A 57,671-nucleotide genomic window follows, 5' to 3' on the forward strand; every position below is an offset into this window, starting at 1 on the left:
AGGAAACTCGAAGTTTTGATGACAAACCAAACTCTACAATTTACGTGTAGTGATAGCTAATCACTACAAAGAACAAGATACAAGATGACAAAAATCTTTCGTTTAACAGGGCTCTTGCGCTGCAAACAAAGCAGTGCTTTATTTTTGCTCATATACCCCCGCCCAACAGTGACATCCATGTCGCCCCACGGTAGGATAACCATCTAGGACTCAAAATTACAAAAATTGAATTAATAATCAACAGTTTCTCAATGTTCATACAAAAACATAAGCTTTATTTATGCTCAATGAATTGATTAAAATTAATTCTATGAATAATTAGGTGGTTTAACTATAGAATTTTGGCGGGCTTCTTTCAATTTGTATATTTAGTATGAATGACTAATTGATAAATAAGTCATAGCCCATTCGACTAATTAAAAATACCAGTAGAATTAAAAAGAAAATACGAATAAAACCACTTCCATATTTAAATGCTAAAGCAGTACCCGCAAGAGAGCCTAAAACATTGCAAACTGCTAAAATGATGCCTGCCATCCATAAAATATGACCAGAAGGAATAAAGAAGAACATGGCAGAAATATTAGTGGCGACATTGACCAATTTTGCAGATGCAGAAGCATTTAAAAAATCAAAAGCAAATACTTTCACAAACAGAAAGAGCAAAAAACTGCCGGTCCCTGGGCCAAAAATTCCATCATAAAATCCAATTAAGGCGCCAAAAAATAAACCTAACGCAATTTCTTTCTTACCCGTCTGTAAAACAGTATGGATTTTACCTAAGTCTTTTTTGGCAAAGGTGTAGATTGCAATCAAGATAAGTAAAAAGAATACGATATAACGCATCAACTCTTTAGGAATCAACGAAACGGACATTGCACCTAAAAAAGAAAATATAAATGCTGCCAACATTGTCGGTAGTATAAGTTTCCAATTGATCGTAACTTTCTTAAAGTAAGCAAATGCAGAAGATACAGTACCTGCCATGGCAATGATTTTATTGGTTCCAAAAACTGTGGCGAGACTTTGATTGGGAAAGGCATGCATTAGCGCTGGGAGTAGAACTAATCCACCTCCACCCACCGCAGCATCAATTAAACCAGCCCAAAAAGCGAAGAAGCCTAAACTCAGAAGTATTGTCTCGTATTCCATTACAGATTGTTCTAACTGTTATTTAAGAGAATAATCATAGAATATATTCAAATAAAAGTAATTAAAAAGCGCTAATCTCAATCTATGAGATTAGCGCTTTCGTTTTAAATGCTTTGTAAATTTACACGTTTTTCAAAAATTAGAAATCAACAGACGTTTGTAGATAGAAAGTACGCGGCTGTCCTACATATTTACCACCTGTAGAGTCAGAGGAACGAGTAAAATATTCTTGATCAAATAGGTTTTTAATCCCGCCTGCCACTTTTAAACCGTAAAAATCTTGACCAAAATCATAAGCTGTACGTACCGCAAAAGTTGAATAACCAGGGATATCACCATTACGGCCATCTGCTGTTTCAACAGTTTGGTAAACATTGCCTGAACCCGGCGCATGTTGTTTAGATTGAGCAAACATATCAGCATTGACAGACCATTTGTCAAAGCTATAACCAAGGCCTAAATTTCCAACATGTCTTGAATAATAAGGTAAGTCCTTACCATCAAATTTACCTGCCTCAGACACTGCTTTGGTAAATGTATAGTTACTGTAGACTTTTAAGCCTTGCAGCGAGTCGTAGAGATTACCAAAGTCATAACTGAGACCAAGCTCTACTCCTTTATGACTGGTTGCACCTAGATTGGTCCATATGCCCGTACCAATATTATCAGGGCGTTCAAGTAATAATTCTTTATCAAAGTCTAAATAGAACACTGTAAATTCTGCATTTAAACCATTGCCTAGGTATTTGGTACCGATTTCATAGTTGTTGGATTTTTCAGGATGGAGACCATCTAAAGTGGTTATAGCTTTGTTGCTTTCGACTTTAGCCAACTGGTTATATTGCTGAGGACCAAAAGAAACCGCTGCATTAGCAAAGACATTCCATTGTTCATTGAAATTGTATTGCACTGCAAGGCTTGGTAAAAACTCATCAGAATTAATTTTTGGATGCACCGTATTTATGAATTTACCATTTTGGTACGCGGTATAATCATTATGGGTTTTAATTGACTCAAAACGAACACCTGGAGTAAGGGTCAATGCACCGAGACCAAAACGGTTATCAATATACACAGCATGGGCTTTAGTTCCACCTTCACTGCTCGTGTTGGCAAGGCGTTCACCCGGTGTGCCTGTAACAGTGTTATATTGTGCTGTACGACCAGAAAACTCTGAACTGTCTTCTTGCAAGTAGCGATAACCTACCGTGACTTCATTATTCATATTGCCCAAAGTGTAGGCACGTGAATAACGCGGTTCAATGCCAAAATATTTATAATCACGTGGAGAGTTACTAATTCGACTATTTGCAGTACCTTCTACAGCAGACTCCAGATCACTGGTACGAAATGAATCGACATAATAACCAAGGATTTCAAAGTTATTTAATTCATCTTTATGGCTATATTTAACAGAAACATCTGAACGACGACCTGCAAAATAGTTACGGTATTGGTTCGACTGGTATGGGTTTTTGGCATAATCTGCAGTTGTTAAGCCTTCGGGCATTTCGCCACGGCCTTCATAGTGATGCAGATTAAGTGCAATCGAATCCGCATCTGTAAATTGATATGACGACTTTAACATCACGTCATCGATATCTATGTCGTTATTGGCTTCGCGATAGCCATTTCCTTTGGTTCCTGAATAAAGTAGCGCAAGGCCTAAACCATTATCCATAGTACCGCCGATAAAGAGGTTTGGACTGTACTTGAGTTGATCGGTACCTGTGGCGAATTCTGTAGTTAAACCAACAGAGCCTGATAGTTTTTCAGGGATTGCACGGGTATTAAAGTTGATAATCCCACCCACGTTTTGAGGCCCAAAGCGGACTGAACCTGCGCCACGAACAACGTCTACAGATTCAATATTGCCCATTGAAACAGGTGCCATAGACAATTGTGGTTGACCATAAGGTGCGAAGGATAGAGGGACACCGTCCATCAATACTGTAGAACGAGGTGATAGGCGAGAGGTTAAGCCACGGACACCTAGATTGAGAGAAACATCACTACCCCCTGTGCCATTGCTGTCTTGAACCTGAACACCTGGCACTTGTTTTAACGCATCACGGATAGAGGTTACCGCAGATTCGTCCATTTTTTTGCGATCGATAATGGTACGTGCACCTGCATGCTTGTGAACTTTTTCAGCATTGGCAGCTTCAAGCCAGTTTCCTTCAGCTTGTACGGTGATTGTTTTAAGTGTTTGTGTTGACGTTTCTTGATTGTCTTCGGCAAAGGCAGCATTGGATATAAAGCTAAGTGAAACAGCAATTGCAAGGCTGAGATGTGAGGGTTTAAACAGAGTGAAGTCAGGTGTTCTTTGGCTTGAAATTTTCATAAAAAAAATAGGCATTTGGAATTGTGCGTATCTTAATCTCTTCAAACATATTTTTAAATCAGGATGATTATCATTTAAAACTATTGTTTAATTCAAATTAATAGATTTTTTAATCAAATATTCACTTTTTTATTTTGCAATGGCAAATTTATAAAGCGCAATAGCAATAAACCGTGCATAAGCACGGTCTTTATATTAGGGTCTGTTGATAATTCGTCTACAACGCAAGCCATTTATGAAATGTCTACAGACCCTGATCAAAAACTTATTTAAACTGGATCGAACCATTAGCATTGACTGTGATTTTTGATTCGCCAGCGGCCATATTCTGACCACCAACGGCATCGGCAGCTTCAAACTTAGCCATAGATGCACGCGCTGCATAAACAGGTTGTGGATAAGAGTTGCTAGTATTGATGTTGATATTGACCAAGTTATAAGATGATTTATTCCACGCTTGCGTTAAAATTTGCGCACGTTGTTGGAAATTCTTTGAAGCCTCAACCATCAATTCATTTTCAACTTTTTTACGTTGTTCATCAGACACTGTGAAATTAATTGATTGTGTTTGAAAGCTGTTTTGCAACTCATTGATTAACTGGCTTGCTGCTTTAAAATCTTTACTTTCAATTTGAATTTCTGCACGACCACGCCATTCTTTCAGTTTTTGATTGTCATTGTCGTAAACTGGGTAAGTAGTTTGTGAGCCTGTTTCGACTTTAACTTGTGGATACTTTTTTGAAATGCTAATGGCTTGATTCATTAATTGGGTTATTTGAGAAGATAACTCAGCAGGTTGCTTGTTGTTTTTCTCAATAAAAAGTACTGCATGCATTTCATCATTAGACACTTGACGTGTCGCATCTGCTTGAACATTGACAATATTGTAATTTAACGGGTCATTTTCTGCTGCCATCGCCATTGTGCTCAGTGTAGTTCCCAAGAGTAAAGTAGTTAACGCTAAATAACGCATAATGAATCCTTAAAATTGTTTGACTAAAATTTATGACCTAAAGATATATTGTTTAAATTGAATCTGTTTTTAATCATAAATCTGGTTTGCGGAAAACTATGGCAGATTTTGTGGTGCATTTGTAATAATTTGCATATAAATTGCAATTTTATTTTGTTTAAAATTTTTTAAAAATTAAAAGCTTATCGAGTTTCGTTGTAATGGAAATTTGTGGAATTGAGCTAGATTTAGAAATTCATTTTAATTATCGGCTTTTCTTTGCTTTGTCACATAGTATGATGATAATAACTAATTAGATTTAGCTAAATGTTTTTTTCGATAAATGGAGTGTGGATAAGTACATAAAAGATATTTATTTTCTTGTAAAAAACTGTATTATCGCGCTCCTAGTTATGAAGATTAAAAGCACTCTAACTAGATTTCTATAAAGCACCGAGTCAAAGGACCACAAGTCACCCGACTTATTTCTTTCAACCCATATCAGAGATGGTAATTCGATATGAGCGTTACTTCTGTAAATCCTGCTGCCACTTCCACAAACGAATACTACTTGACTCGCCAAAGTCAGATGGAATCGAATGTTCGTAGTTATCCACGTAAATTACCGTTAGCGATAGCGGAAGCACATGGTTGTTGGGTTACCGATGTTGAAGGTACAAAGTACCTCGATTGTTTAGCTGGGGCAGGAACATTGGCATTAGGCCATAACCATCCTGCGGTGATTAAAAGTATTCAAGACACTTTAGCGAGTGGTCTCCCTTTACATACTTTAGATTTAACAACGCCTTTAAAAGATGCTTTCACTGAAGCACTGCTTGCACAACTTCCGGGTGGGCAAGAAGAGTATTGCTTACAGTTCTGTGGCCCATCTGGTGCAGATGGTACAGAAGCAGCGATTAAATTGGCGAAAACCTATACAGGTCGCAATACAGTTATCAGTTTCTCTGGCGGTTACCACGGGATGACTCATGGCGCGTTAGCGATGACAGGTAATTTATCTGCTAAAAATGCGGTAAATGGCTTAATGCCAGGCGTACAATTTATGCCATACCCGCATGAATACCGTTGCCCATTGGGTGTTGGCGGTGAAGCAGGTGTTGATGCCTTAACTTATTATTTCGAAAACTTCATTGAAGATGTCGAAAGCGGAGTAACTAAACCTGCAGCTGTGATTCTTGAAGCAATTCAAGGTGAAGGCGGTGTGGTTACTGCACCAGCGAAATGGTTGCAAAAAATCCGTGAAGTGACTGAGCGTCATAACATTGTTTTGATTTTGGATGAAGTTCAAGCGGGCTTTGCACGTTCAGGCAAAATGTTTGCTTTTGAACATGCTGGTATTGAACCTGATGTTGTGGTGATGTCAAAAGCAGTGGGTGGTAGCTTACCATTGGCTGTTTTGGGTATTAAACGGAAGTTCGATGCTTGGCAACCTGCAGGTCACACAGGGACTTTCCGTGGTAACCAACTTGCAATGGGTACTGGTCTTGCAACGATCAATACCATTAAAGAGCAAAATCTTGCACAAAATGCGCAACAACGTGGTGATTTCTTACAAGCTGAATTGAAAAAATTAGCGCAAGAATTCCCATGTATTGGTAATGTTCGTGGTCGCGGTTTAATGATCGGTATCGAAATTGTGGATGAACGTAAGCAAGCGGATCATATGGGTTCTCTTCCTGCGGATTCACAATTGGCTGCTGCAATTCAAACAGCATGTTTTAACAATAAATTATTGTTAGAAAAGGGCGGCCGTAGCGGTACAGTGATTCGTTTACTTTGCCCATTGATCATTACCCAAGAAGAATGTGAAGAAGCTATTGCGCGCTTTAAGAAAGCAGTTGCAGAGGCTCTTATTGCAGTTCGAGGCGCTTAATTCATGGTAGATTTTGCAGAACATCGTAAAGCGTTACTCTGCAATGATGCTCAATCTATTGCTGACTATGAGTCAGCAATGGGTGAGGCGACTAAAGCGGTCGCAGCATGGTTGCAAAATGACAAAATGTACACAGGTGGGAGCATTAAAGAACTTCGTGAAGCGATTTCTTTTGCACCATCTAAACAAGGTCTAGGTTTACACCAATCGCTTGAGCGTATGGTTGAGCTTTTCCTGAACAAAAGTCTAAAAGTACATCATCCGCACTCTTTGGCACATTTGCATTGCCCAACTATGGTGACAAGTCAAATTGCTGAAGTATTGATCAATGCGACTAACCAATCAATGGACTCATGGGATCAAAGCCCAGCAGGTTCTTTGATGGAAGTTCAATTGATCGACTGGCTGCGTCAAAAAGTAGGTTATGGTGCAGGTCAGGCTGGTGTATTCACTTCTGGCGGTACCCAATCTAACTTGATGGGTGTATTGTTAGCACGTGACTGGTGTATTGCCAAGAACTGGAAAGACGTAAATGGTCTGCCTTGGTCTGTGCAACGTGATGGTGTTCCAAGTGACGCCATGCGTAATGTCAAAGTGATCTGTTCTGAAAATGCACATTTTTCTGTACAAAAGAACATGGCGATGATGGGCATGGGCTTCCAGTCAGTTGTGACTGTTCCAGTCAATGAAAATGCACAGATGGATGTTGATGCGCTAGAAAAAACCATGGCGCATTTACAGGCTGAAGGCAAAATTGTTGCTTGTGTTGTTGCGACTGCTGGGACAACCGACGCTGGTGCGATTGATCCATTGAAGAAAGTGCGTGAAATCACCAATAAATACGGCGCGTGGATGCATATCGATGCAGCATGGGGTGGTGCACTGATCTTATCGAATGACTACCGTTCAATGCTTGATGGTATTGAATTGTCTGATTCGATTACATTGGATTTCCATAAGCATTATTTCCAAAGTATTTCATGTGGTGCTTTCTTGTTGAAAGATGAAGCAAACTATCGTTTCATGCATTATGAAGCTGAATATTTAAATTCTGCTTATGATGAAGAACATGGTGTACCGAATCTAGTGTCTAAATCTCTACAAACTACACGTCGTTTTGATGCGTTGAAATTGTGGATGACGATTGAAAATCTAGGTGAAGAGCTTTATGGTTCAATGATTGACCATGGCGTTAAGCTAACTCGTGAAGTAGCAGATTACATTAATGCTACTGCTGGCTTGGAAATGCTGGTTGATCCACAATTTGCATCGGTATTATTCCGTGTAATACCTGATAATTATCCAGTTGAATTGCTTGATACTTTGAACCAAAACGTTGCAGATGAATTATTTGCGCGCGGTGAAGCCAATATCGGTGTAACTAAAGTTGGACAGCTTCAATCTTTGAAAATGACGACTTTAAGTCCAGTTGCAACTTTAGAAAACGTTAAGAATCTTCTTGCCTTGGTGTTAGAAGAAGCTGACCGAATTAAAGATGCGATTGCTGATGGTACTTATACGCCTGCAATTGACTAGATTGATATCCAGTTGATTTTGATGCTTGAAATTGATTGATTTTATTTAAAAAAACGCCCAATGTATTTCATTGGGCGTTTTTTATTTAAGGGTGTTTTGATCTAAAATATAGTCAATCTGTCAAAAACTTAGAAGCAAGAATATAATCTCTTTTAATTAAATCAATTGCCTGTAAGAATGAATTATTTGCTTATAAATAAGCTTGCAATGCTACATCTTACATTCAAAGTTTAAATACCTTTGCGTAGGCGATGCCTCACTTTTCAGAGATGAAAAGATGACAAAAATCTTTTGTTGGGTGAGAGGTACATCCTGTACCTCCACCCAACAGCGACATCCATGTCGCCCCACGGTAGAATAACCATCTAGAATCCAAAAGAACAAAAAACGAATTGATAACCTAGTTTTTAAAGTTCATACAGAAACATAAGCTTTATTTATGATCAAATGCTTGTTCATAAAAAAGAGATCTCATCGATCTCTTTTATTGAGTATGGGGCGTTAAAAATTACACATTGAGCTATTACGGGTAAGATCAGGTCCCCAAGTACGATAACCTTGAGTATCAATATGGATTTGTCCTGAAGCATATAAGCCTAAGCCCATGTTTAAACTTTGGCCATACTGCGACCAGAACTGACATAATTTGAATTTTGTATGTTCAATATACGCATAATCTTGAGGTTGCGGATTTTCCGGCCCAATACGGAAATCAATGGCTGAATTGAATAAGTGACGTGAAGATCCAGCACCACCCGCACATTGGTTTAAAGGTAAGTCTCGATATACCGAGGTTACGGTAAAATCAGTCAGAACTTTAGATGCAACCAAATATTTAAATACTTTTAATGTCGGTAATTGATTACTCCAAAGCTCACGGCTTGGAATCATATATTCAGACTTACCACACTTGTCCCAATCACGCGCAGTTTTAAATAACTCGAAACTAGGAATAATATTTCCAGCATTATTTTGTTCAAGGAAACGTTCATAATCACGTGCACGTGACTGATTGTCTCCATAGATCAACCATTGGCGATAAGATGAAGGCATCGTTTTAGGAGGAATTGGTCGCTCAATCGTAATTTTTTCTTCGGGAATGTAAATACGCTGACCATGCGACGTGCTAATTGTTGGATTCTTTTGAGGGGAAGATGTACATCCAGCCAGAATCATTGTAGTAACACCGACAGCAAGTAAACCTTTCAAAATAAATTTCATTCTCAATATTAGCTAAAAGCAAGTAACGGGTTATTTTAGTCTAGTTTGGTGCGTGTAATATGGATAAATTGCAAATAAATGTACAATTTACATATTAAAATGCAAAAAGATCAGCCTAAGCTGATCTTTTTTATACAATACTTATTTTTCTAAGTATTGTAATTTATCGGCTTTACCATTCCACTCTTCACGATCCTCAGGTTGATCACCGATTTGAGTAATGTTTGGCCATTTTTGAGCAAGTTCAGCATTTAATTCAATAAATACCTCTTGACCTTCAGGGAGTTCATCTTCAGAGAAAATTGCATTTGCAGGACACTCAGGTTCACATAGCGCACAGTCAATACATTCGTCTGGACTAATGACTAGGAAATTTGGACCTTCATAAAAACAGTCTACTGGACATACTTCTACGCAGTCTTGATATTTACACTTAATACAATTTTCAGTGACAACAAAGGTCATGGCGTCAGCTACCTAAAAATATGGTTCTAATTAATAATGCTGTATTTTAGGGAAAACGTCGCAAACTAACAATTGCTTTTATTGATATTTAATATAGAAGAACCTGCTAAATCAATTTTTTTTATAGAAAATTCTTCTAACTTGTGATGAATTATACATTTTTAAAAATAGGCGCTATTATTTTGATGTCGCCATAGGTGAAAAAATGCTAAACATATTCAAAAAAGAACATAAATATGAGACTAAATCACATAAGTGAAATGGGCTAATTACTTTTATGTGTTGTTTTTTTAGTCAGTTATCATTTTTAGAATTATTTGGAACTGTATTTTCAGGATCAGTAATGTCATCACAACGTATAGATAAGATGAATATCTTCAGGTTCTAATTCCAATAACTGCTGATCAGGTTTTTCTAAGACAAGCGCGCCTTGTTTAAGATAAAAGTCGACAGTGCGCTGGGTTGGTGTTGCTGAAATATATAATTGTTTTGCACCAAGTTGATCGGCTGATTTTATCGCTGAATGCATCAGCTGTGTACCAAGACCAAGGCCTTGATGATTTGCATCAACATAAAAATACTGTAATAGCTTTGCTTCTGGATAATCTGCGATGACTTGATTAGATACCAGTTGGACACCAATTAATCTATTCAATTGATTGAATGCACCCACACATAGCCCACCTTGAATAAGATGTTGCTTTAATACAGGGGGATCATTTGCTAAATGATATTCATCCCAACTTTGCACATCATAAAAACAATCGACTAAATGTAATTTTTGCTTTTGTTGTAGATACATTTGAGTGATAAATTCACGTCGATCAATGTGCTTCCAAATGAAGTCTATGTCAGAAAGCTGCAGGGGCTTGAGTGAAATATTGATATTATTCTCCTAAAACTTAGCACTCAATCACCTAGTATGAAGTGCTTTTAATTATCGTCTAGATTGGTATTTAAAGATCAATAGACTCAAGTTATTTCCAGTCTAAGTAAAGGAATTTTAAACCTGCTTAGACTGGGTAGTTGTTATTGCTTATGCATTTAGTGCCGCTTTTAATGCATAGAGGTGATCAAGTGCTTGGCGAGGCGTTAAATCATCGACATCAATATTTGCTAAAGCATCGAGTATAGGTGATGACTTTTCAACTTCGACGACTTTTTCAATTTCAATGATTTGTTCAAACTTTTCAGGTTCAACGGTTTCAACTTCAGCAAATAAGTCATTTTGCACAACGGATTGCAACTGTTGCTGTTGTTGTTTCTCTAAAATCTTTAACCGCTTTTGGGCTTCTTTAATCACTCCTGCAGGAATTCCTGCAAGTTTAGCAACTTGTAAGCCATGACTTTGACTGGCAGGACCTTGTTGCACTTTATGCAATAGAATCAAATTACCATTTAACTCTTTGGCCGTCACATGGTAGTTATCAATAGCCACTTCTTTTGAAAGCTCAGTTAATTCAAAATAGTGCGTGGCAAAGAGGCATAGACATTTGATTCGTTTGGTCAGATCAAGCACACATGCCCAAGCTAGAGATAGCCCATCATAAGTACTTGTACCACGACCAACTTCATCCATAAGTACCAAAGATTGATTGGTTGCATGATGTAAAATTTGAGAAGTTTCTGTCATTTCCACCATAAAGGTAGATTTACCTGTAGATAAATCATCAGCAGAGCCAATTCGAGTAAATATACGGTCAATCGGTCCTAGCTTAGCCGTTTTAGCAGGAATGAAACTGCCACAATAGGCTAGTAAACTAATGAGTGCAGTTTGACGCATAAAGGTTGATTTTCCGCCCATATTCGGCCCGGTAATGATCGCCATTCGATGATTGAAATCGAGTAGGGTATCATTGGGGGTAAATGGCGTTTTACTGAGTGATTCGACTACAGGATGACGACCTGCTGTAATTTTAATCCCGATTTCTGGGCTATACTCTGGCCGATTCCAATTATTCAAACGGGCTTGATAAGCAAAGTTTGCCAATAAGTCGATATGGGCAATTGATGCGCTCATCATTTGTAAATTGCCAATATCAGCTCTTAACTCGTCTAACAACATTTCAAAGAGTAGTTTTTCTCGAGCAAGCGCACGCGATTCACTTGAAAGAACTTTATCTTCAAAGGATTTTAACTCAGGCGTGATATAACGTTCGGCATTTTTCAGCGTCTGACGGCGGATGTAATGATCAGGTGCTTGTTCAGCTTGAGCACGGGTAAGTTCGATATAGTACCCACTGACACGGTTATAACCAATCTTCAGGGTATTGATGCCCGTGTTTTCTCGTTCTTGGATTTCTAAATCAATCAGGAATTGACCTGCGTGATCACGGATTTTACGCAATTCATCAAGCTCAGCGTCAAAGCCTTCTGCAATTACATTGCCGTCGCGTAATAATACAGGCGGGTGTTCAACAATTGCGGACAGCAATCGTTGATGTAACCCATTAAAATCGCCTAATTCTTCATTTAATTGAATGATCAATTTAGATTGTTGCGTCTCAAGAATAGGTCGAATAGCATGTCTTAGGAACGGGATTTGTGCACAAGCTTGACGAAGCTGTACCAAATCACGAGGACGCGCACTGCCAAGCGCAATGCGACTCAAAACACGTTCAATATCCCCAATTTCTTTTAAAACTAAGCGAACAGGACTTTCATGATAGCCTTTGAGTAAAGTATCTGTCGCATCTAAACGTGAATCTAAAATTTGAGTATCACGGATCGGTTGCATCAATGTACGTGCTAGCAATCGTCCACCCATTGCAGTCTGGCAGTCATTGATCAAGCTAAACAGTGACGTACCATGCTCAAACAAAGGATCAATAATTTCTAAATTGCGGCGTGTAACTGGGTCAAGTGCAATAAAATCCGAGCTTTGTTCTAATTTAATTGAGCGGATATGCGGTAATGCCGTTTTTTGAGTTTCTTTGGCATAATGAATCAATGCAGCAGCAGCTGCCTTAGCCAGTGGTAAGTGGTCAATACCAAAACCAGAAAGTGTAGAAACTGAGAATTGGTCACATAAGGTTTTTTGTGCATTATTTAAATTAAAATCGACATTTGGCCGTTTGGTAATTGGACATTCAATTTGTCTTTTAATGTCTTCAATAATATTGGGGTCAACAATATCTTCATCCACCAATATTTCACTTGGCATTAAACGTGCCAATTCAATTGCCAAGCTCTCAGACTTGAAATCTTGCTGTTGAACTTTAAAAATACCCGCACTTAAATCCAGCAGTGCCATCCCAATTTGATTTTGTTGAAAGCATATTGCAACAAGATTAGATGCTTGGGTTGCGGTTAAGAGGGCATCATCGGTCAATGTTCCAGGGGTAATGATTCGTACCACACCGCGTTCGACAGGACCCTTACCAGTCACTTCACCAATCTGCTCACAGATAACGACAGCTTCGCCTTTTTTAACCAAACGAGCTAAGTAACCTTCCGCCGCATGGTATGGAACACCCGCCATTGGAATAGGTTCACCATTGGCTTTACCACGATGAGTGAGGGTAATCCCCAAAAGTTTTGCGGCTTTTTTTGCATCGTCAAAAAACAGTTCGTAAAAATCGCCCATGCGATAGAACATTAAAGAGTGTGGATGCTGCATTTTGACTTTTAGATATTGCTGCATCATTGGTGTATGAGAAGATAAGTCAGCCATTGTTTCTTTACTATTCACGTATATTAAATCCTTAAATTTAAACAATAAATAAATTATTTTTGAAAGTTTGGCTGTCCAACCAATTCTAACAATTTCTGTACGAATCCAACCTAATCTAAGAAAAAAGTGTACCTTTTAGTGTACCTTTTTTTATGTCAAAATTGAGTCAACAGTGTGTGAGAGATACAATTGATTTCTCACGCTGTGTATTTTAACAAATTGAAGCTAATTAACAAAAAGGAATACTGATATGAGTGAGGAAATAAACAACAAAAAGAAAGTGGCATTATCTGCTCGTGCTATTGATAAAATGAAGTCAGGGGATGCCGTAAAGAGTGATATTGGTGAATATTCTGGTTTGAGAGTGGTTTGTGGCAAAACTGGATTGAAAAGTTTCGTTTACCGCTATAGGAGCCCAATAGATAATTCATAAAAAAAATTACATTGGGTAACTATCCTGTCATATCTCTTGCTGAAGCACGTATTGAACTTCAGCGCTTGAAATTATTAAGGTCACAAGGTGTTTGTCCAGTAACTGAAAGGAAAGCAGGAAAACTGGAAATCAAAAATAAAAAAGAAAAACTATCAGAAAATAATAAAATATTAACTGTAAAAGACGTAGTTGATCTTTATTTAACTGAAGTTATTGAAGATAAAGTAATTATTGATCCTCGCTCTGGAGTTAAGAAAAATATACAAGGTGCACGAAACTTAAAAGGACAACTTGAAGCAAGACGAACTCTATATACTGATGTAGTTGCAGTTTTAGGGCATAGACAAGCTGAAAGTGTCGTTAGAAAGGATATTGTAGAGTTCATTAAAAAGATTATTGATCGTGGAGCTCAGGTACAGGCAGGACGTGTGTTATCAGAGTTAATCATTGCCTATGATTACGCAATCGGTTTGGATTACTTTTCAGAGAGTTTTGCTAATCCAGCTTTGTTAGCCGAATCTAGTTTAAAGCAAACGAGAATAAAGCTTACTTCTAATAAACGCACAAGGGTATTATCAGATTTTGAATTGAAACAGATGCTTGCTTGGTTACCTATATCTGGATTTTCTAAACATCATAAAAGTATATTACAGATAGCTCTTTGGACAGGTGCACGGACAGGTGAAATTTGTTCAGCTGAATGGAAGGATATTAATCTAGAGCGCGCAACTTGGCACTTAAAAGGAACAAAAAATGGTAGTGAGCGTTTTGTCCAACTATCGCAACAATGTGTAGAGTACTTAAAAGCTCTTCCACGTTTGAATAGTCTTTATTTATTTCCCTCATTTCGAACAGGAAAACCCATTGCTCAAAAAACTTTGACTGAAACAAAGTGGGTGTTGAGAGGTAAAGATAGAGCTACAAATCATAATTTACAGCCACACCAGTTATGGCCAGAAGATATGGAAGATTGGAATCCTCATGATTTAAGAAGAACATTAAGAACTAATTTATCTAGGCTAGGATGTCCAACTGATATTGCGGAAGCTATATTAGGTCATTCTAAAAAAGGAATAGAGGGAACATATAATTTACATACTTATGAAAATGAGTGTGCAACATGGTTACAAAAATGGGCGGATCATTTGGAAGCTTTGGTTCTAAAATAAATTAGGATTTATAGAATAAAGGTACTTATTAAATTGATAACGATTCAACTTAATTGATATGCTTACGGAATTGAATAGGGGCTACTCCACTCCATTTCTTAAATGCCCGTGCAAAATTAGCAGGTTGGATATATCCTAAATAAAGCGCAATGTCTTGAATTTCCATATCACTACTCAATAAAAGTTTCGCTGCTTCAAGATATTTTACTTCATCTAATAAACTGAGATATGAGACGCCAACTTCGTTGAGATGTCTTCTTAATGTTCGGTTTGACATGTGCAAACGTTGGGCAATCATATCTAAAGATGGATAGCCTTTATTAGGTGTCAGTACTAATTCGCTCTTGACTCGTAAACCAATATCTTTGATTTGTGCTGAAAAGCGGATTTGTTCAGCTTCACATTGAACTAATGCTGATTGGAATGCTGTTTGATCCGCCATTTTTGTAGCACAATCAATCGTTGTAGAAGTATAACAAATTTGGTTCTTCTCTTGGTTAAAAAGTACTTTAGGTAATTGTGTTAAGAAATTTTGGTGGTAAGCGGGTTCATGCCAGTCAACTAGAAGTTCCACATCAGATAAATCATGTTCAGTTAAGGCTTGAGCACTCTGAATAACACCAATCATTAGACATTCATAAAAAAAACGTCTCAATATTTCAGCTTGTTCCGGGTGCTCGCTAATAACAGGATGGGTTTGTTGTATTTCAATAATCGATTTTTTATCTTCTTCATAAAAGTCAATTTTATAGTCTTTTAATCGCATATTAAAAAACTGCGTTGCCAGTTCTATGGCATTGCGTAATGAAGAACTACTCATTAACGCATATCCCATTGGGCCATGCGCAGTAAGTCTTAGCTTTAATCCATATTCGTATCCCAACCCAAGATCTTGCGCTAGCATCAAACATACCCATGCCAGCTTAGACCATTGGAGAGGTGTGATACGAGCATCTAATTGGTTGAGCAGCGTTATAGGTATTTTGCTTTGAAGCAAAATATCGGATGCTGAAAATCCTTTTTGGATCATGATCTCTAGCAATAAATGTGCATAAGAAATAGGGATACTGGGTTTTGATAACCCATAGGGATCTGTCATTTCTAGTTTTATATGGCTTTGTTGCACAAAGATTTAAAATTAAAGTTCCCCTAAGTTATCTAAATTTAAGATACAACTCGGGTATGAGGTCTTCCTAATTCCGTGAATTTATTTAATACTGCTACACGTGCATGAATCTCATTGACCTGACTTTGAAAATGTCTTGCAGTCAGTTTATCCCCTAATAATTTGACGCAATGCATCTTGGTTTCAACCAAACTTCGGCGATGATAGCCAGACCAGTTTTTCCATAGTGTCCTACCCAAATGTTTAACTGTTCGAAGCAGTTCATTGCGTTCTAACGAGCTAATCTTTGTATCTTTCCAAGGTTTAGCATTTTTTCTGGGTGGGACTACTGCATGAGCTTGCCGATCGGAAATCACTTCTCGACATTGTTTCGTATCATAAGCTCCATCAGTATAAACGGAATCAATTGGTTCAGCTGGTGGAATCTGATTAAGTAAATCACCGAGTACCTGGGAATCACTGACGTTGTTTGTAGTGAGCTGAACTGCACGTATTTGCAGGGTTTCAGCATCGATACCAATATGTAATTTACGCCATTGTCGACGATATTCAGGCTGATGTTTCTTACGTTTCCACTCACCTTCACCTAAAAATTTCAAACCAGTAGAGTCAATGAGTAGATGGAGTCCACCACTACTTCTTTGATAGAAAATCGAAATATCAATATGCTTTTGTCTTCTACAAAGGGTGGAGTAATCTGGTGCTGCCCAATCCAAGCCAAAAAGTTGAATGAGACTTTGAACAAAGCCAGTGACCATACGTAAAGACAGACGGAATAATGATTTAATCATTAAACAACATTGGATTGCTGTATCTGAATAGGTTTGATTTCGACCTTGTTTGCCATGCGGTTGTTCATACCACTGAGTATTTGGATTAAACCAAATGGCAATATTTCCACGATTAATGAGAGCTCGGTTGTATGAAGACCAATTAAGAGTACGGTAAACTTTAGGGCGAGGCTTATTCATTTGAAAATTATAGTGTGGAATCAGCCTTTAGAGATAGGTTTGTGCAACAAAGCCCCTTGAAATTAAAAATAAAAAAAGTATGTGGCTAAAATTATTAAAAAAATCCTTGAAAAATAAATACTTAAATAAGCACTTTATTCTGAATAAATAGGTTGAATTAAAATACTTTTATAAAAAATAAAATAAATGGGCTGTTTCAAACTTCGAAATTAAGTCATGAGTATTGAGTCTATTTTTGATGTTTTTATATTAACTTAAAGTTAATGAACTCTTATTGAGGTTGATTGATCAAAATCTAAGAAAAAGCTTTTATAGATTCAAAGCAAAATACAACATCAGGATAAGTCACATGGAAGGATCAGTTCAAAACAAAGAACGTGTCTGGAATACACGTCGACACGCAAAACAACTCAAAGTTGATATGGCACGTAAATATACCGATGGGGTGGTTATACCTACACAGGACATTATCAAGGTCTTGGAAACTTTGATTACGCCAGGCGATCGTGTCGTTCTTGAAGGGAACAATCAAAAACAAGCTGATTTTTTATCACGTTCACTGGCACAAACCAATGCTTCGGTTTTGTATGACTTACATATGATCATGCCCAGTGTTGGGCGTCCAGAGCATCTAGATTTATTTGAAAAAAGGATTGCCCGAAAACTGGATTTTTCATTTGCTGGGACACAGAGTTTACGCATCAGCCAGTTAATCGAAGATGGTTTATTAGAAGTCGGCGCCATTCATACTTATATCGAACTCTATTCGCGGTTATTGGTTGATTTAATTCCCAATGTTGTATTGTCAGCAGGCTTTATGGCTGATCGCCATGGCAATATTTATACAGGCCCAAGTACTGAGGATTCACCTGCTTTAATCGAACCTGCTGCATTTAGTGATGGCATTGTTATTGTTCAAGTCAATGAATTGGTTGATGACGTACAGGATTTACCACGGGTAGATATTCCAGCATCGTGGGTTGACTTTGTCGTGGTTGCGGATAAGCCATTTTATATTGAACCCTTGTTTACACGTGATCCCAAACATATTAAGCCTGTGCATATATTAATGGCAATGATGGCGATTCGGGGAATTTACGAACGCCACAATGTGCAATCACTCAATCATGGTATCGGGTTTAACACGGCTGCGATTGAATTGATTCTACCAACTTATGGTGAGTCATTGGGACTAAAAGGCAAAATCTGTCGAAATTGGACACTCAATCCGCATCCTACACTCATTCCTGCTATCGAAACAGGTTGGGTGGAAAGTGTGCATTGCTTTGGTACTGAGTTAGGGATGGAAAAATATGTTGCTGCTCGTCCAGATATATTTTTTACAGGTCGTGATGGCTCATTAAGGTCCAACAGGATGATGTGCCAGCTTGCGGGACAATATGCAGTAGATTTATTTATTGGTGCAACTTTACAAGTTGATGGTTCTGGACATTCTTCTACAGTTACCAAAGGACGCTTAGCTGGTTTTGGTGGTGCACCGAATATGGGACATGATCCGCGGGGTCGTCGACATGCCACACCCGCATGGATGGATATGCGTCCTACTCAGGTAAATGAGACTGATACCTTTTTGGCACGTGGTAAAAAGTTGGTGGTACAAATGGTGGAAACCTTTCAAGAAGGTGGCAAACCTACTTTTGTAAATACGCTTGATGCTGTGGATGTTGCGAAAAAAGCAGGAATGCCACTCGCTCCAATTATGATTTATGGAGATGACGTTACCCATTTGTTGACTGAAGATGGTATTGCGTACCTATACAAAGCCAGCAGTTTACAAGAACGTCAAGACATGATTGCCGCCGTTGCAGGAGTGACTGATATTGGCCTCAATCATAATCCAAAAACTACGGAACGCTTAAGACGAGAAGGACTGGTTGCATTTCCAGAAGATTTAGGTATTCGTCGTACTGATGCCACACGTGAGTTATTGGCCGCTAAAAATATTGCTGATTTAGTCACTTGGTCAGATGGTTTATATCAACCGCCTGCAAAATTCAGGAGTTGGTAATGAATGCCTATGTTCAATCATACTCACAACAACAATGTGCATTGTTGGCAGATTTAGCTGTAAATGCATTGATTGCCGAAGTTAATTTAACGCCGAAGCCTGCGTTGGTTGATCGACGTGGTAGCGGAGCACATGATGACTTAAGCCTAGTGTTGATGGAGCAATCTGCGTATAGCTTAAGACCTATGTTTTTACAAATGGCACAAGCTGCATTTCTACATGCTGACTGTTTGCAGACTTTACGAGAAGTGATTGGTGCAATAGGACGCGCTGGTGAAGTAGCAATGCTCGAAACCACACACGGTGTAAATACGCATCGTGGTGCAATTTGGGCTTTGGGGCTTTTGGTCACGGCGACAGCGCTAGCAATACATAATCAGTATTCTCTTTATGCTTATGATTTATGTCAGGTTGCTGGAAAAATTGCAAAATTAGAAGATAGGTTGATTCCTCTACAACAGTCAAGCCATGGGCAACAGGTACAGCAAAAACTCGGTATAAAAGGAGCTAAAGCTCAAGCACAAGAGGGTTTTCCTGCGATTGTCGAGCATGCATTACCTCAACTTCACTACAGTCGAAAGATTTCTGGTAACGAGCTTGCTGCTCGAGTTGATGCCTTATTGGCTTTGATGAGCATTTTGGACGATACCTGTGTACTGTACCGTGCAGGGCGAATTGGGCTAAACCGTATGCAAAAAGGTGCACGTTATGTACTTCGTTGTGGCGGATATGCAACTGTTGCAGGACAATCTGCGCTGAATTTTTTAGAAATGGATTTAATGCGACTTCGTGCTTCGCCAGGTGGAGCAGCAGATTTACTTGCAGCAACCTTATTTTTGGATTGGGTTGAGCATAATCTTAATGAGGAAGGAACGTAATGGAAATACTCAAATTTGAATTTGTTGCTGGCTCAGCACCAGATAAGCAGGTATTGGTGGGCTGTGTGGGTTCAGGAGACCTTGAAATTTTAATGGAACCTAATCTGGCAGGAAAACTTTCAATCGCAGTGACAACTTCAGTCGATGGCAGTGAACAACGCTGGAAAAATGTATTTGAACGTATGTTTACAGAGCAAACTCCGCCAGCAGTACATATTGAGATCCATGATTTTGGCGCAACACCAGGGGTTGTACGTTTACGTTTAGAGCAAGCTTTTGAGGAGGTGAACTGTGGCTAATTTAGAAATCTTACTGAACAAGCAAAGCTTTATCGAACTAGGTGCACGAGAACGTGCTAAAGCTTTACTTGATCAGGGAACCTTTCGAGAGTTACTTGATCCCTTTTCAAGAGTGATGTCACCGTGGCTGATCCAACAAAATATTGTACCGCAAGCAGATGATGGTGTAGTGGTTGCGAAAGGCTATTTAGAAAATCGTCCTGTGGTTGTTGTGGCAATTGAAGGTGGTTTTCAGGGGGGAAGCTTAGGTGAAGTCGGTGGAGCAAAAATTGCGAGTGCGCTTGAACTTGCTGTTGAAGACAATCAAAAGGGTATTCCAACTGCAGCTATTTTGTTATTGGAAACAGGTGGTGTTCGTTTGCAAGAAGCCAATCTTGGGCTTGCTGCAATCGCCGAAATTCAAGCCGCTATTGTTGCGTTAAGACAGTATCAACCTGTTGTTGCCATCATAGCTGGGAGTGTTGGATGCTTTGGCGGAATGTCAATTGCCGCTGCATTGTGTAGTTATTTGATCATGACTCAAGAAGGTCGCTTGGGATTGAATGGTCCACAAGTCATTGAGCAAGAAGCTGGTGTGAACGAGTACGATTCAAAAGATCGCCCATTTATTTGGAGTATTACTGGTGGCGAACAGCGAGTAGAAACAGGTTTAGCTGATGCTTTCCTCGAAGATGATCGTGAGCAGATTAAGCAACACATTATCGACTATTTGGAACAAGGCATTCCGCAACTTCATCGTAGTTCGAACTATGCGTTCTATTTGCCAAAACTTCAGCAGCTTGCAACGGAACAACAAGCAACCCCACAAAATGTACTGGATACATATCGAGGAGAACAGGTATGAATATGGATGTTCGTTCAGTGAAAGCCTCTCTTCGAGGTGAACACTGGTTTATTGCACTGAGTGAAGGTTTTCAGCAACAAACACAATATAGCAAATCTGTTTGGGTGGCTGATGGTCTATTGGGTGATCAGCCTACTCGTTTGATTGTAGTAGTTGCAAATACGGAGAACCAATTCCCTCGCGCACGTGCAGGCGAAGTCGGTTTATTGGAAGGTTGGACTTTGGCAAAAGCGGTAGATGAGGTGATACAAGTAGATCAGCATACCACTCAGAAACGCGCGATTGTTGCAATTGTTGATGTACCAAGTCAGGCCTATGGACGACGTGAAGAGTTATTCGGCATACATCAAGCCCTTGCCGGTGCAGTAGATAGTTATGCGCGTGCTCGGCTAGCACGACATCCTGTGATCAGCTTGTTAGTGGGCAAATCCATGTCAGGGGCATTTTTAGCTCATGGTTATCAAGCCAATCGTATTTTTGCACTCCATGATGATGGTGTCATGGTTCATGCCATGGGTAAAGAGTCGGCAGCTCGTGTCACACTTCGGACTGTAGAAGAGTTAGAAAAATTGGCAGCCAGTATTCCACCAATGGCGTATGACATTCAAAGCTATGCCACGCTAGGATTGTTGACAGCATGTCTTGATGTTGAAAATGCGGATCAGCCTACAGCAAATGATCTGACCCATGTAAAACAGGTGATCACACAAGCAATCACTGACATTCAACAGCAAAACTCGACTGGGCTAGAGCAACGTTTGAATGGTGAAAATAGACAAATGTCAAAGCGTGTACGTGAGTTAATGCGTGCACAGTGGTCGATCTAATGCAGCCACAGGCACATGATCTCCTCTGGGGGCTGACAGAGCAATATCTTCCTTTGGATGTGCCAGATTGGGTGAGTCATGTGATTCAAAGTGGCGATCCTGTAGTAGTTCGTCGTGCAGTTTGTGTATCAGGGATGATTCCTGTTGGGGTTCGGGGGCGGCAAAAATCCCAACGTTATGCTTTGATGATGCCTGAGCAGCAAATTGAAAAATGCATAAAGCCTGAACAACTTTGTAAGTTGGGAGTTTCGCAATTTCCGCATTGGGCAATGCAAATTCTGCACTTACAAATGCAGATGAACGTGCTTTTGTTGCCATGGGGCTACACGGGCAGTATGGGGTTCGAGTTAGCCACGGGGCGTAAAACTGTGACTGCACAGAGCGATCTCGATGTACTGATTCGTACGCCTAAAGATTTGACTAAAGCGCGAGCTTTGAAAATATGGCAACAATTGCAACTGACGGGTTTGCCCTTGGATGTTCAGTTACAAACGCCTTTGGGTGGTGTGGCATTAAAAGATTGGGTGAGAGCAACAGGGAAGGTCCTACTCAAACGCAACCAAGGTGCTGTTTTAGTCAATAACCCTTGGCAAGGATAAGGCAAGTCAATGAGTTCGATTTGGGTGTTTCCGGGGCAAGGTGCGCAAAAGCCTAACATGTTACATGACCTACCTCAGATAAAGTCGGTGCATCAATATCTTGAGCGTGCATCAGATATTTTGGGTCAGGATGTGTTGCTTCTAGATCAGCAAGCAGCTTTACAGTCGACTTATGCAGTACAACTTTGTCTTTATATCGCGGGTGTGGTCAGTGGACATTTATTGTCTGAACAGCAACTCAAACCTGATTATGTTGCTGGACTCTCAATTGGTGCATGGGCCGCAGCTACAGTTGCGGAAGTACTCAGTTTTGAAGATGGTCTAAAGCTGGTTGCTCGCCGGGCAACCCTAATGCAAGACGCATATCCGACAGGATATGGAATGATGGCATTGATTGGGGCGGATAAAGCCAGTGTAAGCGAGTGGGTAAAGGAGGTGCAGCAAGATCAACAAGATGTATTTGTTGCCAATATCAACTCTGTAAACCAGATCGTGATTTCAGGAGTAGACATTGCGATGCAACATGTCGCTGACATCGCACGCCAAAAGGGTGTGTTGAGCAAAAAGCTGAGCGTAGCAGTCCCATCGCATTGTGAGCTATTAAAGAACCAAGCTGAAGCTCTTGATGCTGAGGTTAAAAAAATCAGCACAGGTTCACCAAAAATTCGTTATTTAAGTGGGACGACTGCACGGCTACTGGTGCATCAGGACCAAATTATCGATGACATCACATTTAACATGAGCAGAATGATTGATTGGGAAAGTACCGTTCAATCTGCATGGGAAAGAGGAGTACGCTTACAAATCGAAGCATGGCCAGGAACTGTGCTGACAGGTTTGGCAAAAAAAATATTTACAGATGGAACCGTCATGTCTTTTCAAGGAACACGTTTAGATACGTTAATCGTTGAAATGCAAAAGGAACGCGCTCACACGTTTTAGTCAAAATTTAAAGCAGTGAACGGACAAAAATGTCAAAGGAAACAAGGAATTTATCATGATTATATATGGAGTTGGTTTGCTTGCACTCTGTACACTGGTTGGTGTCGTTGTAGGTGATATGTTGGGCGTATTATTTGGCGTAAAATCTAATGTTGGTGGTGTTGGTATTGCCATGATTTTACTTATTTTTATTCGTATATGGATGGATAAGCGTGGTCTAATGACCATAGAAACTGAAAAAGGGGTGGTATTTTGGGGAACCATGTATATCCCGATTGTGGTTGCAATGGCAGCACAACAAAATGTGATTTCAGCAGTTTCAAGTGGGCATATGGCAATTTTTGCTGCCGTCGCCACTGTTATCGTTTGCACCCTCACAATTGCAGGTCTGAGTCATTATAAAAAAGGTGAGCCTCTTCCAAAAGAAGAAGAGTTTAATTTGGCAGAGTTAGGAGGCAAAGCTCATGGCTGAAACGATTTTAAGCGGTTTAACTCATCTTGGATTAGTCACTGCATTTGCTCTAGTCGCATTGATTATGTGGCTCTCTACAAAGCTTTCTAAATATTTGACTAAAGGGCGAGTACATGCATCTGCAATCGCAATTGTGATTGGTTTAATTCTGGCTTATGTCGGTGGTAGTGTCACAGGCGGTCAAAAGGGTATCACCGATATTGCATTATTTGCAGGTGTTGGTTTGATGGGGGGGGCAATGCTGCGTGATTTTGCAATTGTTGCGACTGCATTTGAAGTGCAAGCATCAGAAGCAAAGAAAGCAGGCTTTATTGGTGTCCTCGCACTATTTTTAGGCACGATTTTACCATTTATCGTAGGGTGTATTTTTGCATGGTTATTTGGTTATCGTGATGCAGTCAGTATCACTACCATTGGTGCAGGTGCAGTGACTTATATTGTTGGTCCTGTTACGGGGGCTGCAATTGGTGCAAGTTCAGAAGTGATGGCTTTATCTATTGCGACAGGCTTGGTTAAAGCAATTTGTGTGATGGTGTCTACTCCAATGACTGCCAAATTTATGGGCTTAGATAATCCTCGTTCTGCTATGATTTTTGGTGGCCTTGCAGGAACTGTGAGTGGTGTATCCGCAGGTTTGGCAGCAACAGATCGCCGTTTAGTTCCATATGGTGCATTAACTGCAACTTTTCATACAGGATTAGGTTGTTTGATGGGACCTACAATTCTATACTTATGTGTCAAACTACTGGTCGGCTAAAATCCACCGTGTAAAATTAAAAAAGGCAATTCTCCTGACAAGGTGAACTGCCTTTATTTTTTAGTGTCGCAGCTTTTTGGTAAACATTCGGCATTCAGCGATCAGAGCCAGTAAATTTGGATCACGTTCTTTACTTTTTAAAAATACCAAGCCAATCTCTTGCTTAATTTTATAAGAAGTGTGTAGTGGGATAAGTTTGACGGAACTTTCATAAATGGTAGAAATACGTCCTGGCAATAAAGCAAACCCAACCCCCGAGCTGACCATACTAATCAAGGTGAATATATCACTGACTTCTAAGAAAACTTTTGGGTCAATTCCTGCTTTCTCAAAAATAACATCACTATCACTGCGAGTAGCAAACCCTTTTGCTAAGGTCAAAAAAGTTTCATTTTTAAGAAGACTTAAATCAATTTCTGGATATTGGGCATAAGTTGAATTTTTATTGACTGCTAAAAAAATTTCATCTTCAAACATAGATAAATGTTCAAAAACTTGATCTTGCGTCGTCTCATTGAGTGCAACAATAATCGCATCCAGTTCGGTCGCCTTAAGTTTTTTAACCAAGTCACGATTAGAACTTAATAACAGTTGAATATCCAGTTCACCGCGACGTAGTTTTAAACCACTGATCACACTTGGTAAAGTATTGACTGTTAACGAGTAGAGCGAGCCTAGATTGAGTACTTTAGCAGCAAAGCCTGCTGCTTCACGAGTTTTATTTACTGTGATGACAATATCTTGCACAATTTTTTGTGCGTGTTCTTGTAAAACATAGGCACTTTTTAATGGAATAAGTAGACGCCCTTCATTTTTAAACAGAGGGCAATGCAATGCACTTTCTAAGGAATGTAGGGCTTTGTGTACACTGACATTACTGAGGTCCATTTCAGCAGCGGTCTTAGATAAACTACCACAACGCATAAAAGCGAGAAATATCTGGATTTTTTTTAAGGTTAACTCTTCATCAATTTTCATTTCACAAATCCATTTTTTATTGAATATTATAGATAAAATTGATTGTCAATGATGTGTTTGGTTATGACAAAAATACAAAAATTTATATGCTGATGGAACCACAACACTGAATACCCACTGATTTTTTAGACACCTTTTAGTTGTATATGTCTAGAATTTTGGAGTCTATTCAAAGGGTACTTTTACGTGAAAATTACATACCCAAATAGTATATAAGTTCTCAATTAAATTTGTTATAAAGAATGATACAAAATTGATTTTGTACATTGTTTATAAATGGATACTACTCAATATTTTAAATAAAAGAGATTGGCGCATAATTTGCTAATTAAAACAAATATTGAGTGTTAGCTAGGTGAAAAGAATATGTTATCACTAAGCCAAGAGATGGATCTAAATCACTATTCCCGTCAGGCAGAATTTGCACACAGTTTAATGTCCTCAATATGTGGGGAGCACCATTTAGATACATGTGGTCGAAATGTCTTAGATTTTCATTATGAAGGGATTCGATTACCCCACAAGCGTATGGCAATCGGTAAGGTCAGTTATGGCGCAAATGTACTCATTAACACGTCTAATTTAAGAGCATATAGTATTAGTTTACCGATCCAAGGTAAGCAGACTTTAGCCATAAATGGTACCAATTATATTTCTAGTACCGATAAAGGGCTAATTTTATCTAATGCAGATTTACAAGATTTAGCGATTGATAAAGATTGTAAAAAATATCAAGTGGTTATTCCTGAGAAAAGTATGCAGAAGGTGTTAGGCGAATTACTACGACAGTCTGTTGAAGAGCCCGTGGTTTTCAATCCTGAAATGAGTTTGAATATTGATCAGGGGATCGGGATGTGGTGGCAAAATATTGATCATTTTTTGTTGCTTCGATCTCAATACAAAAGTATGCAGGGCTTACAACTTTGGTCAGAGGATTATGAAAATTTCCTGATTAAAGCTTTATTACTCTCGCAAGAAAATAATTATTCGAGCTTGTTAAGATCCTTATCTGATCAACAAGCGCCAGAATACTTACGTAAGGTGTGCGACTATATTCAGAAGTATGCCCATGAAGAGATTCGTGCAGAAGATCTGCTAAGATTAGCTGGCGTATCAAAGTCTAAATTATATGCTGAATTTCAACAGTATTATGGAACAAGTCCTTTGACTTTTTTACGTAGATATCGTTTAAAACAAGTTTATAAGACTTTAAGTACCTCTATGGATAAAAATATTTCCATTTCAAAATTAGCTTTTGATTGGGGATTTAATCACTTGGGTCGTTTTTCACATGAATATCGTGAAGAATTTGGAGAGAATCCAAGTGAAACTAAGAATCGAGTAAAAATATAATTTGTTAATATATTCGTGCTTTTAAACTGATTTTATCCAAAATTTAAAAGCGCTAATAAACTACTTTAATCTCTTACTTAAAGTACGAGTCGTTGATTATTTTAAAATGGAATTAATCAGCATTCTTTACAAACTGGTGCTTTAATCATTCTTTTTAAACTTGTCATATCGAGAAGCAATTTTTCTCTATAGATCAGATGCTGATCTAACAAATTAACAACAACCTATACTCGCCATCCTTTTCAATGGGCGCTCGATGAACGCAAGGTAAAACCTGTTGTGTTGGATGATCTACTGCTAAGCGCCAAAGATGTCCTGATCCTAGGTTTACAGGTTCTGAGTCGGGTTTTGGCTGGTAATGCAGATCAAAAAAATACTCTTGCAGAAAGGTTTCAAATTCTGCTTCAGGACCGTCATGTAATGCTTTAAGCTCTTCCCTGATTTCTGGAATTAAAATCTTTTGTTCTACTTGATCATTGGAGATGATGTCACTGGCAGTGCCATGATAGGTACATAAAAAAGTATCTGTTTCAATGGGCGAACGATCAACATGAAACGAATACACATCTGTAGAAATGAAATCCAGATCTTGGTCCCGTTCATAATGTTTAAGTAAATTCAGTGAAGGCGATGCGCCGAAATCAGTTAGAAGCTGTATATCCCTTAAGATGATATCTCTTGCTAGAATTCCTTTTTCTGAAAGTTGTAATGCTAAAAGATCTTCAGTAGAAACTTCGGTAATATTTTCTTTTAATTCAAGTTTAGACACAATTTCTTTAAAATCACCCAGCAAATCTCTGTTCCAACAAATAGCATTTATCTCGCCTTGAAATGTCGTATTTATAAGTTCTGAAAAAGTCGTTACTACACGAACTTGATTGTTGTCAGAAAATGCAGGCTGCATATTAGAATTTAATAAATCAGAAACCATGTCTAATATATTCACTCAGCTTGGTAGAATCAGCTTTATAGAAGTTGGGACGAATCACACAGAAGCGTGCATTACATGTAGCGTTAGACATAGCTTACTGAACAACAGGGTATTGTTGCAATGTATTGCTAAGTGAGATGGTTTTAATAATGAGTTCTATTGAGAAGTTTTGCAAAATTGCAGATTTATTTATTTAACTATGGCTTTCTGATCTGGTGAGCAAAATCTTGTTTAAGATAATGTTGTTCAGAATAGTAGATGACAAGATATTTATAAAAAGTGACAATCAGCTTATATCATAAGTCCTTATTAAAACCATAATTCAACATAAAAGCCCTCTCATCCTCGTCTCAGCCCAAAGGTAATTTCAATATCAAAACGATTCGCTCAATATGCTCATTTTTTGATTTATGAAAAAGATCTAATGATTTCTAAAATAAATTTTATGCAATGAATTTGCATCTTTCATAGTATTCCGCACTGATTGGATAATCCTCGCAGATTTTGGACAGACGTTAAATACCTTTCACAGACATGATAACGCTAACGGTTAGGTCTGGAATGGATGAAATGTCAGGTCAATATATTGAAGTAAAAACACAAACAGGGAAGTCATTTGCTGGGTATTTGGCAAGTGCAGAAGGCGGAAAAGGGCCTGGAATTGTACTGTGTCAGGAAATTTTTGGTGTGAATGCAGCAATGCGTATCAAGGCTGATTTTTTGGCTGAGGAAGGCTATACCGTATTGGTTCCAGATTTATTCTGGCGTACTGCACCCCGCATTGAACTGGGTTATACCGAGCAAGATTTTCAAAAAGCCTTCGAGCTTTATCAACACTATGATGAAGATCAAGGTGTCGAAGATATTCAAGATAGCTTGAATTTTCTCAAAACTTTAGAGAGTTGCGATGCCAGTGCAGGCTTAGGTGTCGTGGGATATTGTCTGGGTGGAAAACTGGCGTATCTGGCAGGTTGTCGTATTCCTGAAGTGGCCTGTGCTGTGGGTTATTACGGGGTAGGAATCGAGAAGACACTCGATGAACTTGAAAATGCCAAAGGGCGAGTAGTTTTACATATTGCTGCATTAGACAAGTTTACACCGCCAGAGGCACGCCAAAAGATTCTGGATGCTACCGCCCAATATAGCAATGTTCAGGCTTATGTCTATGAGGGTGTAGATCATGCCTTTGCCCGACCAAATAGCGAACATTATCACAAACCCTCCGCACGTTTTGCTCATGAACGCAGTATTACCGCACTGCATCAAAGTATCGGACCAGTTTATGATTTGGTTGCACTTTGGGAAGCGCATATCCGTTATGAATTTGATACACGCGATGTACCTGCCACTATGGCAACCATGGTGGCGCAACCCTATGTCAATCATATTCCAACATTGACAGGTGGTGTGGGATATAGCCAACTTGCCCGCTTCTATCAATATCACTTCGTTCATCAAAATCCTAAAGATATGAAGATCACGTCGATCTCACGCACTGTTGGTTCAACACAGGTGGTGGATGAATTCATTATGAGTTTTACCCATGACAGTGAAATTGACTGGTTACTGCCGGGTGTCGCGCCAACAGAAAAGTATGTTGAGATTCCTATGCTGGGTGTGATCCAGTTCCGTGGCCCAAAACTATGCCATGAACATATCTACTGGGATCAGGCATCCGTTCTGGTTCAAATTGGATTACTCAATCCTAAAGGGCTACCTGTTGCTGGTGTAGAAACTGCTCAAAAACTACTGGATGAAGATTTGCCATCCAATACCCTCATGCCATCTTGGTCAAGCAGCGAAGGCAAATCGTTTTAACTATCTAGGAGTGGAATATGGATATTCAATTGAATCAGAAAATCGCTGTGGTCAGTGGTGGCGCCACCCTGATTGGTCAGGCCGTGGTTCAAGCATTGGTCGATGCAGGCGCAAAAGTCATTATTCTGGATATTGACCAACAAGGGCAGCAAGTGGCGGATGCCATGCATGGGCAGGCGCAATTTATTCAAACTGATTTAAGCAGTGATGTGGCGATTGTAAACGCAGTAAAAACAATTCACGACAGCTTTGGCAAAGTTGATTATTTGGTCAATCTGGCCTGTACCTATCTGGATGATGGCTTTAAATCCTCACGTGAAGACTGGCTACAAGCATTGAATATTAATCTGCTTTCAGCAGTCGAACTGACCCGTGCGTTTTATCAAGATTTAAAAACCAAGCATGGTGCGATTGTCAATTTCACCTCGATCTCCGCCAAATTTGCGCAAACAGGGCGCTGGCTTTATCCCGTTTCAAAAGCAGCGATGCGACAACTTACCCAGTCCATGGCGATGGATTTTGCAGCAGATGGGGTTCGGGTTAATTCGGTATCACCTGGTTGGACATGGTCACGGGTGATTGCTGAAGTTAGTGGCAATAACCGAAGCAAAGCTGATGCCGTAGCAGCTGACTACCACTTGCTGGGACGTCTAGGTCATCCCGAAGAAGTGGCCAATGTGGTGCTGTTTTTACTCTCGCCAGCCGCAAGTTTTGTGACAGGCGCAGATTATTCCGTCGATGGTGGTTACTCCGTTATGGGGCCTGAAGGGAATCAACCTGCTATTCCACGTTTAGCCGATGACGCGTGATAGCAAATCAAACATTTAAAACACTCAATGAATTAAAAAATATGGGAGAACCATGATGCGTCGTATCGCTATAGTAGGAGCTGGTCAATCTGGATTGCAGCTCGGTTTAGGATTATTAGACACAGGTTATGAGGTGACGATTGTCACCAACCGTACTGGTGATGAAATTCGTCAGGGCAAAGTCATGTCAAGTCAGTGTATGTTTCACACAGCCTTGCAAACAGAGCGTGATGTTGGACTTAATTTTTGGGAAGAGCAATGTCCAGCGGTGGAAGGGATTGGATTTACACTGGTCAACCCAGAAACAAAACAGCCTGCCTTTGCATGGAGTGCGCGATTGGAGCGTTATGCACAATCGGTAGATCAGCGCGTCAAGATGCCGTACTGGATGGAAATGTTTGAGCATCGTGGTGGTCAGTTGATTATTCAAGATGTTGGGATAGAGGAACTGGAACAGCTCACTGCTGAATATGAGCTGGTCTTACTGGCCGCAGGTAAGGGGGAAGTGGTTAAACAGTTCGAGCGTGATGAAGCGCGTAGTTGTTTTGATAAGCCACAACGCGCGCTTGCCTTGACCTATGTGACAGGTATGAAGCAAATGTCGCCGTATTCACGTGTGACTTTTAACGTAATTCCAGAAGTGGGTGAATATTTCTGTTTTCCTGCGCTTACAGTTACAGGTGCTTGTGAAATTATGGTGTTTGAAGGCATTCCCGGTGGGCCGATGGATTGCTGGCAAGATGCAAAAACACCAGAACAGCATTTGCAAATGAGTAAAGATATTTTAAACAAATATGTGCCTTGGGAAGCAGCACGTTGTGAAAATATTGAATTAACCGACGCTGGTGGCTATCTGTCTGGACGTTTTCCACCGGGAGTGCGTAAACCGATATTAACCCTGCCATCTGGTCGTAAAGTTTTTGGTATGGCCGATGCGTTAGTGGTGAACGACCCAATCACTGGGCAAGGTTCAAACAATGCCGCCAAGTGTAGCAAAATTTATTTCGATGCCATTTTAGCGCATGACAATCAAACATTTACAGATGAATGGATGCAACAGACATTTGAACGTTATTGGGCATATGCCGAAAAAGTCGTGGCTTGGACCAACAGTTTATTGTTGCCACCACAACCGCACATGATTGAGCTTTTGGCGGCGGCTGAGCAGAACCATGCCATTGCTTCGAGTATTGCCAATAATTTTGATAATCCACGCAATTTTGCCCCATGGTGGTTTGATCCAGAACAGGCGCAGCGTTTTATCGAATCGAAAAGCTGTCAAAAAGTGGCTTAACAGGGAAGCAAAGTCAAAGGTGAATGTTATGAATATCAACACATCGCAGGAACTGGATTTAAAACCGATTGATACGGAAAATCCAAGAGAAATTCGCAACCTGTTAGGGCAGTTCGCTACAGGGGTTACGGTGATTACAACCCGTGGACGAGATGGACGAAAAGTTGGGATGACAGCCAACTCGTTTTCTTCACTATCACTCGATCCTCCGCTGATTTTATGGAGTTTGTCAAAGACTGCACCAAGTTTATTAGATTTTACTGAGGCCGAATATTTTGCAATTCATATGCTGGCACAAGAACATCACTCACTTTCAGGGCATTTTGCCCGTGGTTCAGAGGATAAGTTTGCCAACATTGCACATCGTGAGTGTGAGCGCGGTTTACCGTTACTAGAAGATGTATTGGCAACATTGGTATGTAAAAACGTAAATCAATATGAAGGGGGGGATCATCTGATTTTTATTGGTCAGATTGAACATTATCAACATCGTATTGGTGAGCCTTTGGTGTTTCATGCGGGCAAGTATCGTATTGCTGCAGCACATCCAGAACTGAGTATTTAACAGCAACAATCACGATCAATTTTGATCGTGATTTTTTTCGGGGATCGAAAATGAAAAATAATGTGATCAAAAGAGGTTTTCTTGCTGGAACAGTGGTCTTAACAGCGGTTGCAGCACAGGCATATGACTTGCCGACGGTGAATCTGGGCATGACCAGTTTTCTGGATGGTGGACTGCCTGCTGGGCCGGGATGGTATTCTCAAACTTATCTGCAAAATTATGATTCGAACAAGTTAAAAGACAATCAAGCTCATCGGTTAGCTTTACCCAAGACCGACTTAAATTTTCAAGTCATTGTTGAACAAGTTAGTTATCTGTCCGATGTGCGTGTAGGTGAACACACATCGTTAGGATTGAATTTACTGATTCCATTTGTCAGCAAAATGGATATGGAGGATGGTTTAAATAATGCTGCGATTAAAGCCCAAGGGGGTTTTGGTGATCTGATGATTGGGCCATTTATCCAGTTTGACCCAGTCATGGGCAAAGATGGTCCTAAATTTGTACAACGTTTTGAATTTCAGGTCAATTTACCGACAGGGAAATATGATCAGAATAAAAATATTAATCCGGGCAATAATGCTGTCTCATTTGATCCATACTGGGCAGCAACTTATTGGTTTAATCCAAAGTGGACGGTTTCTACACGTCTGCACTATTTGTACAATTTTAAAAATGATGATCCAAATTATAGCTTCGGTCTTGCAGATGATATTCAGGCAGGGCAAGCAATCCATGCCAATTTTGCAACAGACTATGCGCTTACACCACAATTACGCTTAGGGATCAATGGTTACTGGCTCAAGCAAATTACTGACACGGAAGTAGAGGGTGAAAAATTAACAGGCACACGTGAACAAGTGTGGGCGATTGGACCGGGGGCGATGTATAGCTTTTCTAAACATGATCATATCGTGACAAATGCCTATTTTGAACAGGATGCAAAAAATCGTCCTGAAGGAACTCGTTTGCAATTACGTTATATTCATCACTTCTGATGTGAAACGCTATGGCAATATCCTGACAGATATACTTGACCTATTTAGATACGTCTAAATAGGTTTTTAACTTTTTATATTCAATAAAATCTCTTTAACTAAATCTCATCGGTTGCTTAAGAATATGGCTTAAACCTGAGATCTTGCTGTTCAAGGGTGCTACGGCGTGTACAAGAGGGTAATTCACCATAACGACGTTTATATTCCTGAGAAAAACGCCCAAGATGACTAAAGCCCCATTTAAACGCGACATCTGTGACTGAGACATGCTCATTTTGTAGGAGTTCCATATGCGCTTGTTCAAAACGCAATTCTTTTAAGTATGACATTGGAGTGGTGTTTAAAAAGCTTTTAAATCCTGCAAATAATGTACGTACGCTTACGCCTGCCTGTTCAGCCAATTGTTCAATGGTTAAATTTGCGTGTAGATTTTCACGCATATAGGCTTCAGTACGTTTGACAAAATAAGGTGAAATGGCTTTTTCTCTGTACTGATCGATTTGATGCAATAAGCTGTTGGCTTGGCCGTAAATCAGGGCATTGAATAGACTGGATTCAAATTGCTTAAATGCCATTGGGTGATGTAAGGGATGTTGTTCACAAGCAAGTGCATCCATCAATGTACGCATCAATTGGAAAAAATAAGCACCGCCTTGGGTAGAAAGATCAAGCTTGGGTTCAAAAATAGGAGGGTGCTGCTGTGCGTCTGGAAGATGCTGGCGGCAGTGCTGTAAAAGGTCATCTTTATCAATTTTGAGAATCAGCTGTGGGGAGTTGGCATGCCAGCGCATTTTTAGCGATTGTTCGGGTGAAATTAGAGAGGCAACTTGCGGATAAGAAATAAATTTTTGTTGATTCATTTCAATTTCTGCATATCCCTGTGTTGGGATTTGAATCAGATAAAATTTTTCTAAATGGTCAGGTTCAATATAGACATCGGCACTGTATTCAAGACGACTGATGGATAATCGTCCTGCTTTAAGATGGTGCATGGATGAGTGAAAATCATGTTGCTGTTGTACGATTTTTAATAGATGTGGTTTGAAGATTTGCCCAACACTTTTGCAGGTTTCGCCCAAGTCTTGATGGTGAAAGACTAAGTTTTGTGATGAAAAAATGGGGCATTGCTGTAAATGACGTCCATTGAATTCCATAGTAGGATCGACCTGACTCATAAATATTCCTTTTGGCTGGCTTGTTTATTACAGCTAATCTTTATGTCACATGATGACCTGATTAAAAATGCACTAAACAATACTTAAAACTTTAAGTGGCTGGCAGTGATATAAAGAGTTAAGCAAAAAATAGACCAAGTAAAATACCTCGATACAACATATTTTTAGTCTAGTTTGGCGTGATCAAATCAATAAAAACGTCATAGTATTTTTAAAAAAATAAAGGATAGCATTGATCATGCTTTGTACTCTTTATATGATCCTATTCCTTAAGATCTATCTCTATGTATAGCAAATCTGACTAAAATGATCAATTTGTTTTTGGTTGTTTTTATTGATTTAACTAATTGAATAATATAGTTATATTAAAAATCCTCATATTATTTTAAATATCAGGATATCACCAAACTGAAATATTCAGGCCATGTAGAAAAAATATCCAAATTCCATCAATAAATCATTCTATGATCTCGCTATTTAATAAGTTTTTTTGCCCAATTAAGATTAGAATCATCTTGAGCTTAACCCTGATGTGAGTTGGTGTCATATCTTAAGATATGACACGCATTTTGTTGTTAAAACTAAGTTCTAACCGTATTGCTCTGTAAGAATTTCTCACTGTAAATCGAACAATCTTCGATAGATTGCTCATCTAGCCAAGATTTAACGGCTTCGATCATCGGTGGCGGGCCACATAAGTACATGTCGAAGCGTTGTTGTTGAAGTTGTTGTTTATCCAGATGTTGATGGATATAGCCTGATTTTCCTTGCCATCGTTCTGAGGCGCTTGAAATGATCGGATAATAACTAAAGTCTTTGATCTTTTCTGCATAGGCGATCAAACGCTTTTGTTCACATAGATCGGCTTCTGTATTGACACCATAATACAGTTGCACTGAGGGTTGATTTGGTTGATCCGCAATATTATCGAGCATACCTAAAAAAGCCGATAAGCCTGTACCACCTGCAATAAAGATCAGAGGGCGTTCAGCTTCACGTAGGTAAAAACTACCTAAAGGTGCTTCCATCATCAGGCTTTGTCCGATCTGACAACGTTCTCTGAGATAATTACTCATTACACCATCTGGCAGCAGACGAATTAAAAACTGAAGTTGATTGTTGGCATTGGGACGATTGGCAAATGAATAAGAACGCCAATCGTCAGTCTCTGGAATTTGTAAATGTGCGTATTGACCCGGTAAGAAATTCAGTTCTTTGTCAAAACTACTGGCATCGAGATGCAAGATCGCGGTGGTTTCTGAAACCAATTCAACAGCAGTAACCACCGTGGTAATTTTTAAAGTTTCACCCGCATTACAGATTTCAGAACTATGATCGAAATAAAAAGCGGCATTAGACTTAACCCGTGTTTGGCAAGCTAGCATTTTACGTTCAGCCAAATCACGTTCGCTTAATGCATCCTCATCGACATATTCTTGTTCATAAATACCCGTTTCACATTTTCCCTGACAGGTTCCACAAACACCTTCGCGGCAGTCGAGCGGGAGGTGGATTCCTTGACGAACCGCTGCATCCAACAGTAATTCGTCTTCCTGTACCGCGATAAAAAATGTTCTACCATCGGCAAAGTTGAGTGCAACAGAATGACTCATTGTATTTCTCCTTAGACGTGATAGAAATCGAGAACCGAATCTATCATGTCATTAAGCAATACACTGTGTTGACGACGAATACGGAAGCTATCTTCAGTTGGACGGAGCAAATAAGTGGCATGACCATAAAAGCATCCTTCAAGGCCCTGACGATTATAAAGCGTGCGCCAACTTACCTTTGCCTCAACCAAACCATCTTCCTGAGTCTTTACTTGTACATTGTGAATATTATGTTGAGTGCGCGGTAAAGGCATTGCAGAAGCTGCTTTTCCAGTGCGGATACGGAACACACGATCTTCAAGTCCTGAACGATCGGGGTAATAAATATAGGACAAGCCTTGATTGGGATCTTGAACGTAGTGATGGTCATCAATCCATTGTGGGATATGATATTCGCTGTCTTCATCATAGAGTTCGAGGTAAGCATCCCAATCATAGCGATCACACAGTTCTGCCTTTTTATACAGGAATTGAGACACTGCAAAATGAAGTTCTAGAGACATGGTTACACCTCATCCATAACAGATTGATTTAAAAAAGTGACTTCTTGCATCTTAAGTGCTTTTTTATTGAGCCCATTGAGGAGCAGGCGTTGCCAGTGACCATGCTGGTTGACATATAGCCCTTCATGAGTAAATTCACGCCCTGTGATCACGGGTTCAATACCAAGATCTTGTGAATTTTGTGATGGGCCATAATTCCATTGGTGATAACCGCGTGAGATATCACTCCAGCGTTCTAAACGACCCTGAAAGCCTTTTTGTTGTTCGCGGAATTCCACTAGATCATCTGGCGTACCCAGTCCTGATACATTGAAAAAGTCTTCAAACTGACGAATACGGTTACGACGTGCCTCCGCTGATTCACCTTTGACACCAATACATTGGCTGATGACTTCGGTTTTATTCCACGCCACAGGACGGACAATACGCAGTTGTGAACTGATCTGATCCATAAAGAACAGGCTTGGATAAAGGTTGAGGTTACGTAAACGATGCATGGCCCATTTAGCGCGTTTTTCCCCAAACCTTTCCAGCAGATAAGGCATCACCATATCATAACCAGGACGTACCGCTGGATTTGGCATATCACTAAACAGCACACTATGTCCATTTTTAAAGCTAAACCAGCCATCATCTGTTTCGGCATCACCCGCACCTAATTTACTATAATCAAGTGTGTCAAGTTCACTGCCATTGGCTGCGTTAACTTGCTGGCGATGTTGAACGGTGGAAACATAGTTATAATGCACGGTACTAACATGATAGCCATCCAGACCATTTTCATTTTGTAGTTTCCAGTTACCTGCAAAAGTATAAGCAGATTTACCTTGTAATACTTCAAGCTCACCTGTTGGTGATTGATCAACCATCAAGTCAAGGAACACTTTAGTATCACCTAAAAAGTCTTCCAGTGAATCTGTGGCCTGAGTATCCAGACTGACAAAAACAAATCCACGATAGCTGGCAATACGGCCTTGTTTTAAACCACGGCTGGATTTATCAAAATCTTCACAATATTCATTTGGCGCTTTGACCTTAACCAAACGCCCATCCGACTTATAACACCAAGCATGAAACGGGCAGGTGAATACAGACTGATTGCCTTTGGCCACACGGGTCAAGGTTGCACCACGATGCTCACAGGCATTGACCATGGCATGTAGTTCGCCTTTACCATCACGGCTGATAATGATTGGTTGTCGGCCAATCTGTACTGTAATGAAATCATTGTTATTGGCAATTTCACTTTCATGGCAAGCATAAATCCAGACCTTTTCAAAAATGAGTTCCATTTCGAGATCAAATAGTTCTGGTTCGGTAAACATATCGCGAGCTATTCGATAAACACCATCATTTGGTCGAAAATCGATACAGCTGTGTACAAAATTTTGCCATTCGGCGAGGTTACGTGCAGTCATGGGCTCTTCCTCTATTCAATCAGTCCTTTGTTTGATTGAACCGCGATTTAAAGAAGGGCTCTATCCAGATTTTCCATGTGTTTATCCACTTTATGCAGATTAAATGTTTGGATACATTTTTGTGGAGGAGATTGCGACAGGATTTTTCAATCTGTTTTATACATAACAAGATGCATACTTTTGAAATAAATAGGATCTGTTGACAATTCGTCTATGTTTGCGACTATTTTGAATTGGACTTCACCGTAATTTTGTTTTTAAGTAAAATTTTTAATGATGGGGATGAAAACAGACAAAGTATTTGCTAAAAGCAGTGTCTAAGCTTTAAGTCGCAACTCGATCATTTATATTCTAAATTGATATCTTATTGAACTTAAAGCGTTGCATTGAAAAATGAAGTTATTATGACTGACAATTATTTAAGGTAAAAAAGTTTCCTGTAAATAGCTCCACTGCATTTTTCCTTGAATTTCTTCAATAAGCGCACATGAACGTCGAACTAGAACTCCTGATTCCTTGGTATGTTTTTCAGTATAGGTGAGAACAATGCTTTGTTCAGTTTGCATCAAAATTTGTTCATCATAAATTTCGATCTGTAGATCTGGCATCTTGCCCTGATTATTGCTAAACAGACCTTTGACATCGGCTAAGGACAAGCGCTTTCCAGCTGCACCGACCATCTCAAAATGATCGGAAAAATATTCAATAAGTAGGGGAAGATCTTGTTCTGTATGTTTCCCGTTAAAAATACGTTCAATCAGTACGTGCATGCTATGTATACTTTCAATTGCATCTTGTTTTGACAGCGGCATATCCATTTCCTATGAGAGGTTTATTTTCTATATTATGTAAAAATAAATGTAAAATTCAATATTATTTTAAAATTAAATTTTTAACGTATGTTTCAAGAACCTTCCAAAAAATAATTTCCAATTTGTAAAATAGATTATCTTATTGATATATAATACTTTAAATAAAATAAATTTGTTCAAGTTGAGCATTGTGAAGTAAAAGGTATAACTATATACTTAAAATAACATGGAAAATTCCATGTAAAAATAACTATAGTGGGTTAAGCTTTTATCAAGAAGGTGGATAGGAAATGGATATTTCCTTAAATACGCGACATCTTCTTAAAGATACCAATCATAAAAATGCATGGACAAGGAAGAAAAATGGATACTCATTCACCAGAGTCAACAGGCTCTCATTCAAATACATATGCATGGTATGTTGTTTCACTTTGCATGTTGGCTTATATATTTTCATTTATAGATCGGCAAATACTGGCACTGATGATTGAACCAATTAAGGCTGATCTAGGATTGTCAGATACCCAATTTAGTCTATTACATGGTCTCGCCTTTTCATTGTTTTACGCCTTTATGGGGTTGCCACTGGCCTATTTGGCAGATCGATTTTCGCGACCAAAAATTATTGCAGTCGGGGTGGTGTTTTGGAGCATTGCAACTGCATTCTGTGGCTTAAGTAAAAACTTTATTCAACTGTTTTTAAGCCGTATGGGGGTTGGAGTGGGCGAAGCTGCTTTATCTCCAGCAGCGTATTCAATGTTTAGTGATATGTTCAGTAAGGACAAATTAGGCCGTGCTGTTGCAGTCTATTCAATTGGTTCATTTGTCGGTGGAGGGATTGCTTTTCTGGTCGGCGGTTATGTGATTGGCTTGCTTAAAAATATGGACACCATTCAGGTTCCTTTATTTGGTGCATTAAGAGCATGGCAGGCGGCATTTATTATCGTGGGCTTACCCGGGGTGTTTATTGGTTTACTGGTGTTACTTACGGTCAGAGAACCGCAGCGTAAAGGTCAGCGTTTAAATGCACAAGGTCAAGTTGAAAAGACCAATATGAAAGATGCGTTTAAGTTTATCAAAAAACATAGTCGTACTTTTACTTGCCATTATTTAGGTTTTACTTTCTATGCAATGGCGCTGTATTGCTTGATTAGTTGGTCACCAGCATTTTACATGCGTAAGTTTGGCCTTACACCGACAGAAGCAGGCTATATGCTAGGCACGGTGTTATTGGTGGCAAATATTCTTGGCGTATTCTGTGCAGGCTGGCTCAATGACTGGTTTATTCAAAAAGGACGTAAGGACGCACCAATGATTACCGGTGTGATTGGAATTGTGGGATTAATTTTACCAATTATGGTCTTTACCCAAGTCAATGAGCTGTGGCTTTCTGTGGTATTTCTGGTCCCTGCCATGTTTTTTGCCTCTTTCCCAATGCCAATTTCAACTACAGCAATGCAAATGCTGGCACCGAATCAGTTGCGTGCACAAATCTCAGCTGTATTTTTGCTGATCAGTAATTTGGTTGCAGTTGGAATTGGTACCACGTTGGTGGCATTGATTACAGATAAAATTTTTGAAAATCCACTGATGGTGGGGATGTCTTTGTCTATCGTGGGTACGATTTCATGTGTGTTGGCATTTATCTTATTGAAAAAGGGCTGTAAGGCATTTAGTGCCAGTATGCAGCAGGAACATGCCTCTTAATTCAATGGTGTTCTCAATCAGTCACAACACCCATTCTTTGTAATGGGCTTCGTGACTTGTTTGGTCAATCCATAATCAGGAAGTGAAAGAATGGAACAGTTTTTCAAATTGGATTATCTGGATGAACTGCTATTGTTTAAATCGGATGATTATCAAACCATTAAAGATCAGGTCAGTTATTATTTAAGCCCTCATCGTTTTGAGGTGGAAGTGCGTGAACCGCTAAATACCCGTTTAAATGGTTTTCGCTTTGGAAATTGTGCCTTGTACGATCTTAAATATAGTGCCCCTGTGATAATCACCATTGATGAGGTTTCTGATTTTTATTTATTTCGATTGACACTGGAAGGCCAATGTAAAGTCGGTATAGAAGACCAACAGGTGCTACAGTCAGTCGGGATTATGTCAATTACGCATCCACATACTCAACAGCAAATCCAGACCAATCAGCATTGCCGAAATATTATTTTAAAACTTGCTCAACATGATGTAGAAACCCAATTGTTTAAAATGTTGGGGCATACCAGTCATGAACCGGTTATCTTTGATATGAGTCTGTCCTGTACCGAGGAAGGCATAGACTCGATTATTGAAACCCTCAATTATTTGTGCCATGCCTATTATCATATTCAAAATTGGAGCTTTATCTCAGCAAGTTTTACCCAGTATTTAATTGAACTGATTTTATTAAAGATTCCAAATAACTATAGTGACCAGCTTAATTTGCAAAGACAGCATATTTTGCCCGGCTATCTAAAAAAAGCACAAAAATATATTCAGAATCATTTAGAACAACCGATTTCATTAGCGGATTTAAGCCAGTGTTGTGAGGTGTCGATCCGCACATTGCAAAAAGGCTTTAGTCACTATTTACAACAAACCCCAGTCGAGTATATCCGTGATCAGCGACTTGAACGGGTACATTTGGCTTTACAGCATGCACAAACCAATGAAACAGTGACGGATATTGTGCTGCGTCATGGCTTCCAAAGTTTAGGGCATTTTTCTACGCTGTATAAAAAACGCTATGGGTGTTTGCCCTCTAAAACTTTAAAAATGAGTCCTGTTCAAATGAGTACAATGCTTTCGTAACCTGAACAGGTGTTGCGTGTTTGGATAAGCCAGCAGGTTATTGCACTTCTATGATGAATTGAAATAAATCAGGAAGAGCAATGATGAAAATTACAGTTTTAGGTGGCGGCCATGGATGTTATGCAGCTGCGGCAGAAATGGCTGAAAAAGGGCATGAGGTGCTGTTATGGCGCCGTGATTCAGATGCTTTACAACAACTTGCTGCCACTGGGCAATTAAAGATTAAGGATTATCAGGGCGATCGTACTGTGACGGTGGGTTTTGAAAAGAGTCAGATTAATTTGTCTGATGATTTGCAAAGCGCCATTGAACATGCCGAGTTGATTATTATTCCATTACCTGCGACCACACATGATGATTTAGCCCATCAAGCAGCGCCATTTTTTAAAGCAGGGCAAGTGGTGTACTTACCACCAGCGACATTTGGTAGTTTTATCTTTGCCAAGGCGATGCAACAAGCAGGCAACACTGCGCAAGTGGCATTTGCAGAAACGGGAACTTTGCCTTATCTGGTGCGTAAACATGGGGTGAATCAAATTGTGATTAGTGGTTATGCGACCCGGTTACCCACAGGCGTGTTTCCAAGCGTATTGTCACAACATGCATTTCAAGTGCTTAAGCAGGCATATCCTAGCGTTGAACCCGTTGAAGACAGCTTAAGTGGTGCATTGATGAATGCTGGACCGATTATTCATCCACCTCTGATTTTGATGAATGCAGGTCCACTTGAACATTTTGAAGCGTGGGATATTCATAACGAAGGTACTCAACCCTCAATTCGTCGTGTCACCAATCAACTCGATGCGGAACGAATGCAACTGCGTGAAGCATTGGGATATACAGCACCACATTTTCCTTTGGCGGATCATTATAATCATGAAGGTGAGGGTGATGAATGGATGTATGGACGTGGGGCACATGGAAAATTAACCGACAGCGGTGACTGGCGTGAGGATATCGACTTAGATTCACATCGCTATATGTTAGAAGACACTCGTTTAGGATTATCTTTTTTAGTTTCTGTGGGACGTTGGGCAGGTGTTGCAACCCCTGTTGCTGAAGGATTGTTGAATATCGCGTCAGCGGTCACGGGTAAGGATTTATATCAACAAGGGCGTACTTTTGAGCGTTTAGGTCTTGCGGATAAAAGCCCAGCAGAACTGCAAGCGATTTTGCAACAAGGTGTCTAAAATGCAGATGATCGAAAAAATTGCGGTGCTTGGCGCTGGACGTATGGGCAAAGCCATTGCGATTGCATTTGCCTATGCAGGACTAAACGTTGATTTGATTGATGCAAAACAACGTAGTGAAGCTGAATTTGAACAATATCAAACTCAAATTCGTGCTGATTTACAGCAAGAGTTACAGTTGCTTGAGAAAATTCAGTTTATTCAAGCGGAGCAGCAAGTTTTTGTTTTGGATAAGATTGCGATTTTATCTAAACAGGCTGCTACAGGCATGTTGCCAAGCTGTGCGTTGATCCTTGAGGCTGTACCAGAAGTAAAACAAGCCAAACAAGAAATTTTTGCTTGGCTGGATCAATATCTTTCACAGCAGTGTATTGTGGCTTCGACCACATCCACATTTTTAGTGACGGATATTGCGCAAATGATTTCGCATCCTGAGCGAGTGGTCAATGCACATTGGCTAAATCCTGCTTATCTCATGCCTTTGGTGGAGTTAAGCCGTTCTGACCAGACCTCAAATGAGGTGCTGACTCAGCTTAAGCATTTCCTACAGGTGATTGGTAAGGTACCTGTGGTTTGTAATGCCAAGGCGGGCTATATCGTGCCAAGGATTCAGGCCTTGGCAATGAATGAAGCGGCACGTATGGTTGAAGATGGAGTCGCTTCGGCAGAAGATATTGATATTGCTATTCGTACCGGTTTTGGTTTGCGTTTTTCTGTTTTAGGCTTATTGGAGTTTATTGATTGGGGCGGTGGCGATATTTTGTATTATGCCTCGCAATATTTGCAAAAAGAGCTGGGTGAGCGTTTTCGTACACCTGAAATTATTGCGGAAAATATGCGGCAGCAGCGTAATGGCCTTCGTGAAAAGCAGGGCTTTTATAATTATGCGGATGTGGATATTCATCAATATAAACAAGATGTCTTACGCACCTTTTTAGATCGAATTGAAAAAAGTAAGTTAAAACCATCGTTTAATATTTTACAGTCCGCAACGTGATGAACCGAACAATTCGCCCATTGCATTGAGCTAATGGGCATTTATTTACAGCTTTTAGCTTGATGGCATCAAATTGAATAGCTTTTTCAACTGTGCATTTAACTGATGCAATTCCTCATCTTCAAAGGCATTTAAAATCCCAGATAAAGTCACTTGGCTGATTTGATTGATCTGCTCCACCAGTTCTTTGCCTTTGTCAGTGAGCTTGACCATCGAGATACGTTCATCAGACTCTGAAGAAAAAACCTGCACAATATCATCCTCAACTAGGCGATAAATGGCTTTGGTTGCTGTGGTCAATTTAAGGGTAGAGAGGTTGGCAATTTCGGTAATACTGGCTTGTTGCAAAGCATTGGTACTTAAAATGATTTTACGACGTGTATTGTCGATACCTAGTTTTTTTATTGATTTTTCAATAAGTTGTGTATATTTACCATTCACTTGAGAAATCCAAAAGAAAGGATAGCTTTGTAAGCTGCTAGGTTCATTATTAGGTAGAAATTGTTCTAAATGAGTAAGCATAGCAAAGTGATAACTTTATAAAGATGAATATTCATCATTATACAAAAATTAAAGAAAAAATCTTTGCTCTTTCTGATAAAAATATCTTGACAATTACATTACTTTTTCCGATATTGGTATTAAGTACAAAAATACATGGAAAAGTGAATGAATATTGTTGTACAAGACGTACAAATAGGACACGGTGCTTTAAAAGTCATGGTGAAAGATTCCATTGATATTCAAGGTCTAAAGACCATGATCGGGAGCAAAGCCTTGATGGATAAGCCTTCTGCAACAAAAAATGCAGAAGTGGTAGAGCGTATTTTGGCAGCGGATTGCCAAATTACCGCAAAAACCAATCTACATGAGTTGGCTTTTGGAATTACCGGGATCAATCCTGTTTTTGGCACTGCAATCAATCCTCAATATCCTGATCTTATTCCAGGTGGTTCATCGAGTGGGTCTGCTGCTGCCGTAGCCGCAGGGCTGGCTGATTTTACTTTAGGGACCGATACTGGTGGTTCAATTCGTATGCCAGCGGCATGTTGTGGAGTGTATGGTTTTAAGCCGACATTCAATCGCGTCAGTCGTCAAGGGATACATCCAGCCATGAGTTCGCTGGATTGCGTGGGACCATTTGCCGCTTCGGTTGCAATGATTGAAACCGCGATGCAGATAATTGATCCAAGCTTTCATACTTTGGAAAAATTAGCGCATGCACCAAAACTGGCTTGGCTTGAGGTAAATGCAAATCCAACGGTATTGAACTGTATTCAGCATTTTCTTGCTCAGGCGAATCTGTCAGCTACACCAGTGAAATCTGAATGGTTTGAACCTGCTTATGATGCAGGGATGCAGATCATTAATTATGAAAATTGGCAGGCGTATGGCGAGTTAACCAAAACTGGTTTATTGGGTGACGATATCCATGCTCGCTTGCTTAAATCTGCGCAAACCACTGTGCAACAAGTAAAAGAGGCGGAAGCGGTCAAAGCACAATTTATCAATGAAATTGATGGCTTATTGGAAAAATATGATGCTGTGTTACTGCCAACCCTTCCGCAAATCCCACCCAAATTAATCGATGCAGAACATATGGTCGCACTGTTGAACTTAACTTCATTGGTGCGTCCATTCAATTTATCTGGACATCCTGCAATTTCAATACCGCTCAAAACCAGTGAAGGGCAACCAGTGGGTTTACAAATTGTGGCGAAACGAAATTCGGATGAGCTGGTCTGTGCAATTGCGAAATATATCGTGGATGCAGCGCAATAAATGACAAGGAGTTGGGTAATGAATAATTTATCGACAAAGGAATTTGTAATGGACACAACAATAACGGAATTAGAAGCACTCTGTCAGGAGATTCGAGAACGTGCTTGTACAGGCGAGTTCGATAACCAAGCGTATGTGAGTCAAGACATTATCGATAAGTTGAAACAGATTGGTGTTTATCGTGCATTGGTACCAAAACGTTTTGGTGGCAATGAATGGTCACCTCAACAATTTTGTGAATTGATTGAGCGTCTGTCTAAAGCGGATGGGTCTGTGGGATGGGTTGCGAGTTTTGGGATGAGCCCTGCTTATTTGGGTAGCCTGCCTGAAGCAACACTTGAAGAATTATATAAAGAGAGCCCAGATATTGTATTTGCAGCAGGTATTTTTCCACCGCAACCCGCAGATTTAAGAGCTGATGGTGTGGTGGTAAAAGGTCGATGGAAATTTTCAAGTGGTTGTATGGGGGCCGATATTATTGGGGTGGGGATTAGTCCACAGGTCAACAACACCACACAAGGTCTCCCACGCTTAGCAATTATCCCTGCAAAACAAGCGAAAATCGAAATGACTTGGGATACGGTCGGCTTAAAGGGAACAGGAAGTCATGATCTGCTGGTGGATAATGTTTTTGTTAACAATGACTGGACCTTTATCCGTGGTGAACCGTCTAAACTTTCGGAACCATTTTTTAAATATCCATCACTGTCATTGGCAACACAGGTGTTAACTGTGGTCGGGATCGGTGTTGCAGCAGCAGCGTTGGAAGAATTCCAAAAGTTAGCACCTGGCAAATCATCCATTACAGGTGGTGCTGAAATTGCCAGTCGTCCAGTCACCCAATATGAATTTGCCCAAGTCGAAGCTGAGTTTAAAGCAGCACGTGTTTGGTTCTACGACACTATGCAAATCGTTTGGAATGAAATTATTGCAGGTGGGGCTCCAACACCAGAACAGATTAGTGATATGCGCTTGTCTTGTACCCATGTTGCTCGAGTTTGCGCACGTGTAACACGCAAAATTCAAATGCTGGCGGGCATGACTGCAATTTATACCCATAACCCATTTAGCCGGTTTGTGAATGATACCAATGTGGTGACTCAGCATGCCTTTATGGGCGATGCCACTTTACAAAATGCCGCTTTGGTGAGCTTTGGTATGCAGCCAGCACCCGGTTATTTATAAGCCGAATTTAAATAATCACGAGATGTCCCAGGATGAATATGACATGAATAGCCAGATGGATTTGACCCTTATCTTACAACGCTTAGAACAGCTCGAAGCGCAAAACGCGATTCGTAATTGTATTCATCGTTACATGGAAATTTGTGATGGATTAAATGCTAAGACTGACCTCAATGAATTAATGGATTTATTTGATCAGGACAGTATTTGGGAAGGAATTGGTGAGAAATATGCGCAATCTTTTGGTCGCCATGCTTCATGGCAAGCCATTTTTGACATGTTTAAAAGCTATACCCAAACCGAATCACATTTTTTGATGAATGCGCATTTTGTCAGCTCAGAACAAATTTATATTGCAGGCGATCAGGCCAATGCAAGCTGGTTGATGTTGCAAACCTCGACCTTTCTCAATGGAGATAGCCATTTAAATGCCGCAAAACTCAGCGTGAAATTTAAACAGCAAACCGATGGTCTATGGAAGATCAAACATTTTCAGACTGAAAATATTTTTAGTCGCCCTGTGTCTCACTGGAACAGTACAGCGATATTGCCAGTACCGTCTCAGCAATAAGTTATGGATAAATTGAAAAGGATAATGGATATGAACAGTATTATTCCAATGCAGAATATTAATATTGATTACAGCGAGTTAGTTCAAAGTGATCGTGCGCATACCTCTTTATATAAAGATGCGCGTGTCTTTGACGATGAAATGGAAAAGATTTATTACAGCACTTGGGTTTGGGTGGCACATGCCAGCGAAATTCCAGATGGTGGTAGCTATAAAACTATTAATATTGGTAAGCAACCTGTGGTCGTTGTACGTGACCGTAAGAAAAAAGTCCATGTATTGCTCAATCGTTGTCGCCATCGTGCAGCAACGGTATGTGAACATAAAAAAGGCAAAACCAACAGTTTTGTTTGCCCATATCACGGATGGAGCTATGCACTGGATGGTTCATTACGTGGTGTACCTTCACCTGAAAGTTATGGTGAATGTCTGGATAAATCAGAGTTTCCATTGATTAGCCTACGTGTTGAAGAATACAACGGTATGATTTTCGCCACCTTTAAAGATGATATTGAACCTTTAGAGGATTTCTTAGGTGCAGCGAAAAAATGGATTGATTTGTTTATGAAACAAGGCGCAGGTTATCCAATTAAAGTATTGGGTGAACATCGTTTCCGTTTCCCAGGCAACTGGAAAATTCAACTGGAAAACACCACCGATGCCTATCATTTTCCGTTGGTACATAAGTCATTCTTAAGTTCAGTCGATGAGAAGACTGAAGAGTTATTTAATTTTGAAAATCAACCTGGCTATGTTGAAGATTTAGGTAATGGGCACAGTGTCATGGTGATGATTCCTGAGCTGGTGGATTTAGATGACGAGTTGATGGAACGCCCAATTCAGGAACGTTTTGAAGAGCTTGCACAGGCGTTACGTGATGAAGGGCATGAAGAACTTGAAGTACGCCGTATTGTACGTGCTGTGGGGGGCTCTGGTTTTAACTTAAACCTTTTCCCGAACATTGCCTGTTCAATGGCCTTCTTCCGTGTTATGCAACCGATTTCAGTCAATGAAACTGAAATTCATCATTCCGTGATCACGATGGATGGTGGTCCACAGATTGCCAATCAATATCGCTTACGTCTACATGAACATTTCCAAGGTCCATTTGGTTTTGGTACACCTGATGACTCAGAAGCGTGGGAACGTGTGCAACATGGTGCCAATGCTGGTCATGATTTATGGATCATGTTGAACCGTGGTTTACCCGGCGAAGTAAAAACTGAAGATGGCTTAAAGAGCGATGTCAGTGCAGAAACTGGAATGCGCGCTGCTTATCAGCAGTGGAAAAAGATGATGACGGCTTAAGGAGAGTAGCATGAACATGAATTTGCAATTATTAAATGAAGTGACTGCTTTTGTTTGGGCTGAAGCTGACATGTTAGACCATAGTGAATACCGTGAATGGCTCAATCTCTGGAATGAAAAAGGTGTGTATATCATTCCGATTGATCCGACACTCAAGGATTATGAAAATAATTTGAACTATGCCTATGACAACAATCATATGCGTACATTACGGGTCGAACGTTTGGAAAATGGTGAGGCGATTTCGACTGCACCCAAAGCCAATACCGTCCGTAGCGTGTCACGTATCCGTGTCGTAAAAGATGAGGATGGTGAAATCATTTTACGCTGTGCACAAAACCTTCGTGAATTCCGTAAGGAAAGCTTGAAACATTACACCGCAGATGTGATTTTTCATTTGGTTCGTGATCCAGAACAAGGCTTTAAGATCAATCGTAAAATTATCAACTTAGTCAACTCGACCGATACTTTGGCGGGTATCAGTTACATCCTCTAGGAGCGCAAAAATGAAACAGGTTGTTTTAGTCACGGGCGCAGCATCTGGTTTAGGGAATGTGATCGCCGAATATTTTGCAGCACAGGGGCATCAAGTGATTGTCTCTGCCAGCAGCTTAGAAAAGGCTGAAAATGCCAAAGCACGTAGTCCTAATGCGGAGAATATGTTTGCGTTAAAACTGGATATTTCAGTTGAGCAAGATTTTCATGCCGCAGTGCAGTGGATTCAACAAAAATTCAGTAAATTGGATGTGTTGATTAATAATGCGACGGTCACTAAGGCAACTCCTGTTTTAGAGATTACTGCAGCTGACTTTGATTGGATCACCCAAGTGAATCAGCGAGGAACCTTTCAAGCGTGTCAAATTATTGGCAAGTATATGGCGGATCAAGGCTATGGACGTATCGTCAATATGGCTTCATTGGCAGGGCAAAATGGAGGTACTGCGACAGGAGCACACTATGCTGCAACTAAAGGTGCAATTGTGACTTTGACCAAAATCTTTGCCAAAGAGTTTGCTGCTAAAGGCGTGACTGTAAACGCCATAGCACCTGGGCCAATGGAATCACCGATTGTACACAGTGTGGTATCTGACGAGAAAATGGCGCAATTTATTCAAAATATCCCAGTCAAAGCATTAGGTAGTATGGGATTTATTGCTGAAACCTGTGCCTTGTTAGCAAGCCCAAGCGCTGCATTTGTCACTGGGGCGACGTGGGATATTAACGGTGGATTATTTATGCGTTAAGCCTTGGGCGAGATGCATAAAAGGGAGATAAATCATGGCTACACTCTATAACGTGGTTGTCAGAAACCGTCATATAGAAGGTGGGAATGTTGCAGTCATGGAGTTTGAATCTGCAAATTCTGCCACATTACCAAAAATTGAAGCAGGTGCGCATATTGATGTGCACTTACCCAATGGTATGGTGCGTCAGTACTCACTATGCCAAAACCCAAAGGATGTTGGCATATTCAGACTGGGGATTTTACGTGATCCAGAATCGCGTGGTGGTTCAGTATCGGCTTTTGATGATTTAAAAGATGGTATGCAAATACAGGTCAGTGAACCCAAAAACCTGTTTCCATTAGTCAAAGCCAAACATGCTGTACTGGTGGGTGGGGGGATTGGAATTACCCCTTTGATCACCATGGCCTATCAATTGGTACAAGAAAACGCATCTTTTGAACTGCATTATTGCGGGGCAAGCCCAGAGCAATGTGCCTTTGTTGATGAAATTAGAAATAGTGTATTGGCGCCATTTACCAGCTTTCATTTTAAATCGGAAGGGGCCAGCCATCGTGAGTTTTTTCAATCTGCCATTCAGGACATAGACAAAGCAAGCCATATCTATACCTGTGGTCCCAATGGATTTATGGATTGGGTGATTAATTTGGCTTTGACACAAAATTTTCCTGAGCAACAGATTCATAAGGAATATTTTCAGGTTGAGGTTGAAACCAACGGTGATGCATTTGAAGTTGTTGCTGAGCGTAGTGGCAAGATCATCATGGTCAATGCCGAAGAAACTATTCTGCAAGCACTGGCACGTGAAGGGATTGAGATTGAAATGTCTTGCGAACAGGGCGTCTGCGGAACCTGTATGTGCGATGTGATCGAAGGTGAGCCTGATCATCGCGATGTGTATTTTACTGATGAAGAAAAAGCCAGTAATGAACAAATACTGGTGTGCTGTTCCCGTGCAAAGTCAGCACGATTGGTACTGGATATTTAATTGCTTTTAACAGGACTAAGCAATTTCAGATACCGAGCTAAATAGGATAAAAGATTCAGGAGAGAATAATGAATTCATTAAAATCAATGGATGAAATCAAAATAGATCCAATGCAATTTAGACGGGCATTGGGTAATTTTGCTACAGGTGTGACCATTGTGACGGCACAAAATGAGCAAGGTGAGAAGGTTGGAGTCACTGCAAATAGTTTTAATTCAGTGTCTTTAGACCCACCACTCATTTTATGGAGTATCGATAAAAAATCATCGAGTTTTTCTGTATTTGAGCAAGCTACGCATTTTGCGGTAAATATTTTATCGGGTTCTCAAATTGAGTTATCCAATAAATTTTCCCGTCGCAATATCGATAAGTATGAAGGTACAAGTTATCAGGTTGGTGCAGGTCAATCACCAGTTCTAGACCATTGTTCAGCAGTGTTTGAATGTGAACGACATGAAATTATTGAAGGTGGTGATCACTGGATTATTATTGGCAAAGTCGTTAAGTTTCATGATCAAGGGCGTAGTCCGTTGGTGTATCACCAAGGTGCGTATTCAGGTGTGATTCCTCATCCATTATTACAGCTTAAAGATACTGTAGAAGCAGAAGACTTAGGCGAATTACACCAAGGGCATTTATATAGTAATGTCTGTTATTTAATGAGTCGGGCGTTTAAATTTTATCAGACCGATTATATTCCGAAGCAGTTAATCACTGGATTTCGCACCAGTGAAGCAAGATTATTATTGGTGTTAGGCAGTGGTACCGCATCCAATAAAGCAGATTTACCACGTGATATTGCCATGCCGATGCGTGAGATCGAACAAGCTGCGCTTATCTTAAAAAAAGATGGTTTATTGATTGAAACGGATGGATTTTTTAAGTTAACGGAAAAGGGCAAGAAAACCGCACATTATCTGTTTGATATTGCTGATAGCCATCAAAATGAAGTTTTTGAAAAATATCCTGAAAATGAAAAGGAAATTTTTATTAAAATTTTAAAAGATATTGCGGGGATTGTATAATCATCAACTGACCGACAAACATCTAGATGAATTTGTCGGTTATTTGGATTGATTGAGATAGAATTTTTAATGGTGTTGGAAAAGACAAAGCAAAGCTATTCAAGTTATTGAATCGATCTGTCCAAGAGGAATGGATATGAATCAAGCTAAAGAAAATGAAATTGTACAGTGGAAGCAATCTATTCAAAAGGTTTGTGGTAACTTTGAGACGACCTTTGATAAACAGAATAATTTATTTATTGGTGAAGTAAAGTTCTTTTTACTGGGAGAGACAGAGGTTGCTTTTATAAAAAGTAATGCCAGTCATATTTGCAGAAAAAGTGGTATGCCTGATCGAGTGAAAGATCGTTTCTGCTTTTTGGTGATTCAGTACACAGGCAAGATGCGGATTGTTTATAAAGATCAAAATATTGATTTAAATGAAGGTGAGATTACCTTACTTGATCCTGATGAAACGATTGATATGTATCCACAAGGTTTATTTAGTCATGTTTCAGTGCATTTATCGCGCGAGAAATTATTCAGGCAAGGCATTACGGTTGATCATTTTGGCAAATTAAATACTTCTAATATGAGTGGGCATTTGCTGAAAGGTATGTTGCAAAACCTATCACCTGAAAATATTGAACTTTGGTATGCAAAAGAGGATGGTAATGCTTTTGAAGATGCCTTGATTGCTTTAATCAAACCGACAATTAATTATAAAAATATTGAAATTTCCAGTCATCTCAAAATAAAAGCAGAGCGATTTATTTTTGAGCATCTCAATCAGCAAAGTTTAAATGCACAAATGATCGCAAATCACTTAGGGATTTCACTTCGGCATTTACACCGATTATTTGAACATCAACAGCAATCTGTACACAAGTTTATTCAAATGCATCGTATCGAAAAAATTCAGTATGAATTAAAAGATGGCAAAAATAAAAGTCTGTCGATTACTGAAATTGCTTTGAAGTGGGGATTTGGTGACAGTGCTCATTTCTCAAAATTGTTCCGTAAGATGATCGGGCTTTCACCGAAACAATATCGCTTAAAAGTGTAGTCGATGAATTTTTAGATCTGCTGTCAATGTCACAATTTTGCATAAAGTGAGTCACGTTTAAACAAGAACATCCGCTGTAATCATGGTGAAATCTTATTCAAGGAATTGGATGAGTAGGCAAGCATGATGCAAGCAGAATATGACTATATTATTATTGGGGCAGGGTCGGCAGGCTGTGTGGTCGCAGCACGATTATTACAAGCAAACGCAGGACGAGTGCTGGTTTTAGAGGCGGGGACGAAGGACAATAGTATGTTCCATACGATCCCAGCAACAGTGATCAAAGTATTTCAACAAAAATCATGGCCGTATATGACGGTTCCACAAAAACATTGTAATCATCGTGAAATGATTCTTGCACAAGGAAAAGTCCTTGGCGGAGGGAGCTCTGTCAATGGCATGGTGTACTGTCGTGGACAACGTCAGGATTATGATCTATGGGCATCTGAATGGGGCTGCAACAAGTGGTCTTATCAAAATGTGCTTCCATTTTTTAAAAAAGCTGAAAAAAATGAAAGCCTTGCAGATGAGTATCACGGACAAGAGGGTATTTTGCCTGTCAGTGAAAATCGTTATCGTCATCCTTTAACACTTGCCTGTATTCAAGCAGGTCAGCAAATGGGGATGAAATATGTCAATGATCTCAATGGATGGGATCAAGCGGGTGTCGGCTTTTATCAAACCACAACCCTGCATGGTGAAAGAGCCAGCACTGCAAAGACCTATTTAAAAGCGGTTGAACATCTTGCAGATATTACTGTGGTGACCGATGCACTGGTTCATAAAATCGAAACACATGCTGGTCGGGCGACAGGTGTAACCTATAGCATTGCTGGAAAACCCACTGTTACTGTGCACGCAAGCAAAGAAATTATTGTCAGTGCTGGTGCAATTGGTAGTCCAAAAGTTTTATTACTCTCAGGTATTGGTCCAAAACAGCATTTAAATGAACTGGGCATTGAATGTATTCAAGACTTACCTGTGGGTGAGAATTTTCATGATCATTTACATATGTCAGTGAATGCAACTGTTAAAACCAAGAATAGCTTGCTTGGGGAAGATCAAGGTTTAAAAGCACTACGGCACTTTTTACAATGGCGCTTTACCCGTTCTGGTTTGTTAACGTCTAATATTTTAGAAGGCGGTGGCTTTATTGATACCAATAACCATGGCCGACCTGATGTACAGTTCCATTTCTTGCCAGTACTGGATAATTTTGATAATACGCCAGGTGAAAAAGCAGTGGCACAAGATCATGGTCTCACCATTAAGGTTGGACATGTACAACCCAAAGCACGAGGCAGTTTACGTTTAAGCAGTAAAGACCCAAATGCTTTGCCGATCATTGATCCAAACTATTTAGGTCATCAAGAAGATATTGATGCCAATATTCGCGCGGTTCAGGCAGGGCTGCGTTTACTACAACAGCCTGCATTAAAATCTATAGTCAAAGATATTATTGAACCAGCAAATATCGATCCCGATGACATTGCTGCGATTGATCTGTGGATGCGTCAAAATATTAAAACGGTCTACCATCCAGCAGGCAGCTGTAAAATGGGCAATTCTTCACAAGACTCCGTTACTGACCAAACCCTTAAAGTGTATGGTTTTCAAAATTTACGCGTGATTGACTGTTCCATTTGCCCACAAGTACCAAGTGGAAATACCAACGCCATTGCCATCATGATTGGTGAGCGCGGTGCTGACTTTATTCTAAATGCATAATTGAATCTCATAGAGATTGCTGAACCTAAATTGCCAAGATTTCTATATAGAACACAGGATAACAAGATGAACCAAGTACAAATTTTAGCGAGTGTCCAAACTTTTTTGCAACGTCAACACGGTCATTTTATTCATGGACAACATATTGAAGTCGATGATACGCGTACTCGAATTGAGCTGGTTAACCCAGCAACGGAACAGCCTGTTTCAAGTATTGCGATTGGGACTAAACTAGATGTTGAGGCCGCTGTAAACAGTGCGCAAGATGCTTTTCTACATGCTTGGGCCAATACATCACCTTATGAGCGTGGGCAAAAGCTGAATAAGCTTGCTGATCTGGTTGAACAGCATGCGGAGGAATTAGCACAACTAGAAACTTTGACTACAGGCAAGTTGATTAATCTTTCTCGACACTTAGAAGTTGCTCAGACTGTCGTGTTTTTAAGATATTTTGCTGGTTGGGCCACCAAGATTCATGGTCAAACCATGCAACCTTCTATTCCCTCAGCCAATGGTGAAAAATATACAGCTTATACAGTGCGTCAACCTGTTGGGGTTGTGGCAGGAATCGTGCCGTGGAATTTTTCCTTGATGATCGGATGTTGGAAGATTGGTTCGGCATTGACAACGGGTTGTACAATCGTGCTTAAACCTAGTGAGTTCACAACACTTTCATTATTACGTTTAGCCGAGCTTGCAATAGAAGCAGGCATCCCCGCAGGTGTGATTAATATTGTCACAGGCACAGGAGAAACTGGCCAATATTTAATTGACTCTAAAAAGATTAAAAAAGTCTCGTTTACAGGTTCTGTACCCACAGGAATTGCGATTGGTAAACAAGCGATGCATAACGATTTAACCCGTGTCAGCTTAGAACTAGGCGGAAAAAATGCAGCTGCGATTTTAGCGGATACTCAAATCGATGAAATTTTACCAACACTGTTACAAGCCAGTTTTGTCCATCAAGGTCAAGTGTGTGCAGCACCAGAACGTTTTTTTGTGCATTGCGCTAAATATGAAGAGTTTATTCAAAAAGCAGCCGGAGCTCTTCAACAATTTAAAATAGGTTCACCACTGGATGAATCCTCTATGTTTGGTCCACTTTCAAATAAGCCACATTTTGAGAAGGTTAAACATTATCTGGATCTTGCTTATCAAAATAATCAAATCATTTGTGGTGGTAAAGTCATTGCAGGAACAGGCTATTTTGTAGAGCCAACTTTATTAACAGTGCGGGGTATTGACGATCCATTATTTATTGAGGAAACATTTGGACCTGTGGTGGATGTGATTGCTTTTGAAAGTGATGAAGAGTTAATTTCAATGATGAATCATTCTCGTTTTGGTTTAACTGCAAGTATATGGACCAATGATTTGGCGAAAGCTTTGCGACTCATTCCGCAAATTGAAGCAGGCTCAGTCTGGGTGAATATGCACACATTCCTTGATCCTGCCGTCCCTTTTGGTGGTGTCAAAGCGTCTGGTCTGGGTCGTGAATTTTCAGACGCATTTATTGAGGATTACACTGAATTAAAGTCAGTGATGATCCGTTATTAAAAATGCACAATATTATTTAAACTGGCAAATCCAGTTAGAAAAAGGTAGCAGCATCAATTGCTACCTGTAGGAGGATTTTGCCTCAACAATAAGGATATTGAAGATGAATAAGAAAATACTGGGTCTGATTTTTATTACGCATACAAGTTTTGCCAGTGATCTGCCAACTGTGAATTTAGGTCTATCGAGTTTTGTAGACGGTGCAGTTCCAGCAGGTAGTGGTTGGTATGCACAAACCTATTTTCAGAATTATCGCGCGGATAGTATTCGCGATACACATGGCAACAAAATCGCACTCCCTCAGTCAGAGATTGATTATCAATCGATTGTTCAGCAAATCAGTTATATGTCAGATATCAAATTGGGCAGTGGTAATCTTGGCTTAAATATGGTGATTCCTGTGCTGGCACATGTAGATGTGGATGATGGCCTCAATAATCAAGCTATTAAAGCAAATAGGGGACTGGGCGACATTATTATCGGCCCTTTTATCCAATTTGATCCAGTGATGGGGCAAGACGGGCCTAAGTTTTCCCATCGTTTTGAATTTCAAATTAATTTACCTACAGGTGAATATGATCATAATAAGGATATAAACCCTGGTGCCAATGCAGTGTCACTTGATCCATACTGGGCTGCAACCTATTGGCTGAATCCCAAATGGACACTTTCGACACGCTTACACTATCTTTATAACTTTAAGAATAATGATCCAAATTATAGTTTTGGGAATGCTGAAGACATACAGGCTGGGCAAGCGTTACATGCCAACTTTGAAAGTAGTTATGCAGTCACACCACAGCTTCGGTTAGGAATAAATGGATATTGGCTCAATCAAATCACAGATACACAGGTGGATGGTGAAAATGTCAAAGGACGACGTGAACAGGTATGGGCGATCGGTCCAGGGGCGATGTATAGTTTTTCTCCCCATGACCATCTTGTTGCAAATGCTTATTTTGAACAAGATGCAGAAAATCGACCACAAGGGACCAGTATGATTTTTCGGTATGTACATCATTTTCAAAAATGACGGATTTGATAAGCTTTAAAATCGAAACAGCCCAATATATCTATATATTGGGCTGTTTTGATTAAAAATTAATAGGTTAAAGTCATACTTTGTTGTGTTGCTTGATCAATTTGCTTTTGGCTTACTGCATCATCCTTACATTGATAGTTTTCAAATAATGGGAGCTGATCGGCAAAGTGTGTATCGGTCTTTCCATTGCGATGAATAAATCCACTTTGACCAGGTGCAAGAATTGAACACATGCTGACTTGATTGGGATTGAGTACCACTCTAAAGGTTGCACTCCCTGTATTCCCATAGGTGCTCAGCTGTTGTTGATGCGCCTGATCAGCCCATGGAATACCCACTGAGTTTTTGTTGGAGAATCCC

Annotated in this window: 51 protein-coding genes and 1 pseudogene (1 of these 52 running past the window's edge); 34 read left to right on the forward strand and 18 right to left on the reverse strand. The window is 39.8% G+C overall.

Annotated features, from left to right (window positions below; genetic code table 11):
• Positions 1-381: 381 nt before the first annotated feature.
• The 3 genes from ACG9ZL_RS12045 to ACG9ZL_RS12055 form a co-directional block, all read right to left on the reverse strand.
• A complete protein-coding gene (locus tag ACG9ZL_RS12045) occupies positions 382-1,152 on the reverse strand; it encodes a sulfite exporter TauE/SafE family protein (RefSeq protein ID WP_419360149.1) in 771 nt (256 codons plus the stop codon).
• A 139-nt stretch (positions 1,153-1,291) separates the two neighbouring features.
• The gene (locus ACG9ZL_RS12050) at positions 1,292-3,496 is read right to left on the reverse strand and encodes a TonB-dependent receptor family protein (protein WP_419328961.1); all 2,205 of its coding nucleotides are present in this window, start codon (positions 3,494-3,496) and stop codon (positions 1,292-1,294) included.
• A gap of 265 nt (positions 3,497-3,761) precedes the next feature.
• A complete protein-coding gene (locus ACG9ZL_RS12055; RefSeq protein WP_419328963.1) occupies positions 3,762-4,469 on the reverse strand; it encodes an SIMPL domain-containing protein in 708 nt (235 codons plus the stop codon).
• Between the two features lie 499 nt (positions 4,470-4,968).
• Here ACG9ZL_RS12055 and ACG9ZL_RS12060 point away from each other — a divergent pair, with 499 nt between their 5' ends.
• The gene (locus ACG9ZL_RS12060; protein WP_004721690.1) at positions 4,969-6,342 is read left to right on the forward strand and encodes a diaminobutyrate--2-oxoglutarate transaminase; all 1,374 of its coding nucleotides are present in this window, start codon (positions 4,969-4,971) and stop codon (positions 6,340-6,342) included.
• A gap of 3 nt (positions 6,343-6,345) precedes the next feature.
• Positions 6,346-7,878 carry a pyridoxal phosphate-dependent decarboxylase family protein gene (locus ACG9ZL_RS12065; protein ID WP_419360151.1) on the forward strand — a complete coding sequence of 511 codons (1,533 nt, stop codon included), beginning with the start codon at positions 6,346-6,348 and terminating at the stop codon, positions 7,876-7,878.
• Between the two features lie 501 nt (positions 7,879-8,379).
• Here ACG9ZL_RS12065 and ACG9ZL_RS12070 read toward each other — a convergent pair.
• From ACG9ZL_RS12070 to mutS, 4 genes are all read right to left on the reverse strand, one after another.
• Complete coding sequence (locus ACG9ZL_RS12070; protein ID WP_004721687.1) at positions 8,380-9,099, reverse strand: D-Ala-D-Ala carboxypeptidase family metallohydrolase; 720 nt, start codon at positions 9,097-9,099, stop codon at positions 8,380-8,382.
• 141 nt (positions 9,100-9,240) lie between these two features.
• Entirely contained in the window at positions 9,241-9,564 is a 324-nt protein-coding gene (gene fdxA, locus ACG9ZL_RS12075) for a ferredoxin FdxA (protein WP_004721686.1), read from the reverse strand.
• Between the two features lie 349 nt (positions 9,565-9,913).
• Positions 9,914-10,444: a GNAT family N-acetyltransferase gene (locus tag ACG9ZL_RS12080; RefSeq protein WP_419360276.1), complete on the reverse strand. Its 531-nt coding sequence runs from the start codon at positions 10,442-10,444 to the stop codon at positions 9,914-9,916.
• 156 nt (positions 10,445-10,600) lie between these two features.
• Positions 10,601-13,255 (reverse strand): DNA mismatch repair protein MutS, encoded by a 2,655-nt coding sequence (mutS, locus tag ACG9ZL_RS12085; protein ID WP_419360153.1) that lies wholly within the window; start codon positions 13,253-13,255, stop codon positions 10,601-10,603.
• 232 nt (positions 13,256-13,487) lie between these two features.
• Between mutS and ACG9ZL_RS12090 the strand changes: the two are divergent.
• Positions 13,488-14,839, forward strand: a pseudogene (locus ACG9ZL_RS12090) (tyrosine-type recombinase/integrase).
• 49 nt (positions 14,840-14,888) lie between these two features.
• On the opposite strand, the gene ACG9ZL_RS12095 reads toward ACG9ZL_RS12090, so the two are convergent.
• Together ACG9ZL_RS12095 and ACG9ZL_RS12100 are read right to left on the reverse strand one after the other, a co-directional pair.
• On the reverse strand, positions 14,889-15,938 hold the full coding sequence (locus ACG9ZL_RS12095; protein ID WP_419360154.1) for a helix-turn-helix transcriptional regulator: 1,050 nt from the start codon (positions 15,936-15,938) through the stop codon (positions 14,889-14,891).
• Between the two features lie 65 nt (positions 15,939-16,003).
• Positions 16,004-16,936 carry an IS5 family transposase gene (locus ACG9ZL_RS12100; protein WP_419360156.1) on the reverse strand — a complete coding sequence of 311 codons (933 nt, stop codon included), beginning with the start codon at positions 16,934-16,936 and terminating at the stop codon, positions 16,004-16,006.
• 349 nt (positions 16,937-17,285) lie between these two features.
• Here ACG9ZL_RS12100 and mdcA point away from each other — a divergent pair, with 349 nt between their 5' ends.
• From mdcA to madM, 9 genes are read left to right on the forward strand one after another with little or no spacing between them, the layout of a single operon-like run.
• Complete coding sequence (gene mdcA, locus ACG9ZL_RS12105) at positions 17,286-18,965, forward strand: malonate decarboxylase subunit alpha (protein WP_336954130.1); 1,680 nt, start codon at positions 17,286-17,288, stop codon at positions 18,963-18,965.
• A complete protein-coding gene (locus ACG9ZL_RS12110) occupies positions 18,965-19,843 on the forward strand; it encodes a triphosphoribosyl-dephospho-CoA synthase (protein WP_419360157.1) in 879 nt (292 codons plus the stop codon). Before mdcA ends, ACG9ZL_RS12110 begins: the two co-directional genes overlap by 1 nt.
• Positions 19,843-20,142 carry a malonate decarboxylase subunit delta gene (locus tag ACG9ZL_RS12115; protein ID WP_419328785.1) on the forward strand — a complete coding sequence of 100 codons (300 nt, stop codon included), beginning with the start codon at positions 19,843-19,845 and terminating at the stop codon, positions 20,140-20,142. The genes ACG9ZL_RS12110 and ACG9ZL_RS12115 overlap by 1 nt, the downstream gene beginning before the upstream one ends.
• Positions 20,135-20,986, forward strand: coding sequence for a biotin-independent malonate decarboxylase subunit beta (locus ACG9ZL_RS12120; protein WP_336954127.1), 852 nt, complete (start codon positions 20,135-20,137; stop codon positions 20,984-20,986). Before ACG9ZL_RS12115 ends, ACG9ZL_RS12120 begins: the two co-directional genes overlap by 8 nt.
• On the forward strand, positions 20,983-21,813 hold the full coding sequence (gene mdcE, locus ACG9ZL_RS12125) for a biotin-independent malonate decarboxylase subunit gamma (protein ID WP_336954125.1): 831 nt from the start codon (positions 20,983-20,985) through the stop codon (positions 21,811-21,813). Before ACG9ZL_RS12120 ends, mdcE begins: the two co-directional genes overlap by 4 nt.
• The gene (locus ACG9ZL_RS12130) at positions 21,813-22,412 is read left to right on the forward strand and encodes a malonate decarboxylase holo-ACP synthase (RefSeq protein ID WP_336954124.1); all 600 of its coding nucleotides are present in this window, start codon (positions 21,813-21,815) and stop codon (positions 22,410-22,412) included. Before mdcE ends, ACG9ZL_RS12130 begins: the two co-directional genes overlap by 1 nt.
• Positions 22,413-22,421: 9 nt before the next feature.
• Positions 22,422-23,354, forward strand: coding sequence for a malonate decarboxylase subunit epsilon (gene mdcH / locus ACG9ZL_RS12135; protein ID WP_419360159.1), 933 nt, complete (start codon positions 22,422-22,424; stop codon positions 23,352-23,354).
• A gap of 55 nt (positions 23,355-23,409) precedes the next feature.
• Positions 23,410-23,826, forward strand: a complete 417-nt coding sequence (gene madL, locus ACG9ZL_RS12140) for a malonate transporter subunit MadL (RefSeq protein WP_336954121.1) — start codon at positions 23,410-23,412, stop codon at positions 23,824-23,826.
• Complete coding sequence (gene madM / locus ACG9ZL_RS12145; RefSeq protein ID WP_336954119.1) at positions 23,819-24,583, forward strand: malonate transporter subunit MadM; 765 nt, start codon at positions 23,819-23,821, stop codon at positions 24,581-24,583. The genes madL and madM overlap by 8 nt, the downstream gene beginning before the upstream one ends.
• A 60-nt stretch (positions 24,584-24,643) precedes the next feature.
• Here the strand turns inward: madM and ACG9ZL_RS12150 are convergent, their stop codons facing one another.
• Complete coding sequence (locus ACG9ZL_RS12150) at positions 24,644-25,561, reverse strand: LysR family transcriptional regulator (protein WP_336954118.1); 918 nt, start codon at positions 25,559-25,561, stop codon at positions 24,644-24,646.
• Between the two features lie 366 nt (positions 25,562-25,927).
• On the opposite strand from ACG9ZL_RS12150, the gene ACG9ZL_RS12155 reads away from it, so the two are divergent.
• The gene (locus ACG9ZL_RS12155; RefSeq protein ID WP_419360161.1) at positions 25,928-26,914 is read left to right on the forward strand and encodes an AraC family transcriptional regulator; all 987 of its coding nucleotides are present in this window, start codon (positions 25,928-25,930) and stop codon (positions 26,912-26,914) included.
• Positions 26,915-27,119: 205 nt separating this feature from the next.
• Here ACG9ZL_RS12155 and ACG9ZL_RS12160 read toward each other — a convergent pair whose 3' ends face one another.
• Positions 27,120-27,818 carry a DUF1826 domain-containing protein gene (locus ACG9ZL_RS12160; protein ID WP_419360278.1) on the reverse strand — a complete coding sequence of 233 codons (699 nt, stop codon included), beginning with the start codon at positions 27,816-27,818 and terminating at the stop codon, positions 27,120-27,122.
• A gap of 597 nt (positions 27,819-28,415) precedes the next feature.
• Here ACG9ZL_RS12160 and ACG9ZL_RS12165 point away from each other — a divergent pair.
• Genes ACG9ZL_RS12165 through ACG9ZL_RS12185 form a run of 5 tightly spaced genes read left to right on the forward strand, consistent with a single transcriptional unit; the run spans position 28,416 to position 33,329 of the window.
• Positions 28,416-29,663 carry a dienelactone hydrolase family protein gene (locus tag ACG9ZL_RS12165; RefSeq protein WP_336954115.1) on the forward strand — a complete coding sequence of 416 codons (1,248 nt, stop codon included), beginning with the start codon at positions 28,416-28,418 and terminating at the stop codon, positions 29,661-29,663.
• A gap of 17 nt (positions 29,664-29,680) precedes the next feature.
• Positions 29,681-30,472 carry an SDR family oxidoreductase gene (locus ACG9ZL_RS12170; RefSeq protein WP_336954113.1) on the forward strand — a complete coding sequence of 264 codons (792 nt, stop codon included), beginning with the start codon at positions 29,681-29,683 and terminating at the stop codon, positions 30,470-30,472.
• Positions 30,473-30,527: 55 nt separating this feature from the next.
• Positions 30,528-31,766 (forward strand): styrene monooxygenase/indole monooxygenase family protein, encoded by a 1,239-nt coding sequence (locus ACG9ZL_RS12175; RefSeq protein ID WP_419328810.1) that lies wholly within the window; start codon positions 30,528-30,530, stop codon positions 31,764-31,766.
• A gap of 28 nt (positions 31,767-31,794) precedes the next feature.
• Positions 31,795-32,331, forward strand: coding sequence for a flavin reductase family protein (locus tag ACG9ZL_RS12180; RefSeq protein WP_419360162.1), 537 nt, complete (start codon positions 31,795-31,797; stop codon positions 32,329-32,331).
• A 50-nt stretch (positions 32,332-32,381) separates the two neighbouring features.
• The gene (locus ACG9ZL_RS12185; protein WP_419360164.1) at positions 32,382-33,329 is read left to right on the forward strand and encodes a SphA family protein; all 948 of its coding nucleotides are present in this window, start codon (positions 32,382-32,384) and stop codon (positions 33,327-33,329) included.
• Between the two features lie 116 nt (positions 33,330-33,445).
• Here the strand turns inward: ACG9ZL_RS12185 and ACG9ZL_RS12190 are convergent, their stop codons facing one another.
• The 5 genes from ACG9ZL_RS12190 to ACG9ZL_RS12210 form a co-directional block, all read right to left on the reverse strand.
• The gene (locus ACG9ZL_RS12190; protein ID WP_336954110.1) at positions 33,446-34,504 is read right to left on the reverse strand and encodes an AraC family transcriptional regulator; all 1,059 of its coding nucleotides are present in this window, start codon (positions 34,502-34,504) and stop codon (positions 33,446-33,448) included.
• A gap of 581 nt (positions 34,505-35,085) precedes the next feature.
• On the reverse strand, positions 35,086-36,117 hold the full coding sequence (antC, locus tag ACG9ZL_RS12195) for an anthranilate 1,2-dioxygenase electron transfer component AntC (protein WP_419328773.1): 1,032 nt from the start codon (positions 36,115-36,117) through the stop codon (positions 35,086-35,088).
• A gap of 11 nt (positions 36,118-36,128) precedes the next feature.
• Positions 36,129-36,620 (reverse strand): anthranilate 1,2-dioxygenase small subunit, encoded by a 492-nt coding sequence (gene antB, locus ACG9ZL_RS12200; protein ID WP_419360166.1) that lies wholly within the window; start codon positions 36,618-36,620, stop codon positions 36,129-36,131.
• Between the two features lie 2 nt (positions 36,621-36,622).
• Positions 36,623-38,038, reverse strand: a complete 1,416-nt coding sequence (antA, locus tag ACG9ZL_RS12205; protein WP_419328771.1) for an anthranilate 1,2-dioxygenase large subunit — start codon at positions 38,036-38,038, stop codon at positions 36,623-36,625.
• Between the two features lie 419 nt (positions 38,039-38,457).
• On the reverse strand, positions 38,458-38,850 hold the full coding sequence (locus ACG9ZL_RS12210) for a DUF4440 domain-containing protein (RefSeq protein WP_419360167.1): 393 nt from the start codon (positions 38,848-38,850) through the stop codon (positions 38,458-38,460).
• A 363-nt stretch (positions 38,851-39,213) separates the two neighbouring features.
• Here ACG9ZL_RS12210 and ACG9ZL_RS12215 point away from each other — a divergent pair, with 363 nt between their 5' ends.
• From ACG9ZL_RS12215 to ACG9ZL_RS12230, 4 genes are all read left to right on the forward strand, one after another.
• Entirely contained in the window at positions 39,214-40,557 is a 1,344-nt protein-coding gene (locus tag ACG9ZL_RS12215) for a spinster family MFS transporter (RefSeq protein WP_004721612.1), read from the forward strand.
• A 90-nt stretch (positions 40,558-40,647) separates the two neighbouring features.
• A complete protein-coding gene (locus tag ACG9ZL_RS12220; RefSeq protein ID WP_419360169.1) occupies positions 40,648-41,649 on the forward strand; it encodes an AraC family transcriptional regulator in 1,002 nt (333 codons plus the stop codon).
• Positions 41,650-41,732: 83 nt separating this feature from the next.
• Positions 41,733-42,839: an NAD/NADP-dependent octopine/nopaline dehydrogenase family protein gene (locus ACG9ZL_RS12225; protein WP_419328808.1), complete on the forward strand. Its 1,107-nt coding sequence runs from the start codon at positions 41,733-41,735 to the stop codon at positions 42,837-42,839.
• Between the two features lies 1 nt (position 42,840).
• Positions 42,841-43,836 carry a 3-hydroxybutyryl-CoA dehydrogenase gene (locus ACG9ZL_RS12230; RefSeq protein WP_419360171.1) on the forward strand — a complete coding sequence of 332 codons (996 nt, stop codon included), beginning with the start codon at positions 42,841-42,843 and terminating at the stop codon, positions 43,834-43,836.
• Positions 43,837-43,890: 54 nt separating this feature from the next.
• On the opposite strand, the gene ACG9ZL_RS12235 is transcribed toward ACG9ZL_RS12230, so the two are convergent.
• Positions 43,891-44,358: a MarR family winged helix-turn-helix transcriptional regulator gene (locus ACG9ZL_RS12235; protein WP_004721604.1), complete on the reverse strand. Its 468-nt coding sequence runs from the start codon at positions 44,356-44,358 to the stop codon at positions 43,891-43,893.
• Positions 44,359-44,505: 147 nt separating this feature from the next.
• On the opposite strand from ACG9ZL_RS12235, the gene ACG9ZL_RS12240 reads away from it, so the two are divergent.
• The 12 genes from ACG9ZL_RS12240 (at position 44,506) to ACG9ZL_RS12295 (ending at position 57,302) form a co-directional block, all read left to right on the forward strand.
• Entirely contained in the window at positions 44,506-45,618 is a 1,113-nt protein-coding gene (locus tag ACG9ZL_RS12240) for an amidase (RefSeq protein ID WP_419360173.1), read from the forward strand.
• 18 nt (positions 45,619-45,636) lie between these two features.
• Positions 45,637-46,803 (forward strand): acyl-CoA dehydrogenase family protein, encoded by a 1,167-nt coding sequence (locus tag ACG9ZL_RS12245; RefSeq protein WP_419360175.1) that lies wholly within the window; start codon positions 45,637-45,639, stop codon positions 46,801-46,803.
• Between the two features lie 43 nt (positions 46,804-46,846).
• Positions 46,847-47,374: a nuclear transport factor 2 family protein gene (locus ACG9ZL_RS12250; protein ID WP_419360177.1), complete on the forward strand. Its 528-nt coding sequence runs from the start codon at positions 46,847-46,849 to the stop codon at positions 47,372-47,374.
• 30 nt (positions 47,375-47,404) lie between these two features.
• Positions 47,405-48,682: an aromatic ring-hydroxylating oxygenase subunit alpha gene (locus tag ACG9ZL_RS12255; protein ID WP_419360179.1), complete on the forward strand. Its 1,278-nt coding sequence runs from the start codon at positions 47,405-47,407 to the stop codon at positions 48,680-48,682.
• Between the two features lie 10 nt (positions 48,683-48,692).
• Complete coding sequence (locus tag ACG9ZL_RS12260; protein WP_004721595.1) at positions 48,693-49,178, forward strand: aromatic-ring-hydroxylating dioxygenase subunit beta; 486 nt, start codon at positions 48,693-48,695, stop codon at positions 49,176-49,178.
• A gap of 10 nt (positions 49,179-49,188) precedes the next feature.
• Positions 49,189-49,926: an SDR family NAD(P)-dependent oxidoreductase gene (locus ACG9ZL_RS12265; RefSeq protein WP_419360181.1), complete on the forward strand. Its 738-nt coding sequence runs from the start codon at positions 49,189-49,191 to the stop codon at positions 49,924-49,926.
• A 34-nt stretch (positions 49,927-49,960) separates the two neighbouring features.
• A complete protein-coding gene (locus ACG9ZL_RS12270) occupies positions 49,961-50,914 on the forward strand; it encodes a PDR/VanB family oxidoreductase (RefSeq protein ID WP_419360183.1) in 954 nt (317 codons plus the stop codon).
• Between the two features lie 65 nt (positions 50,915-50,979).
• A complete protein-coding gene (locus tag ACG9ZL_RS12275; protein ID WP_171287945.1) occupies positions 50,980-51,939 on the forward strand; it encodes a p-hydroxyphenylacetate 3-hydroxylase reductase component in 960 nt (319 codons plus the stop codon).
• Positions 51,940-52,075: 136 nt separating this feature from the next.
• Complete coding sequence (gene feaR / locus ACG9ZL_RS12280; RefSeq protein ID WP_336954099.1) at positions 52,076-52,984, forward strand: transcriptional regulator FeaR; 909 nt, start codon at positions 52,076-52,078, stop codon at positions 52,982-52,984.
• Positions 52,985-53,110: 126 nt separating this feature from the next.
• A complete protein-coding gene (locus tag ACG9ZL_RS12285) occupies positions 53,111-54,712 on the forward strand; it encodes a GMC family oxidoreductase (RefSeq protein ID WP_419360280.1) in 1,602 nt (533 codons plus the stop codon).
• Between the two features lie 66 nt (positions 54,713-54,778).
• On the forward strand, positions 54,779-56,269 hold the full coding sequence (locus ACG9ZL_RS12290) for an aldehyde dehydrogenase family protein (protein WP_419360184.1): 1,491 nt from the start codon (positions 54,779-54,781) through the stop codon (positions 56,267-56,269).
• 103 nt (positions 56,270-56,372) lie between these two features.
• Positions 56,373-57,302: a SphA family protein gene (locus ACG9ZL_RS12295; RefSeq protein ID WP_224965225.1), complete on the forward strand. Its 930-nt coding sequence runs from the start codon at positions 56,373-56,375 to the stop codon at positions 57,300-57,302.
• Between the two features lie 68 nt (positions 57,303-57,370).
• On the opposite strand, the gene ACG9ZL_RS12300 is transcribed toward ACG9ZL_RS12295, so the two are convergent.
• Positions 57,371-57,671, reverse strand: the final stretch of a protein-coding gene (locus tag ACG9ZL_RS12300; protein ID WP_419360186.1) for a penicillin acylase family protein. 2,189 nt of this gene lie beyond the right edge of the window; 301 of the gene's 2,490 nt are visible here — the last part of the coding sequence; the start codon falls outside the window, past its right edge — the gene reads right to left on this strand; the stop codon is at positions 57,371-57,373.

The sequence above is a fragment of the Acinetobacter legionensis genome (assembly GCF_048551735.1).
Lineage (GTDB): Bacteria > Pseudomonadota > Gammaproteobacteria > Pseudomonadales > Moraxellaceae > Acinetobacter.

Coding starts and splice junctions, on each gene's coding strand:
- fdxA (WP_004721686.1), bottom strand. CDS start 9,564: ATGACCTTTGTTGTCACTGAAAATTGTATTAAGTGTAAATATCAAGAC.
- ACG9ZL_RS12070 (WP_004721687.1), bottom strand. CDS start 9,099: ATGAAATTTATTTTGAAAGGTTTACTTGCTGTCGGTGTTACTACAATG.
- ACG9ZL_RS12185 (WP_419360164.1), top strand. CDS start 32,382: ATGAAAAATAATGTGATCAAAAGAGGTTTTCTTGCTGGAACAGTGGTC.
- ACG9ZL_RS12255 (WP_419360179.1), top strand. CDS start 47,405: ATGAACAGTATTATTCCAATGCAGAATATTAATATTGATTACAGCGAG.
- ACG9ZL_RS12270 (WP_419360183.1), top strand. CDS start 49,961: ATGGCTACACTCTATAACGTGGTTGTCAGAAACCGTCATATAGAAGGT.
- ACG9ZL_RS12055 (WP_419328963.1), bottom strand. CDS start 4,469: ATGCGTTATTTAGCGTTAACTACTTTACTCTTGGGAACTACACTGAGC.
- madM (WP_336954119.1), top strand. CDS start 23,819: ATGGCTGAAACGATTTTAAGCGGTTTAACTCATCTTGGATTAGTCACT.
- ACG9ZL_RS12245 (WP_419360175.1), top strand. CDS start 45,637: ATGAATAATTTATCGACAAAGGAATTTGTAATGGACACAACAATAACG.
- ACG9ZL_RS12235 (WP_004721604.1), bottom strand. CDS start 44,358: ATGCTTACTCATTTAGAACAATTTCTACCTAATAATGAACCTAGCAGC.
- ACG9ZL_RS12225 (WP_419328808.1), top strand. CDS start 41,733: ATGAAAATTACAGTTTTAGGTGGCGGCCATGGATGTTATGCAGCTGCG.
- ACG9ZL_RS12130 (WP_336954124.1), top strand. CDS start 21,813: ATGCAGCCACAGGCACATGATCTCCTCTGGGGGCTGACAGAGCAATAT.
- ACG9ZL_RS12230 (WP_419360171.1), top strand. CDS start 42,841: ATGCAGATGATCGAAAAAATTGCGGTGCTTGGCGCTGGACGTATGGGC.
- ACG9ZL_RS12190 (WP_336954110.1), bottom strand. CDS start 34,504: ATGAGTCAGGTCGATCCTACTATGGAATTCAATGGACGTCATTTACAG.
- madL (WP_336954121.1), top strand. CDS start 23,410: ATGATTATATATGGAGTTGGTTTGCTTGCACTCTGTACACTGGTTGGT.
- ACG9ZL_RS12095 (WP_419360154.1), bottom strand. CDS start 15,938: ATGACAGATCCCTATGGGTTATCAAAACCCAGTATCCCTATTTCTTAT.
- mdcA (WP_336954130.1), top strand. CDS start 17,286: ATGGAAGGATCAGTTCAAAACAAAGAACGTGTCTGGAATACACGTCGA.
- feaR (WP_336954099.1), top strand. CDS start 52,076: ATGAATCAAGCTAAAGAAAATGAAATTGTACAGTGGAAGCAATCTATT.
- ACG9ZL_RS12175 (WP_419328810.1), top strand. CDS start 30,528: ATGCGTCGTATCGCTATAGTAGGAGCTGGTCAATCTGGATTGCAGCTC.
- ACG9ZL_RS12050 (WP_419328961.1), bottom strand. CDS start 3,496: ATGAAAATTTCAAGCCAAAGAACACCTGACTTCACTCTGTTTAAACCC.
- antA (WP_419328771.1), bottom strand. CDS start 38,038: ATGACTGCACGTAACCTCGCCGAATGGCAAAATTTTGTACACAGCTGT.
- ACG9ZL_RS12240 (WP_419360173.1), top strand. CDS start 44,506: ATGAATATTGTTGTACAAGACGTACAAATAGGACACGGTGCTTTAAAA.
- ACG9ZL_RS12265 (WP_419360181.1), top strand. CDS start 49,189: ATGAAACAGGTTGTTTTAGTCACGGGCGCAGCATCTGGTTTAGGGAAT.
- ACG9ZL_RS12110 (WP_419360157.1), top strand. CDS start 18,965: ATGAATGCCTATGTTCAATCATACTCACAACAACAATGTGCATTGTTG.
- mdcE (WP_336954125.1), top strand. CDS start 20,983: ATGAATATGGATGTTCGTTCAGTGAAAGCCTCTCTTCGAGGTGAACAC.
- antB (WP_419360166.1), bottom strand. CDS start 36,620: ATGTCTCTAGAACTTCATTTTGCAGTGTCTCAATTCCTGTATAAAAAG.
- ACG9ZL_RS12260 (WP_004721595.1), top strand. CDS start 48,693: ATGAACATGAATTTGCAATTATTAAATGAAGTGACTGCTTTTGTTTGG.
- ACG9ZL_RS12115 (WP_419328785.1), top strand. CDS start 19,843: ATGGAAATACTCAAATTTGAATTTGTTGCTGGCTCAGCACCAGATAAG.
- ACG9ZL_RS12180 (WP_419360162.1), top strand. CDS start 31,795: ATGAATATCAACACATCGCAGGAACTGGATTTAAAACCGATTGATACG.
- ACG9ZL_RS12170 (WP_336954113.1), top strand. CDS start 29,681: ATGGATATTCAATTGAATCAGAAAATCGCTGTGGTCAGTGGTGGCGCC.
- ACG9ZL_RS12060 (WP_004721690.1), top strand. CDS start 4,969: ATGAGCGTTACTTCTGTAAATCCTGCTGCCACTTCCACAAACGAATAC.
- ACG9ZL_RS12210 (WP_419360167.1), bottom strand. CDS start 38,850: ATGCCGCTGTCAAAACAAGATGCAATTGAAAGTATACATAGCATGCAC.
- ACG9ZL_RS12290 (WP_419360184.1), top strand. CDS start 54,779: ATGAACCAAGTACAAATTTTAGCGAGTGTCCAAACTTTTTTGCAACGT.
- antC (WP_419328773.1), bottom strand. CDS start 36,117: ATGAGTCATTCTGTTGCACTCAACTTTGCCGATGGTAGAACATTTTTT.
- ACG9ZL_RS12285 (WP_419360280.1), top strand. CDS start 53,111: ATGCAAGCAGAATATGACTATATTATTATTGGGGCAGGGTCGGCAGGC.
- ACG9ZL_RS12150 (WP_336954118.1), bottom strand. CDS start 25,561: ATGAAAATTGATGAAGAGTTAACCTTAAAAAAAATCCAGATATTTCTC.
- ACG9ZL_RS12045 (WP_419360149.1), bottom strand. CDS start 1,152: ATGGAATACGAGACAATACTTCTGAGTTTAGGCTTCTTCGCTTTTTGG.
- ACG9ZL_RS12295 (WP_224965225.1), top strand. CDS start 56,373: ATGAATAAGAAAATACTGGGTCTGATTTTTATTACGCATACAAGTTTT.
- ACG9ZL_RS12250 (WP_419360177.1), top strand. CDS start 46,847: ATGAATAGCCAGATGGATTTGACCCTTATCTTACAACGCTTAGAACAG.
- ACG9ZL_RS12220 (WP_419360169.1), top strand. CDS start 40,648: ATGGAACAGTTTTTCAAATTGGATTATCTGGATGAACTGCTATTGTTT.
- mdcH (WP_419360159.1), top strand. CDS start 22,422: ATGAGTTCGATTTGGGTGTTTCCGGGGCAAGGTGCGCAAAAGCCTAAC.
- ACG9ZL_RS12100 (WP_419360156.1), bottom strand. CDS start 16,936: ATGAATAAGCCTCGCCCTAAAGTTTACCGTACTCTTAATTGGTCTTCA.
- ACG9ZL_RS12215 (WP_004721612.1), top strand. CDS start 39,214: ATGGATACTCATTCACCAGAGTCAACAGGCTCTCATTCAAATACATAT.
- ACG9ZL_RS12165 (WP_336954115.1), top strand. CDS start 28,416: ATGTCAGGTCAATATATTGAAGTAAAAACACAAACAGGGAAGTCATTT.
- ACG9ZL_RS12160 (WP_419360278.1), bottom strand. CDS start 27,818: ATGCAGCCTGCATTTTCTGACAACAATCAAGTTCGTGTAGTAACGACT.
- ACG9ZL_RS12155 (WP_419360161.1), top strand. CDS start 25,928: ATGTTATCACTAAGCCAAGAGATGGATCTAAATCACTATTCCCGTCAG.
- ACG9ZL_RS12065 (WP_419360151.1), top strand. CDS start 6,346: ATGGTAGATTTTGCAGAACATCGTAAAGCGTTACTCTGCAATGATGCT.